Source organism: Janthinobacterium tructae (assembly GCF_006517255.1).
In the GTDB taxonomy this organism is placed as follows: domain Bacteria; phylum Pseudomonadota; class Gammaproteobacteria; order Burkholderiales; family Burkholderiaceae_D; genus Janthinobacterium; species Janthinobacterium tructae.
On record NZ_CP041185.1, the window covers coordinates 115,343 to 170,773 of the forward strand.

At 63.9% G+C, this 55,431-nt stretch carries 56 protein-coding genes (2 of these 56 only partly in view); 33 read left to right on the forward strand and 23 right to left on the reverse strand.

The genetic code is table 11. The annotated features are described in order from the left end of the window. Positions 1-1,486, reverse strand: partial view of an MFS transporter gene (locus tag FJQ89_RS00500; protein ID WP_141168604.1) — the 5' portion only. Its footprint begins 56 nt before the window's first position; the window shows 1,486 of its 1,542 coding nt (coding positions 1-1,486); its start codon is at positions 1,484-1,486; the stop codon falls past the left edge of the window. A gap of 126 nt (positions 1,487-1,612) precedes the next feature. Between FJQ89_RS00500 and FJQ89_RS00505 the strand changes: the two genes are divergently transcribed. From FJQ89_RS00505 to FJQ89_RS00515, 3 genes are all read left to right on the forward strand, one after another. Further along, positions 1,613-2,527, forward strand: coding sequence for a LysR family transcriptional regulator (locus tag FJQ89_RS00505; RefSeq protein WP_141168605.1), 915 nt, complete (start codon positions 1,613-1,615; stop codon positions 2,525-2,527). 309 nt (positions 2,528-2,836) lie between these two features. Further along, positions 2,837-3,952, forward strand: a complete 1,116-nt coding sequence (locus FJQ89_RS00510; protein WP_423245182.1) for a patatin-like phospholipase family protein — start codon at positions 2,837-2,839, stop codon at positions 3,950-3,952. Positions 3,953-4,046: 94 nt separating this feature from the next. After that, positions 4,047-5,693: a methyl-accepting chemotaxis protein gene (locus FJQ89_RS00515; protein ID WP_141168606.1), complete on the forward strand. Its 1,647-nt coding sequence runs from the start codon at positions 4,047-4,049 to the stop codon at positions 5,691-5,693. A 404-nt stretch (positions 5,694-6,097) separates the two neighbouring features. Here the strand turns inward: FJQ89_RS00515 and FJQ89_RS00520 are convergent, their stop codons facing one another. Then, positions 6,098-7,324, reverse strand: a complete 1,227-nt coding sequence (locus tag FJQ89_RS00520) for an FAD-dependent monooxygenase (RefSeq protein WP_141168607.1) — start codon at positions 7,322-7,324, stop codon at positions 6,098-6,100. A 137-nt stretch (positions 7,325-7,461) separates the two neighbouring features. Here FJQ89_RS00520 and FJQ89_RS00525 point away from each other — a divergent pair, with 137 nt between their 5' ends. Then, positions 7,462-8,403, forward strand: coding sequence for a LysR family transcriptional regulator (locus FJQ89_RS00525; protein ID WP_141168608.1), 942 nt, complete (start codon positions 7,462-7,464; stop codon positions 8,401-8,403). 1,072 nt (positions 8,404-9,475) lie between these two features. On the opposite strand, the gene FJQ89_RS00530 is transcribed toward FJQ89_RS00525, so the two are convergent. Together FJQ89_RS00530 and FJQ89_RS00535 are read right to left on the reverse strand one after the other, a co-directional pair. Continuing rightward, a complete protein-coding gene (locus FJQ89_RS00530; RefSeq protein WP_141172551.1) occupies positions 9,476-10,432 on the reverse strand; it encodes a sensor domain-containing diguanylate cyclase in 957 nt (318 codons plus the stop codon). Positions 10,433-10,937: 505 nt separating this feature from the next. Next, positions 10,938-11,354 carry a hypothetical protein gene (locus tag FJQ89_RS00535; protein WP_141168609.1) on the reverse strand — a complete coding sequence of 139 codons (417 nt, stop codon included), beginning with the start codon at positions 11,352-11,354 and terminating at the stop codon, positions 10,938-10,940. Between the two features lie 571 nt (positions 11,355-11,925). Between FJQ89_RS00535 and FJQ89_RS00540 the strand changes: the two genes are divergently transcribed. The 7 genes from FJQ89_RS00540 to FJQ89_RS00570 all read left to right on the forward strand — a co-directional run bounded on the left by FJQ89_RS00540 (position 11,926) and on the right by FJQ89_RS00570 (position 17,104). Continuing rightward, complete coding sequence (locus FJQ89_RS00540; RefSeq protein ID WP_243136325.1) at positions 11,926-12,393, forward strand: SRPBCC family protein; 468 nt, start codon at positions 11,926-11,928, stop codon at positions 12,391-12,393. A 198-nt stretch (positions 12,394-12,591) separates the two neighbouring features. Beyond that, positions 12,592-13,440, forward strand: coding sequence for a creatininase family protein (locus FJQ89_RS00545; RefSeq protein WP_243136327.1), 849 nt, complete (start codon positions 12,592-12,594; stop codon positions 13,438-13,440). A 57-nt stretch (positions 13,441-13,497) separates the two neighbouring features. Beyond that, complete coding sequence (locus FJQ89_RS00550) at positions 13,498-14,766, forward strand: YncE family protein (RefSeq protein ID WP_071078051.1); 1,269 nt, start codon at positions 13,498-13,500, stop codon at positions 14,764-14,766. Between the two features lie 13 nt (positions 14,767-14,779). After that, positions 14,780-15,385: a pyridoxamine 5'-phosphate oxidase family protein gene (locus FJQ89_RS00555; protein ID WP_141168611.1), complete on the forward strand. Its 606-nt coding sequence runs from the start codon at positions 14,780-14,782 to the stop codon at positions 15,383-15,385. A gap of 71 nt (positions 15,386-15,456) precedes the next feature. Then, the gene (locus FJQ89_RS00560; protein ID WP_205704544.1) at positions 15,457-15,828 is read left to right on the forward strand and encodes a VOC family protein; all 372 of its coding nucleotides are present in this window, start codon (positions 15,457-15,459) and stop codon (positions 15,826-15,828) included. Positions 15,829-15,855: 27 nt separating this feature from the next. Next, a complete protein-coding gene (locus tag FJQ89_RS00565) occupies positions 15,856-16,191 on the forward strand; it encodes a hypothetical protein (protein WP_071078049.1) in 336 nt (111 codons plus the stop codon). A 274-nt stretch (positions 16,192-16,465) separates the two neighbouring features. After that, positions 16,466-17,104 carry a phasin family protein gene (locus FJQ89_RS00570; RefSeq protein ID WP_141168612.1) on the forward strand — a complete coding sequence of 213 codons (639 nt, stop codon included), beginning with the start codon at positions 16,466-16,468 and terminating at the stop codon, positions 17,102-17,104. A 116-nt stretch (positions 17,105-17,220) separates the two neighbouring features. Here FJQ89_RS00570 and FJQ89_RS00575 read toward each other — a convergent pair whose 3' ends face one another. Both FJQ89_RS00575 and FJQ89_RS00580 read right to left on the reverse strand, forming a co-directional pair. Next, positions 17,221-18,240, reverse strand: a complete 1,020-nt coding sequence (locus FJQ89_RS00575; RefSeq protein WP_141168613.1) for an alpha/beta hydrolase — start codon at positions 18,238-18,240, stop codon at positions 17,221-17,223. Positions 18,241-18,345: 105 nt separating this feature from the next. Next, complete coding sequence (locus tag FJQ89_RS00580) at positions 18,346-19,236, reverse strand: LysR family transcriptional regulator ArgP (RefSeq protein ID WP_141168614.1); 891 nt, start codon at positions 19,234-19,236, stop codon at positions 18,346-18,348. A gap of 204 nt (positions 19,237-19,440) precedes the next feature. On the opposite strand from FJQ89_RS00580, the gene FJQ89_RS00585 reads away from it, so the two are divergent. Next, entirely contained in the window at positions 19,441-20,046 is a 606-nt protein-coding gene (locus FJQ89_RS00585) for a LysE/ArgO family amino acid transporter (protein ID WP_141168615.1), read from the forward strand. A gap of 18 nt (positions 20,047-20,064) precedes the next feature. On the opposite strand, the gene FJQ89_RS00590 is transcribed toward FJQ89_RS00585, so the two are convergent. Then, complete coding sequence (locus FJQ89_RS00590; protein ID WP_141168616.1) at positions 20,065-21,495, reverse strand: coniferyl aldehyde dehydrogenase; 1,431 nt, start codon at positions 21,493-21,495, stop codon at positions 20,065-20,067. Positions 21,496-21,625: 130 nt separating this feature from the next. Here FJQ89_RS00590 and trxC point away from each other — a divergent pair, with 130 nt between their 5' ends. The 5 genes from trxC to FJQ89_RS00615 all read left to right on the forward strand — a co-directional run bounded on the left by trxC (position 21,626) and on the right by FJQ89_RS00615 (position 24,434). Next, positions 21,626-22,078, forward strand: a complete 453-nt coding sequence (gene trxC / locus FJQ89_RS00595) for a thioredoxin TrxC (protein ID WP_141168617.1) — start codon at positions 21,626-21,628, stop codon at positions 22,076-22,078. Between the two features lie 70 nt (positions 22,079-22,148). Continuing rightward, complete coding sequence (locus FJQ89_RS00600; RefSeq protein WP_205704606.1) at positions 22,149-22,670, forward strand: MarR family winged helix-turn-helix transcriptional regulator; 522 nt, start codon at positions 22,149-22,151, stop codon at positions 22,668-22,670. Continuing rightward, positions 22,667-23,413, forward strand: coding sequence for a HEAT repeat domain-containing protein (locus FJQ89_RS00605; RefSeq protein ID WP_141168619.1), 747 nt, complete (start codon positions 22,667-22,669; stop codon positions 23,411-23,413). The genes FJQ89_RS00600 and FJQ89_RS00605 overlap by 4 nt, the downstream gene beginning before the upstream one ends. A gap of 24 nt (positions 23,414-23,437) precedes the next feature. Continuing rightward, positions 23,438-23,770 carry a DUF6616 family protein gene (locus tag FJQ89_RS00610; RefSeq protein WP_141168620.1) on the forward strand — a complete coding sequence of 111 codons (333 nt, stop codon included), beginning with the start codon at positions 23,438-23,440 and terminating at the stop codon, positions 23,768-23,770. 61 nt (positions 23,771-23,831) lie between these two features. Continuing rightward, positions 23,832-24,434, forward strand: a complete 603-nt coding sequence (locus tag FJQ89_RS00615; RefSeq protein ID WP_141168621.1) for a DUF1287 domain-containing protein — start codon at positions 23,832-23,834, stop codon at positions 24,432-24,434. Here the strand turns inward: FJQ89_RS00615 and pdxR (FJQ89_RS00620) are convergent. Continuing rightward, complete coding sequence (gene pdxR / locus FJQ89_RS00620) at positions 24,391-25,875, reverse strand: MocR-like pyridoxine biosynthesis transcription factor PdxR (RefSeq protein ID WP_141168622.1); 1,485 nt, start codon at positions 25,873-25,875, stop codon at positions 24,391-24,393. The genes FJQ89_RS00615 and pdxR (FJQ89_RS00620) overlap by 44 nt on opposite strands. Before the next feature lie 103 nt (positions 25,876-25,978). Here pdxR (FJQ89_RS00620) and FJQ89_RS00625 point away from each other — a divergent pair, with 103 nt between their 5' ends. Continuing rightward, positions 25,979-26,419, forward strand: a complete 441-nt coding sequence (locus tag FJQ89_RS00625; RefSeq protein WP_141168623.1) for a carboxymuconolactone decarboxylase family protein — start codon at positions 25,979-25,981, stop codon at positions 26,417-26,419. 80 nt (positions 26,420-26,499) lie between these two features. Continuing rightward, a complete protein-coding gene (locus FJQ89_RS00630; RefSeq protein WP_141168624.1) occupies positions 26,500-26,802 on the forward strand; it encodes a hypothetical protein in 303 nt (100 codons plus the stop codon). 94 nt (positions 26,803-26,896) lie between these two features. Here the strand turns inward: FJQ89_RS00630 and FJQ89_RS00635 are convergent, their stop codons facing one another. Beyond that, positions 26,897-28,072 carry a multidrug effflux MFS transporter gene (locus tag FJQ89_RS00635; RefSeq protein ID WP_141168625.1) on the reverse strand — a complete coding sequence of 392 codons (1,176 nt, stop codon included), beginning with the start codon at positions 28,070-28,072 and terminating at the stop codon, positions 26,897-26,899. Positions 28,073-28,261: 189 nt separating this feature from the next. On the opposite strand from FJQ89_RS00635, the gene epsC reads away from it, so the two are divergent. Beyond that, on the forward strand, positions 28,262-29,215 hold the full coding sequence (epsC, locus tag FJQ89_RS00640) for a serine O-acetyltransferase EpsC (RefSeq protein WP_141168626.1): 954 nt from the start codon (positions 28,262-28,264) through the stop codon (positions 29,213-29,215). A gap of 88 nt (positions 29,216-29,303) precedes the next feature. On the opposite strand, the gene FJQ89_RS00645 is transcribed toward epsC, so the two are convergent. From FJQ89_RS00645 to FJQ89_RS00665, 5 genes are all read right to left on the reverse strand, one after another. Next, positions 29,304-29,783 (reverse strand): META domain-containing protein, encoded by a 480-nt coding sequence (locus FJQ89_RS00645; RefSeq protein WP_099759735.1) that lies wholly within the window; start codon positions 29,781-29,783, stop codon positions 29,304-29,306. A gap of 85 nt (positions 29,784-29,868) precedes the next feature. Beyond that, positions 29,869-30,777 carry a subclass B3 metallo-beta-lactamase gene (gene bla, locus FJQ89_RS00650; protein WP_243136329.1) on the reverse strand — a complete coding sequence of 303 codons (909 nt, stop codon included), beginning with the start codon at positions 30,775-30,777 and terminating at the stop codon, positions 29,869-29,871. A gap of 99 nt (positions 30,778-30,876) precedes the next feature. Beyond that, on the reverse strand, positions 30,877-32,268 hold the full coding sequence (locus tag FJQ89_RS00655) for an LLM class flavin-dependent oxidoreductase (protein ID WP_141168627.1): 1,392 nt from the start codon (positions 32,266-32,268) through the stop codon (positions 30,877-30,879). Between the two features lie 3 nt (positions 32,269-32,271). After that, complete coding sequence (locus FJQ89_RS00660; RefSeq protein ID WP_141168628.1) at positions 32,272-33,102, reverse strand: MetQ/NlpA family ABC transporter substrate-binding protein; 831 nt, start codon at positions 33,100-33,102, stop codon at positions 32,272-32,274. A 21-nt stretch (positions 33,103-33,123) separates the two neighbouring features. Further along, positions 33,124-34,338: an acyl-CoA dehydrogenase family protein gene (locus FJQ89_RS00665; RefSeq protein WP_141168629.1), complete on the reverse strand. Its 1,215-nt coding sequence runs from the start codon at positions 34,336-34,338 to the stop codon at positions 33,124-33,126. Positions 34,339-34,592: 254 nt separating this feature from the next. On the opposite strand from FJQ89_RS00665, the gene ssuE reads away from it, so the two are divergent. The 5 genes from ssuE to FJQ89_RS00690 are packed head-to-tail and all read left to right on the forward strand — an operon-like array spanning position 34,593 to position 39,082. Next, positions 34,593-35,219, forward strand: a complete 627-nt coding sequence (gene ssuE, locus FJQ89_RS00670) for an NADPH-dependent FMN reductase (protein WP_141168630.1) — start codon at positions 34,593-34,595, stop codon at positions 35,217-35,219. Positions 35,220-35,243: 24 nt separating this feature from the next. Beyond that, complete coding sequence (locus tag FJQ89_RS00675; RefSeq protein ID WP_168208315.1) at positions 35,244-36,251, forward strand: sulfonate ABC transporter substrate-binding protein; 1,008 nt, start codon at positions 35,244-35,246, stop codon at positions 36,249-36,251. A gap of 12 nt (positions 36,252-36,263) precedes the next feature. Further along, complete coding sequence (ssuD, locus tag FJQ89_RS00680; RefSeq protein ID WP_141168631.1) at positions 36,264-37,424, forward strand: FMNH2-dependent alkanesulfonate monooxygenase; 1,161 nt, start codon at positions 36,264-36,266, stop codon at positions 37,422-37,424. A 1-nt stretch (position 37,425) separates the two neighbouring features. Further along, on the forward strand, positions 37,426-38,226 hold the full coding sequence (ssuC, locus tag FJQ89_RS00685; RefSeq protein ID WP_141168632.1) for an aliphatic sulfonate ABC transporter permease SsuC: 801 nt from the start codon (positions 37,426-37,428) through the stop codon (positions 38,224-38,226). A gap of 25 nt (positions 38,227-38,251) precedes the next feature. Further along, positions 38,252-39,082: an ATP-binding cassette domain-containing protein gene (locus FJQ89_RS00690; protein WP_141168633.1), complete on the forward strand. Its 831-nt coding sequence runs from the start codon at positions 38,252-38,254 to the stop codon at positions 39,080-39,082. Here FJQ89_RS00690 and FJQ89_RS00695 read toward each other — a convergent pair. Continuing rightward, the gene (locus FJQ89_RS00695; RefSeq protein WP_141168634.1) at positions 39,039-39,749 is read right to left on the reverse strand and encodes an HAD-IA family hydrolase; all 711 of its coding nucleotides are present in this window, start codon (positions 39,747-39,749) and stop codon (positions 39,039-39,041) included. The genes FJQ89_RS00690 and FJQ89_RS00695 overlap by 44 nt on opposite strands. Before the next feature lie 55 nt (positions 39,750-39,804). Further along, positions 39,805-40,272, reverse strand: coding sequence for an META domain-containing protein (locus FJQ89_RS00700; RefSeq protein WP_141168635.1), 468 nt, complete (start codon positions 40,270-40,272; stop codon positions 39,805-39,807). Between the two features lie 150 nt (positions 40,273-40,422). Here FJQ89_RS00700 and FJQ89_RS00705 point away from each other — a divergent pair, with 150 nt between their 5' ends. The 4 genes from FJQ89_RS00705 (at position 40,423) to FJQ89_RS00720 (ending at position 44,870) form a co-directional block, all read left to right on the forward strand. Further along, positions 40,423-41,361 carry a hypothetical protein gene (locus FJQ89_RS00705; RefSeq protein ID WP_141168636.1) on the forward strand — a complete coding sequence of 313 codons (939 nt, stop codon included), beginning with the start codon at positions 40,423-40,425 and terminating at the stop codon, positions 41,359-41,361. Beyond that, positions 41,358-42,833, forward strand: coding sequence for a MocR-like pyridoxine biosynthesis transcription factor PdxR (gene pdxR, locus FJQ89_RS00710; protein ID WP_141168637.1), 1,476 nt, complete (start codon positions 41,358-41,360; stop codon positions 42,831-42,833). Before FJQ89_RS00705 ends, pdxR (FJQ89_RS00710) begins: the two co-directional genes overlap by 4 nt. Before the next feature lie 97 nt (positions 42,834-42,930). After that, positions 42,931-44,142 carry a benzoate/H(+) symporter BenE family transporter gene (locus FJQ89_RS00715; RefSeq protein WP_205704545.1) on the forward strand — a complete coding sequence of 404 codons (1,212 nt, stop codon included), beginning with the start codon at positions 42,931-42,933 and terminating at the stop codon, positions 44,140-44,142. Between the two features lie 185 nt (positions 44,143-44,327). Beyond that, positions 44,328-44,870 (forward strand): gamma carbonic anhydrase family protein, encoded by a 543-nt coding sequence (locus FJQ89_RS00720; protein ID WP_141168638.1) that lies wholly within the window; start codon positions 44,328-44,330, stop codon positions 44,868-44,870. Here FJQ89_RS00720 and FJQ89_RS00725 read toward each other — a convergent pair. The 7 genes from FJQ89_RS00725 to FJQ89_RS00755 form a co-directional block, all read right to left on the reverse strand. Then, positions 44,843-45,784: an acyl-CoA desaturase gene (locus FJQ89_RS00725; protein WP_141168639.1), complete on the reverse strand. Its 942-nt coding sequence runs from the start codon at positions 45,782-45,784 to the stop codon at positions 44,843-44,845. The genes FJQ89_RS00720 and FJQ89_RS00725 overlap by 28 nt on opposite strands. Beyond that, entirely contained in the window at positions 45,784-46,101 is a 318-nt protein-coding gene (locus tag FJQ89_RS00730; protein ID WP_141168640.1) for a DUF3144 domain-containing protein, read from the reverse strand. Before FJQ89_RS00730 ends, FJQ89_RS00725 begins: the two co-directional genes overlap by 1 nt. Before the next feature lie 70 nt (positions 46,102-46,171). Then, positions 46,172-46,666 carry a gluconokinase gene (locus FJQ89_RS00735; protein WP_141172557.1) on the reverse strand — a complete coding sequence of 165 codons (495 nt, stop codon included), beginning with the start codon at positions 46,664-46,666 and terminating at the stop codon, positions 46,172-46,174. A gap of 8 nt (positions 46,667-46,674) precedes the next feature. Beyond that, entirely contained in the window at positions 46,675-47,178 is a 504-nt protein-coding gene (gene yfiB / locus FJQ89_RS00740; protein WP_141168641.1) for an outer membrane lipoprotein YfiB, read from the reverse strand. A 17-nt stretch (positions 47,179-47,195) separates the two neighbouring features. Continuing rightward, positions 47,196-48,467 carry a diguanylate cyclase DgcN/YfiN gene (gene dgcN, locus FJQ89_RS00745; protein WP_141168642.1) on the reverse strand — a complete coding sequence of 424 codons (1,272 nt, stop codon included), beginning with the start codon at positions 48,465-48,467 and terminating at the stop codon, positions 47,196-47,198. Further along, positions 48,464-49,045: a regulatory sequestration protein YfiR gene (gene yfiR / locus FJQ89_RS00750; RefSeq protein WP_243136331.1), complete on the reverse strand. Its 582-nt coding sequence runs from the start codon at positions 49,043-49,045 to the stop codon at positions 48,464-48,466. The genes dgcN and yfiR overlap by 4 nt, the downstream gene beginning before the upstream one ends. Before the next feature lie 193 nt (positions 49,046-49,238). Then, positions 49,239-50,891: a Na+/H+ antiporter gene (locus FJQ89_RS00755; RefSeq protein ID WP_141168643.1), complete on the reverse strand. Its 1,653-nt coding sequence runs from the start codon at positions 50,889-50,891 to the stop codon at positions 49,239-49,241. A 189-nt stretch (positions 50,892-51,080) separates the two neighbouring features. On the opposite strand from FJQ89_RS00755, the gene FJQ89_RS00760 reads away from it, so the two are divergent. The 4 genes from FJQ89_RS00760 to FJQ89_RS00775 all read left to right on the forward strand — a co-directional run. Continuing rightward, positions 51,081-52,379, forward strand: a complete 1,299-nt coding sequence (locus tag FJQ89_RS00760; RefSeq protein WP_141168644.1) for a cytochrome c — start codon at positions 51,081-51,083, stop codon at positions 52,377-52,379. A gap of 15 nt (positions 52,380-52,394) precedes the next feature. Continuing rightward, complete coding sequence (locus FJQ89_RS00765; RefSeq protein WP_141168645.1) at positions 52,395-52,862, forward strand: (2Fe-2S)-binding protein; 468 nt, start codon at positions 52,395-52,397, stop codon at positions 52,860-52,862. Next, positions 52,855-55,173 carry a xanthine dehydrogenase family protein molybdopterin-binding subunit gene (locus tag FJQ89_RS00770; protein WP_141168646.1) on the forward strand — a complete coding sequence of 773 codons (2,319 nt, stop codon included), beginning with the start codon at positions 52,855-52,857 and terminating at the stop codon, positions 55,171-55,173. The genes FJQ89_RS00765 and FJQ89_RS00770 overlap by 8 nt, the downstream gene beginning before the upstream one ends. A gap of 171 nt (positions 55,174-55,344) precedes the next feature. Continuing rightward, on the forward strand, positions 55,345-55,431 hold the 5' portion of the coding sequence (locus tag FJQ89_RS00775) for a dienelactone hydrolase family protein (RefSeq protein WP_141168647.1). It continues 579 nt past the right edge of the window; the window shows 87 of its 666 coding nt (coding positions 1-87); its start codon is at positions 55,345-55,347; the stop codon falls past the right edge of the window.

Genomic DNA, 55,431 nt, shown 5'->3' on the forward strand with positions numbered 1-55,431 from the left:
GATGACGCAGGAACGCCAGGATCAGCAGGGCCGAGGTGGTGGTGATGCTGGCCAGCACATACAGCAAGTGGCGGAACGCCGTGCCATACGCTTGTGCCAGTTCGGCCGCGCCCGCTTGCGGCAGCAAGGTACTCGCATGGCGCAGCTCGCCCAGCGCCAGGAAGGGGCCCGCGTGCGCCGCCTGTTGCGCGCCGATGCCGGCAAGGCCGGCGCGGCCCAGCGCCGCCACGGCAAAGGTGCCCAGCAGCGCGCTGACGATGGCCAGCGCCAGGCCTTCGCCCGCCACGCGCGTCGTATTGAAGATGCCGGCCGCCATGCCGGCCCGTTCGACGGGCACGACGCTGATGGCCAGGCCATCCATCAAGCCCCAGGGCAAGCTGATGCCGCAGCCGATCAGCAGCAGCGGCCCCAGCAAGCTGGCGGGCGACTGGCCCGGCGCGCAGGTCGACAGCCACAGCAGGCCGCCCGCCGCCAGCAATAATCCGCAGGCGCAGATGTGCGCGGCGGCAATGCGCTGCGCCGCCATGCCGGCCAGGATCGGCAGCACCAGCATGGGCGCCGACAGGGCGATCATCATGCGTCCCGCTTCCAGCGCGCTGTAGTTTTCGATACCGATGAAGCGGGCCGGCAGCAGCACCAGCAGCACGACGAAGGAAAACGCGGGCGCGGCGGCCAGCAGTTGCACGCCGGCAAAGGCGGGCAGGCGGAACAGGGTCAAGTCCAGCATGGGCCGCGCGGCGCGCCGCTCCACGCGGATGAAAGCGGCCAGCAGCAGGGCCGCACCACCGAGCAGCCTCAGGCTGGCGGGGCTGCCCCAGCCACTGTCAGGCGCTTGCAGCAAGCCATACGTAAACAAAGAGAGCGCGCCGGTAAACGTCAGCGCGCCGGGCCAATCGACGCCCTGCGCCTGCGGGTCGCGCGATTCGCGCATGGCGCGCGCGGCGACCAGCAGGGCTGTCAAGCCGGCCGCAGCCGTGGCGATGAAGATGGCGCGCCAGCTCGTGTGCGTGATCAATGTGCCGGCCAGGAAGGGGCCAAAGGCCAGGCCCACGCCGAAGGCCGTGCCAATCAGGCTGAAGGCGCGCGCGCGGGCCGGGCCGTCGAATTCCTGCGCCAGTGCCGCCAGTCCGCTCGACAGGGCCATGGCGCAACCGAGGCCCTGGACGGCGCGCAGCACATCGAGCCACACAATGCCGGGTGCGGCTGACAGTGCCAGCGCGGCGGCGGAAAATACGCCCATGCCCAGCAAGAACACGCGCTTGCGGCCATAGCGGTCGGCCAGCGCGCCGGCCACCATCAGGCAGCCGCCAAAGCTGAGCATGAAGGCGTTCGTGATCCACGCCAGCGCCAGCGGCGTGCCGTGCAAGTCGGCGGCGATGGCGGGGATGGCGATGGCCGGCCCCGTAAAACTGAGCGGCATGCACAGGGCGGCCAGGCAGACGGCGGCCAGCACGAAGGCGCGCCGGGCCGGGGAGGCAGGCTTCATACGGTGATTTGTATCCATGGGAAACGATTCCAAAAAGAGGGAATCTGATGATAGTATGGACGTAATCCATGAAAAAGTGGCTGAAAATCCACTCATAACGGACAAATATTCCCTAATCGAGAAGGTATGGATAATCTGAACGGCATTGCCGCCTTCGTGCGCGCGGCGGAAACTTCCAGCTACGTGGCGGCCGGGCGCTTGCTCGGCGTGTCGGCCTCGGCGGTGGGCAAGAGCGTGGCACGGCTGGAAGAAAAGCTGGGCGTGCGCCTGCTCAACCGCAGCACGCGGCGCATCAGCCTGAGCAACGAGGGTGCGCTGTTTTATGAGCGCTGCCAGCGCATCCTGGCCGACCTCGGCGATGCCGAGGCGGAACTGTCGCACCTGGCCGAGGCGCCGCGCGGCAAGCTCAAGGTCAGCCTGCCCGTGATCGGCTACCGCATCATCCTGCCCTTGCTGGCGGACTTTACGCGCCAGTATCCCGAGATCGAGCTTGACCTCGATTTCAACGACCGCCTGGTCGACGTGGTGGCCGAAGGCGTCGACGTGGCCGTGCGCAGCGGCACCTTGACGGATTCGCGGCTGATGGCGCGCGAACTGGGGCCGTTCGCGTTTGCCATCGTGGGTTCTCCCGCGTATTTTTCCCGCCATGGCGTGCCGGCCACGCCGCGCGCGCTGGAAGGGCATGCCTGCGTGCGCTATAAATTCCCCACCACGGGCAAGTTGCAGGAATGGGCGCTGCAGCGTGCCGAGGGCGACAGCGGCGGCGAACTGCGTTTGCCGACCGCCTTGACCTGCAACAATATCGAAGCCTTGATCGGCGCCGCCACGCAGGGCGTGGGCCTCGCGTATTTGCCCGATTTTATCGTGCGCGACGCCATCGGACGGGGCGAACTGCAAGCCGTGCTGGGCGACTACCTGCTGTACGCGAGCAAGTTCTGGGTGCTGTGGCCATCGAGCCGCCATCTGTCACCGAAAATCCGCGTCTTTGTTGACCATCTGTGTACCCACCTGCATTTTTCGGTCCCACCTCGCGTCACCTGAGCGGTCTGGCAGCCGCCATGGCGGCCAGTTGAGGAATATTCCTACCCCAAAGAGATTTTTCCTAACATTGCGAAATATTTATTTGCTGCGATGCGTCACGCCACGCCGCGTGCCGTCAACTTATACCCTTTCTGAATACCCATCATGCGTTAATTAAATTGCCATAAGGAATTTAATTATGTTAATTTCATATCTGTTTCGGCAGTATTGCAATAGTTTCCTGTTGCTGGAACATGGCATGCATCAGCGTAGTCAGCGTGTAGTAACCAACAATTAGGGCGTGAGCCCGGTTCCATTCAGGGAGTGTGCATGAAGACAGCAAGCACGATGCCGCCACATCCGGCGCCAGCCGCGACACCTGCCCGCAAGACGGGCCTGCTGCTTGGTGGCGGTGCACCAAATTCCACCTTGATCGCGGGCGCGCTGGCCGCGTTTCTCGATGAAGGCATCGAATTCGATGTCATTTCCGCCTCCGGCGCGGGTGTGCTGATGGGTTTGCTTTACACGACACCGCACGAAGCCACGCCGCGCCAGGCCTTGCAAAGCTGGGCCGACACGGGTGTGGCCGACAGCATTTACAAGATGATCCCGATCAACTACAAGGTGTTCCAGAAGCCGGGCATGCAGGCGAGCACTTTCCGCGACGCCTTCCAGCCGCCGGCCAACAATCCTTTTTTTCAGGCCTTCCAGCAAACGTTTGCGGGCGTGCCCACTGCCTGGTCGGACTGGGGGAAATTGATGGTGTCGTCGCTGTCGCCATCGGACCTGTCGGCCAAAAGCCTGGGCCTGTGCGCGCATCTGCCCTTTCTGGAAAAAGCCGTGGATTTTTCGGGCGTGGCGCGCATGCGCCCCGATTTCTACATCAATGCCTATAACCTCAGCGAGCACCGCATGCAAATCTGGGGCAAGCATGAGATCGCACCGATCCACGTGCGCGCGGCCCTGTCGTTCCCCTTCCTGTATGCGCCCACCACCATCGATGGCGACGACTACATCGAAGGCGCAGCCCTCGACACGCTCAATTTCGAGGCGTTCATCGAAGGCAAGGGCGAACACGCTGACGCCGACACGCTGGTCATCCTCGACATCCTCGGCGACGAACGCCTGCTGCGCAAGCCGCGCAACCTGTACGACGCCTGGGTGCGCTCCATCATCACGCCGCTGGTGAAAATTTCCAAGAGCGAGCTGCGCCTGTTCGAGCTTGAGCACAACACGGATGCGCGCACGGGCCAGCCCAAGCGGCGTCTGTTGAAACTCGATCTGATGGGCGGCATCCCGGAGCAGCACTGGCCCGACACCCTGGACTGGTCCAGTTCGAACATGCAGCTGCTGTTCGACGTGGGCCACAAGGCGGGCCTGGCGTTTTGCCGCCAGCATGGCGACTTGCTGCGCCGCACGCCTGACGTTTCCCCGCTGGCCGCCTAAGCTCGCGCCGTTTGCAACCGGTCCCGGCCACCTGATCGGCAGCTACTCATCCCGCCTGGCCCTGCCAGGCTGCTTTTTTTGACTGTGAAACACCATGAATATCACCAAGCAATTAATTCTGACTCTTAGCATCGCCTTGCTGGCCCTGCTATTGCTGGGCGCCGGTGGCGCCATCCAGCTGCAGCGCGCCCAGGAGCGTTTTGACACCGTGCAAAACCGCATCATCCCCAGCATCCAGGGCTTGAATGCGGCCAAGGGTTTCCTGGCCGATTCGCGTCTGGCCGGCTACCGCTTGTCCGTGTTCTCGAACCTGGCCGACAAGACGGCGCTGGACAAGGCCGTGGCCAGCGCCAACACGAATTTCGACAAGGTCATCGCCACCTACCGCGCCGAGCGCCTGTACGACGCGACGGACAGCAAGATGCTCGACGCCGACCAGGCCGCCATGGAAGCGTACCGCCGCGCGCTGGTGCCATTCTTTGCCGCTGCCTACGCGGGCGACATGGATGGCGTACGCGCCACCTTGCTGGCCGGCACGCCGCTGGCCATCACGGCCGCTGCCGCGAAAAAGAGCATGGATGACCATATCGCCTACAACAACAAGCTGGTCGATGACGTGAAGGCCGAAAGCCTGGCCGCCTACGACACGGCGTTCAACACCATGCTGGCCGTGCTGGGCGCGGCCGTGCTGCTGACGGGCGCGCTGGCCTGGCATATCTACCGCACCATCAGCGGCGGTCTGGGCAATATCGAACACACCCTGGAGCGCGTCAGCGCCTCGCTGGACCTGTCCGCCGCCATGCCCGTCGAGCGCATGGATGAAGTGGGCCGTACGGCCACCGCCTTCAATAAATTCCTCGAACGCATCGTCGACGTGATCGCCACCGTGCGCACCTCGGCCGATACGGTCAGCGTGGCGGCCGCGCAGATTTCCGCCGGCAATGCGGACCTGTCCGTGCGCACCGAGCAGCAGGCGTCGTCGCTGGAAGAAACCGCCTCCAGCCTGGAAGAGCTGACCTCGGCCGTGCGCCAGAACACGGACAATGCGCGCCAGGCAAATACCCTGGCCGTGTCCGCCTCTGACGTGGCCCGCAAGGGCGGCGCCGTGGTGGCGCAAGTGGTGGGCACGATGGGCTCCATCAATGAGTCGGCGAAGAAGATCGCCGACATTATCGGCGTGATCGACGGCATTGCCTTCCAAACCAACATTCTGGCGCTGAATGCAGCTGTGGAAGCGGCGCGCGCGGGCGAGCAGGGCCGTGGCTTCGCCGTGGTCGCCACCGAGGTGCGCAACCTGGCGCAGCGCTCGGCGGCTGCCGCCAAGGAAATCAAGGGCTTGATCGAGGACTCCGTGGATAAAGTCAACACGGGCAGTGTGCTGGTCGACCAGGCCGGCGCGACCATGGAAGAAATCGTCGCCAGCATCCGTCGCGTGACGGACATCATGGGCGACATCGCCAACGCCAGCCACGAGCAGAGCGCCGGCATCGAGCAGGTGAACCAGGCCATTTCGCAAATGGACCAGGTGACCCAGCAAAACGCGGCCCTGGTGGAAGAGGCGGCGGCCGCAGCGTCTTCGTTGCAAGAGCGCGCCGTGGAACTGGTCGACGTGGTGGCCGTGTTCCGCCTGCGTGGCGATGCCCAGGCCAAATCGTTGAAAGTGGCGGGCGGCTTGCCGGCCCCGGTTTCAAGCGCCGCCAGCCGCCGCCTGGCGCTGCCAGGCCGCAGCGCCCGCGCTTGAACCTTGTGACAGCCCCGGTACGCCGGGGTTTTGGTGGTATCACTGTCCTATGCGGGAGCGTTGATGTCCTGCAGCTGTGGCGAGTGTCAGTAAAGTTGTTCGGGCTGGCCGGGCGGAAGAGAAGGTGGGAGGCGCCGTCCGGCTCGGTAGCAGCCAGGGTGCCAGCCTGACTTTCGGGCGCGTGAGTCCGTTTGCGCCCCATAGCTGCCGTTCGAGTTTCGATGGCCACGGTCTGCTAGGTAACGCTTACCGGCTGATGCCCACATGCAAGCTGACCGGATGCGTGGGAAGAGGCGTTTGCATAAAACCTGAAAAATCGGATCCAGCGCCTGTCAAGCTCAGCCGGCCGCTCGGCTTTCGTCACTGGGGACATGACTTTCTATCCGCGTGGAATCCAGTACACATCATTCAATGCGGTACAGGCTGTCAAAGCCGCCTACCTCCACTGACGTGCTGTCTGCCCCACCAAGCATCGGTAGACCCTGGCTCCATCCGGCTGCCAAGACCTGCACGTCACGCACAGGATCGGACGCCTTGGCCCTCTCGTTGCGGATGCGACAGGTTTCGGGATCTGTGGCGAACAACCCACGTGCGAAGACCCGGCCCTGTTCCGCCAGCCTTACGGTTTTGGGAGCACGAATTCTCGCAAACGCCTGGAAGATGTCTTCCAAGCCTCCACTTGCACCATCCAAGCACCGGGCCAAATGCCACGCATCCTCAAGCGCCTGGCAGGCTCCTTGCCCCGACGTCGGCAACGGCGCGTGCGCCGCATCTCCCACGAGCAGCACATTTGCCCGGCTCCACGTGTGCAACGGCTCCAGGTCGTGCACGGCGATCAGTCGGATGGCATCCGCCGGTGTCGCCTGGATGAGACGTGTGACAGGCTCAGGCCATTCCGCGAACAGGTCCTCAATTTCCTTACGCATATCCGCTGCAGGCGCCGCCGTCGGCAATGGCCGTGCCTGCGCCGCCGCCCAGTAGACCAGATCCGGCCGGACCGGCACGCAACCGAAGCGCTTGCCCGCCCCCCAGAAGTCTTGAATCGAAACATCGTTCACCAGCGCATGCGGCCCCTGCGCCACGCCAATCCAGTTCACAAAGCCTTGATAGATTGGTGTGTTGTCACCCGCGACAAACTTGCGCGCCACTGATTCCATGCGACCGTCGGCCCCAATGAGCAGATCCGGGCGGATGCTCGCGCCATTTTCGAAATGGGCCACGGCTCTGCCATTAGTATCAAGCTCAATAGCCACCGCCCGGCGCCCGAACTCCACCGGAATCCCTGCCCGTGCCGCATGATCCAGCAACACCTCCTGCAAGTGCCTGCGCAGCACCGTGTAGGTTGGGTATCCCATCGTCCGGTCCAGCAAACCAATATCGAGGCCCCCCAGTGCATTTCCCGCAGCATCCTGGCGACGCATTGTCAGCGGTCTACCGCCAATGGCCTCAATGTCTTGCAGCAGTCCCAGTTCTTCCAGCACAAAGCTGGCATTGGGCCAGAGCGTCACGCCAGCCCCCATGGTTGCCGGCCCTGCCCGGCGCTCATATACCCGGGGACTGTACCCTTGATTACTCAAGGCAAGCGCCACGCTCAACCCTGCAATGCCGCCGCCAAGTATTCCGATTTCCATGCTAAAGCTCTCCTATTCAATCCGTCCCGACGTGCCGCCGACGGCGATTCATCGGACGAGATGGCATATTAAATTCCGCCACTGTGGAGTACTAGTATGTAAAAATGGATAGCTTTCATACCTTAATCGGGATAATAATGCGCAATGCCCTCGACCTGAATACAGTCCGTGTCTACGTGGCGGTCGTCGATGAACAAAGCTTTGCCGGCGCGGCACGCCTGCTGACCCTGCCATCTTCTAACGTTAGCCGCCACGTCGCCTCGCTGGAACGCATGCTGGGCGTCCGCCTGCTGGAACGCAGCACCCGCCACCTGCGCATGACGGAAGCTGGCAGGCTACTCTACGAACGCGCAAAACCCTTGCTCGACGCCTTGCTCTCCACCGAGGAAGAGCTTGGCGCAGTACAGCGTGAGCTGCGTGGCCCCCTAAGGATGTGCATGCCAGGCGAAGCGCCAAGGCTGCTAGCTCCTATCCTGGCCGAATTCTGTAGCCTCCATCCAGGCATCGAGCTTGAATGCGATACTCGGATGACCGGGCTGGAGGTACTTCGAGAGGACGTCGATCTTTCAATCGTCTTCCACCGGGGCCATCAGGAGGACAGTACTTTCATCACCCGCGAACTCGCCACCCTGCCCAGCATCGTGGTTGCCGCCCCCACCTTGCTAGCCAAGACCGGCATGCCACGCTATGTGCGCGAACTGAAGTCTCTACCCTGCATCACCACCCTCAGTGCGCTGAAAGGTCAGCCCTGGCAGTTTCAGAACGCTGCGGGAGAAATCGTCAAGGTGCCGGTCCGCAGCCGTTACCGCGTCAACAGCGGAGAACTGGCAGTGGCAGGCGCACGGCAAGGCATCGGCTTCGCGATTGTGGCGGCCTATCCCTGCCAGGAAGATCTTGCTACGGGCCGATTGCAGGAGGTACCACTGGACCTGTGTCCCGCGCCCCTGAAATTACTGGGGGCATACAGCCATCGCCATTCCGTGACCGCGCGTGTGCGGGCGCTGCTGGATTTGATACAAGTGCGGTTGGCTGGGTCGGTTAACCCTCCCGTGGACCCCATAACTTGTGGAACGGTCTAGGATCGAGGTAGTGCACTGGACTCAAAGTGGAGTTCTTCGGAGCAGAAGCAGTCGCTCGGTATGACTTTCTCAATGTCAGCTTTTGGCCGGTTGCCGTCGCTGGCAGGTTACGCACCAATGCGGACTGCCATTCCCTGGCTGTAAATTGATGCGGCCCAGGAACGCGATTAGAAGACCACAAGCGTCCCATCAGGCAACAGACCACATGGCCAATTGCCTTCGTGATAAATCGTCAAAGCGTCAAGCCAAAAATTAGGTTGGGCATTCAAGACTTCCAAGGTAGCCATCCGCACACAATAGATTGCCGAGTCTTTGGCGGCTTGTGTGAAGTCGTTCGCCCCAGAGAAAATCGTCCTGTCGGGCACCACCCTCAATGATTTCAAGGCCAACTTGTAGGACTCCAAGACTGCTTGCTGGTACGCAGTTCCATTGTCCTTCAAGATGGTCCTGAGGTGCTCTCCATGGATCGGGTCGGGTTGATCGCGGGAGCTGGGCAGCCAGTCCATATCTGAAGCAATTTTTGCTAAGCTAGTGTCTAACTCCGCTGGGAAGCGTGGCCTGTCCCAGGCACTCAAATTCGGGAGCGCTATTTGGCCTTCGCTAGGTTGATAGCTACCTAGTGCGCTGAACCAAGGGGCGTTAACGACTGCATGTCTTATTCTGTCCATTAATCAACCAGCCTCTTAAGTCCAAGCATTTTCTACAAGGCCTGCTCCCGCAGCGATAGAGTCATGCTCTGCGCTTACGTGACAGGCCGATTTTGGCCGGTTGCCGCCGTAGGCGGGGGCCGCCCCTTGGCGGACGTAGCAGTCGAAGCGCGTTAAAACGGGACTAAAAGCCATCAAGCCTCGCCCTGTGTCATAGCTTGCCCGAAGCAGGAGTGCGTTTACGCTCTGGTAAGCTGTATCCTTTCCCCGTTCCATAAAACTCATCATGGACAACCGGCTTAAAACGGCATTTCCCACGAGCACTCGCTCCTTCTTAATATAGAGGTCCGCTTCTGGCCGGTTGCCATCATCGGCAGCTTCCGCCCCAAAGAGGAGGTTCGGCTTGTGAGCACTGGCGCGGAGGCTTACGACTCGACGTCGCATATACGGTCGCGCCCCCCGGACTTGGCCTGATAAAGACGGCGGTCTATTCTATCGAGAAAAACATGGGGGTCAACCAGGGCGCCGGGCAAGATAGTGCCGACGCCCATGCTGACAGTGACTAAGCGACCAACGCCGGAGCGTGCATGCTCGATTTCCTTGCGCGCCAGCAGCTTGCGACAGCGCTCGGCCACGTTGCGGGCTGCTCCCTCGTCCGTGGCTGGCAGCAGCAGCACAAACTCCTCGCCTCCCAGGCGGGCGCATAGGTCGCGCGAACGTGAAGCGCCCTCATCCATTGCCTGGGCTACACGACGCAAACAGTCGTCACCTTGCATGTGGCCATAATGATCGTTGTACTGTTTAAAATAATCTATGTCGATCACGATCAGCGACAGCGGTTCGCCAGTGGCGCGCGCCTTGGCCCATTCGATCGCGTACAGCGTGTCGAACATGCGGCGGTTTGCAACGCCTGTCAGGCTGTCGCGGTAGGTGAGCACTTCCAGCTCGCGCTGCAACTGGAGGATTTTGTCCTCGGCCTGCTTACGCTCGGTAATGTCAAACATGAAGCCAACCAGCGATTCGACGCTGCCGTCCTGGCGACGCACCACGTGCACGACGTCTCGGATCCAAACCTGTTCTCCGTCGGGCGTTAACGCCCGATAGTCGGCTTCGTGATCGAGGCCCATCTGCGACTGTGCGACACAAAAATCGACTGTCTTCTTGCGATCCTCTTCATGGATGCGTTCGGCCCAGTCGTTTACGGACAGCCAACTTGACTGTTTCCAACCGAGCAACTCCTCAATTTGGGGGCCAATGTAAGTGAAGCGCATAGTGGCCCAGTCGATTCGCCACGGAATTGCGCGGGTCGACTCCAGCAATGTTCGATAGACACCTGAATCGTCGCAGGCGACGGTGGAAGAATCGAGAGTAGGGATAGTCATCATGAATGAATGTGAGAAGGAAGGTATTGTGTACTGGATGTCCTGTATGGCCGGTTGACGTCGTTGGCAGGCCCGCCTGACTGTTTGCAACAGTCTCCAGCCACAGCTTATGAGTAGCTCAGCAGTGTCTAGTGAATTCGTGGCAATGTAAACATCCAGCAGCATCGTCACTGTCGACAATACCAGCAACTGTAGCAAAGCGGGAAACAAAGCTCGTGGTATCGGCTGCATGAACTTCCATTGCAAGCTCTTCGCCGGTAAGGCCAACGCTGATTTATTGCTCCCTACGCAAGAAAATAGCACCGATAACACCAAGGAAAAAAAATCCTGACATGAGCCGGTACAACTTCAGGTGCAAAGGTGCAAGCAAAGAAAATTAAGGAGAAAGAGAAATGCGGGAAATTTTCTGTCCCAGCTGAAGCTGCATTTCATATTCCATCATTTCATTATTGATTTTAGTTACTCAGGTTTCGCTTCAACGGCTGCTCCTGGCCGAACGCCGCCTTTAATCATAGGCCATTCGCTGCCCCACCTCGTATGCATTTTCATGGCAATAAAACAGGATAAGCGGCGTGTCGTTCGAATAGACCATCGCGTCGTCACGTGAAGGGACAAAAATATCCGACCAATTTTCGACCAGGTACACACTGCTGCATACGAAACAGTCGTCTTCTCCAAACACAACCACGACCTGCTGAATTCCCGGCACACGCGCACGTAACCAGCTGGTCGCGCTGACCACATCAGCGCCGAATGCGAGCCGCTCGATGGAGTCAACGGTGTTCACGTCCAGGCCGAGATGCGTCTTCGAGTCATGAAGGCCCACTAAATGATATGCGCGGCGAGCACCCTCGGCATTCAGCCAAACGATATCGGCTGAGTGGTGATTTAGCTCCTGAACCCTCCAATGTGTTGCGTTCATAGTCTCTCAAAATCCAAGGCGTTCATGGCCCGCATTTTTAGGGCAGCATCGTGCCCAGGTGTGACATACATGCCTGCTCACTTGCATACCGATTACACCTGGCTTAAAACAAGGCTGTCGCCATGACCAGATTCTGTCTGCGACAAGCATAAGCAGAATCTAATTACATTTATATGATAAAAAAACAGTGTATCCTACAATCCCGGCAGCTATGTTTTTGTCGATGCAAAGGAAAAGCCGCGGTGTTTGTTCCTGCTAGCGGAGTATCTTTTGATTGGCGCAATTATCATGGATATTCTGCATGATAAATGCTATGCCGCTGACTAAGTAATCCTCGGGAAATTAGTGTGAATCTATGACGAACAGAACCGGATGCTATGCAAGGCGCTCGCTGCGACGCAGTGCGAGCACTGCTAGCAGTGAGCAAGCCTCGTCGGCCACCTTGCAGAGCGCCGGTTATGGCAGTCAGAAATCACAATAATTTATTGGGGGTTACTTAATACCCAGGCACTGCGCGATGCCGGATAGCAGACGCAGTTACTTTTATCGCAATGATAGGGAGATCCCAAAATTGGCGCATATCGAAGAAAGCATCCACATTGCAGTTCCGCCCATGGTCATCGATCAAATCTGGAGCGAAGTCGACCGATGGCACTTGTGGGATCCGGATACAAAGCAAGCCCGGCTCAATGGGCCATTCGCAGCGGGAACACAGGGCAGGATAGTGCCGAACAAGGGGATGGGTATTCCGATGGTGGTTACCGAGCGCACCGCAGGCCGCTCGTTCACTGTCGAGGGCTACATCCCGCTGTTCCGTATCCACTTCGAGCACACGGTTGCCGCAGTAGATGGCGGAGCGGAAGTCGTTCACCGCGTGTGGTTCACTGGAGCGCTTGCTTTTCTGTTCGGACCAGGCGTTGCCAAACAAGTCCGGCACGGGTTACCCAAGACGATGCGCTCGCTCAAGGCCTATGCCGAGAAACGCCACGCGGCTCTCCATGACGGCGAGGTGGATGGGGCCAAGGCGACAATAGCCTGACAGATAGTTTCCCCTCGTCAATTCCTTGCAAAGCACTGCAGCAAATTAACGTGCCCTTCCTGTCATGATGGAATACAATTCCTGCGTGGCAGCCAGCTTGCCTGGCAAGGCCGGGCACGGCGTCACGCTTTGACCTTGGAAAGATGTTTGCTTATGACTCTGCAGTTCCCCCGGCCGAATGTACCTCTTGCGCCGCGCGTGCCCTCCATACTGTCCAAGCCATTCGGCTCCGTGTTTTCCTTGACCCTGTTCTGCCTGATTCCTGCCGCGTCCGCTCTGGCGGCCACGCCTGCCAGCAGCAGTGTCATGCTGGAAGAGCTGACCAGCACGGAGTTGCGCAGCCGTATCGACCACGGCGCTACCACCGTGCTGGTGCCGATCGGCGGCGTCGAGCAGAGCGGGCCGTATATTGCGCTGGGCAAGCACAATGTGCGCGCCGCTCTGCTGGCGCGCCAGATTGCGCAAAAGCTGGGCAACACCATCGTCGCGCCCGTCGTGTCCTACGTGCCGGAAGGCGCGATTTCTCCGCCGGCCGGCCACATGCGCTTTGCCGGCACGATTTCGATACCGCCAGCCGCCTTCGAGGCCGTGCTGGAAGGCGCGGCCGCCAGCTTGCGCCAGCATGGTTTTCGCGACATCATTTTCCTTGGTGATCACGGTGGTTACCAGAAGAACGAGCAGAATGTGGCGAATAAGCTCAATCGGGCCTGGGGCAAAGCATCCGCTGCCAAAGATGCGCGCGCGTATGCCTTGCTCGACTACTATGACATCACGCAATCGCAATATATTGCCGAACTGCAAAAGCGCGGCCACAGCAGCGCCGAGATCGGCCTGCACGCGGGCTTGGCGGACGCGGCGCTGATGCTGGCGACGGACCCGTCGCTGGTGCGCAGCGAGGCCATGGCCCACGGGCCCAAGCCTGGTGTGGCGGACGGCGTGCGCGGCGACGCCACGCGTGCCACGGCTGAACTGGGCCAGATCGGCATCAAGCTGCAGGTGGACACGTCGGTGGCCGCCATCAAGCAATTGCTGCAACGTAACAAGTAAATTCTCCGCCGGCGGTGCTGAACTTCCGGCTTTTGCAACGAAACGACGCGAAATCACATGAAAAAATCTCAACGACGCACCATCGTCACCTTGTCCGCCCTGGCAGCCGCACTGGCCGGCCTGGGCGTGGCCAGCCAGGTCATCGGCGCCAGCACGCCGGTCCCCGCCGCCGCGCCGGCTGCCGCCTATTCGCCGCTGCCGGGCATGCCGCCGCTGGTGGACCCGAAAAACGTGTACGGCAGCATCGGCAGCAGCAATATGAGCCCCGTCGTCAAGGATCACTTGCGCCGCGTCTACGTGCCCAACCTGCGCTCGAACGATGTGTATGTGATCGACCAGGACAGCCTGAAAGTGGTCGACAAGTTCAAGGTCGGCAGCGGCCCGCAGCACGTGGTGCCGTCGTGGGACTTGCGCACCCTGTGGGTGGCGAACAATGCCGAACGCACGGACAAGGGCAGTCTGACGCCGGTCGACCCCTTGACGGGCAAGCCGGGCAAGGAAGTGCCCGTCGATGATCCCTACAATATGTATTTCACGCCGGATGGCAAGTCGGCCATTGTCGTGGCCGAAGCGCGCCACCGCCTCGATTTCCGCGATCCGAAGACCATGGCCGTACAGTATTCGATCGACACACCTCAGTGCGGCGGCATCAACCATGCGGACTTCTCGAATGACGGCCGCTACGCCATGTTCACCTGCGAGTTCGACGGCACCATCGCCAAGATCGACCTGGTGGGGCGCAAGGTCGACGGCTACCTGAAATTGCAGATGCCGGCCAAGCGCTTTGCCGAGTCCGGCCCCGTGGGCGGCCCCGCGAATGAAATCTGCAGCGTCAAGAAGGGCATGCCGCAAGACATACGCATCTCGCCGGACGGCAAGAAATTCTTTATCGCCGACATGGATGCCGACGGCGTGCACATCGTCGATGGCGCCACCCTGAAGGAAATCGGCTTCATCCAGACGGGCGTGGGCGCGCATGGCTTGTACCCGAGCCGTGACGGCAAGAAACTGTACGTGGCCAACCGCGGCACGCACCGCATCCACGGCAAGCGCAATGGCAAGGGCAGCGTCAGCGTGATCGATTTCGCCACCGAAAAAGTGGTGGCGAACTGGCCGATTCCCGGCGGCGGCAGCCCCGACATGGGCAATGTGAGCGCCGACGGCAAGTATCTGTGGCTGTCCGGCCGTTTCGACGATGTGGTGTATCGCATCGATACGAACAGTGGCGACGTGTCCAAGGTAAAAGTCGGCCAGGAACCGCACGGCCTGACCGTGTGGCCACAGCCGGGCCGCTATTCGCTCGGTCATACAGGCAACCTGCGCTAGGCAGGGGAAGCGCATGGAAATCAATTCGCTGGAGCAACTGCGCGCGCATTATCCGCCCGCGCAGGGGCGCTCGCTGAGCAAGCAGCTAGACCATCTCGACCCGCATTGCATCGCCTTTATCGGGCTGTCGCCGTTCGTCGTGCTGGCCACGGGCGGGACTGGCGGCCAGCTCGACGCCTCGCCGCGCGGCGGCGCGCCAGGTTTCGTGCACGTGCTCGATGCCCATACCTTGCTGCTGCCCGATGCCAAGGGCAATAACCGCCTCGACAGTTTCAGCAATATTGCCGAGACGGGCAGGGCGGGGCTGCTGTTCATGATCCCCGGCGTCGATGAAACCTTGCGCGTAAATGGCGAGGCCAGTCTCAGCGACGATCCAGCGCTGCTGGCGCACTTTGCCGCCGAGCGCAACCCGCCACGCCTGGTCATGCGCCTGCGCGTGGCCGAGGCTTATTTGCACTGCGCCAAGGCCCTCATGCGTGCGCGCCTGTGGGACAGCACGGCGCAAGTCGAACGCTGCGTCTTGCCGACGATGGGCCAGATGATCGCGGAGCAGACGGGTGGCGGCGGGCCGCAGGAAACGCAGGCGCAGATGGTCGCCCGCTACGCGCCGGATCTGTAGTTTTGCTTGCCTAAAAGGCAATATTGGCGCATACTGCGCTTCCCGTCCCCTTACCTGCGAGGAGCACCATCATGATTCTTGATCACATCGGTTTGAATGTCAGCGATGCCCAGGCCAGCAAGGCCTTCTTTTCGGCCGCCCTGGCGCCCCTGGGCGTGTCGGTGGTGATGGAAGAGCAGGGCTGGGTTGGCCTGGGCAAGGATGGCAAGCCCGATTTCTGGTTCGGCGTGGGCGGCACGCCGCATGCCGGCATGCATCTCGCCTTCGCGGCGGACAACCGCGCCCAGGTGGACGCGTTTTACCAGGCTGCACTGGCAGCGGGCGGCAAGGATAACGGCGCCCCCGGCATCCGCGCCATGTATCATCCGAATTATTACGGCGCCTTCGTGCTGGGGCCGGACGGTCACAATGTCGAAGCCGTCTGCCACCATCCCGAACCCTGACAACGTTCATTACCAGAAGAGAGCAGCATGAAGCAAAGCGCCACCCTGTTTGCCGACGATGCGGGCCGCTATGCCTACGTGAAAGCGGGATTTTCCTGGCCGGCCCTGTTGCTGGGCTCGTTCTGGGCCGTGGCCAAGCGCCGCTGGTGGCTATTGCTGCTCATGCTGGCGATGGATGTCTGCCTGTGGTTTGGCAGTCATCTGGCCACCGAACTGCACATCGGTCCGATGATGCTGCTGATGGCCGCCGCGGAGCTCAGTTACCTGCTGGCACGTGGCTGGTATGGCAACCGCTGGCTGGAAGCTTCGCTGCGCAGCCATGGCTACAAGCCCGTCGTGCCGGGCACCGGCGCCGCGCGTTGAGCGTGCCTGGCACAGATTTTCCTTCCTGTCACTGACGTTTGCCAAGGGCAAGCTGTCCAGCCAAAACTTTCTGCGCAGCTTAGCGCACCTTTGATCCAGATCATGCCTCACCTGCGGTGCTCACGTAGCCTTGGGACTCGCGTTGCAAAGCATCTTCCCACCAATCGGATATGTTTTTTCGCGTTTCGTGGCGTAGCCCGGTCGTCTGCTGCACCGTTCGACAACCGGTGGTGTCGCCTTGTATTTACCCAACCGCTATTTAATGAGGAACTCCATGTATCCATATTCCCGTAGTGTTACCCCAGCCGTCAAAAACCACCTGGAAGCGCAACTGGCTTTTTTCAATGGTCTGTCGAAGTCCATGTTCCAGTCGGTGCAGCACTTCAGTGACCTGAATATGCAGCTGGCGCAAGGCTTGCTGGAAGAAACCACTGTCACCAGCCAGAACCTGCTGACGGTCGAGCGCGCTGAAGATGTGTTCCAGGTCGCTGCCGCAGCGGGCCAGCCAGCCGCCGAGCAATTGCGCAAGTATCAGCAACAGCTGTCGCGTCTGGCCGCCGATACGCAGGTCGAACTGGCCAACGTGGCCGAGCAGCATGTGAATGAAACGAGCCGTACGGCCAAGGCGCTGGCCGAAGAAGTGGCCCGCACGGCTTCGGAAGAAACGCAGAAAAACGTGCGCAAGCAGCAGGAAGCCATGCAGCGCGTCGCCGAACCATTCCAGGCTTACCATCAAAATGGTAGCAACCGCGACCAGCAGCGCGGTGCGCACAGCCGTGACGGCCAAAGCCTGCAAAGCGCCAGTCAGCAGGGTAGCCAGCAGTCGGCCGGCAGCGAAAGCTCCGCCAGCGGCAGCGCATCGCAAGCGGGCTCCGCACAAAGCAAAACCAGCAGCGCCAGCCGTAAAGAGTAAGCGGACTGCTGCCGGTAGCTGAATGGCAGCTGAATCCGCATCGCGAGGGCCGAGCCTTGGGATGTTCTTAGCTGGCGCAGCATCGTGCGTAGTGGTCCGGGCAGAGCGCCCGTCCTTCAGGGGGCGGGCGTTTTGTCGTGGGCGCGCGCGACGGCAGCCTGCGTGGTGGTGCTTTGCGCCGTTGCAGGACGTGGCGGCGTGGCGGGAATTTCCCGCCCATCCGTGCCCGCGCCCATGTGACGTGTCAGCATGGTATCGACCTTGCTGTTGGCGTCGATAAAGGCGCTCACGGCGCCCAGCGTGGGGGCCAGCATGCGCAGGGGGCTGGCCAGCGAGGCGACCAGGGTGGTATGGCTGACCTTGTCGAAGTACGTTTCCGTCACGGGCCGCTGCAGTGCCCGCAAGGCGGTGGCCAGGCCGCCCGTATTGCGTTGTGGATTGACCAGCTTGTCCCGTCCGGGCAAGGGGGCGATCAGCAGGGCGGGCGGGGCCTCGGCCGTCACGTGATGGATGGGCTGCGAAGCGGCGGGCGTGTCCGGGTAAAAGAAGACGGGCCGGGTGGTGGTATTTTCGATCGGCAAGAAATCGTAGGGACCGGCCAAGCCTATCCAGCCGCGCAAGTCGTGCGGGTGCATGCGGTGGCGCGCCAGCAGGCTGGCGTCGAGCGCCAGCATCGCCGCATTGTAGGCGCCCGCGCTATGGCCCATCACGAACAAACGGGCGGGGTCGCCGCCATGGCGGCTCGATTCCATCGCGGCCCAGGCCACGGCGCGGGCGGCATCCTGCAAAATCTCCGGGTAGTGCACCTCCGGATATAGCCGGTAGTCGGCGATCACGGCCAGGTAGCCACGCGCGGCAAGCGCGTGGCCAACGAAGGCATAGTCGGCGCGCTCGCCCGCTGTCCAGTTGCCGCCGTAAAAGAACACCACCACGGGCACGGGCCCCGTGCGGGTCTTGGGGGCATACACATCGAGTTTTTGCCGCAGCAGGGGGCCGTAGGCCAGGCCCCGCGTCACCTGTGAGGCACTGCCGGACGACAAGGCATTGATGACGCTCAAGGGTGAGCAAGCTGCCAGGCCGGCAGCGAGCGGGATGGTCGCCAGCAAACCGAGCAAAGTGGTGCGCAGGGTCGTCATGCCAGCTCCTGATGGTGATGGTTCATGCTTGTAGTGTAGGCCAGGCAGGGCAGGGCGCACATGGGGAAGTTGCAGTCTGGCATAGATAAATGTTGCATGCGTCTATCAATCCTGTAACAGCCATTTGCGCGCCGTGGCGATGACGGCGTCCGACAGGGTGCGTGTGAGCGGCGTCTGGATATCCCAGGCATGCCAGGTCAGGGGCACGTCGAGCGCCTGCCCGGCCGCCACGTCGACCAACCGGCCAGTGGCCAGCGCCGTTTCCGCCTGCAGCAAAGGCACCATGCCATAAGCATAGCCCGCTTCGATGAAGCGCACGAAGTCGCGCGCCGAACCGAGCACATGGTGCGGATAGCGGCCCGTGTAGCCGAGGCGGTGCTGCAGATAGCGCTCGTGCAGCGCATCCTTGCTGCCAAACGTGATGGCGGGCGCCTGGCTGACGGCCTCCACCGTAAAACCATGGGGAAACCATCGCTGCGCGAACGCGGGCGATGCCACGCACAGGTAGCGCATGCCGCCCAGCGGCGTGGCCGTGGTGCCGGCCACCAGGTCGTTGGCGCTGCTGACGCAGGCAAACACGCGCCCTTCGCGCAGCTGGCTCAGGGTGTGGTCCTGGTCGTCGAGGCGGATATCGAGCAGGCAGGACGGTGGCGAGAGTAGCGGCCCCAGCGCTTCCGGGATCCAGGTGGCGGCGCTGTCGGCGTTGACGGCGATGGCCAGCTCCGGCAATTGCGTGGTGGGACCGGGCTGGGCGTCGAGCGCCGCTTCGAGCAGCTTGACTTGCCGGTAATGGGCGATCAGGCGCTGGCCCGCTTCCGTAGGCAGGGGCGGGTGGCTGCGGATGATCAACAAAGTGCCTTCCAGGTTTTCCAGCGTGCGGATGCGCTGCGACACGGCCGGCTGGCTGATCGCCAGTGCCTGCGCAGCCTTTTCAAAGCTGCCCAGGCCGATCACGGCGTCGAGGGCGGCCAATCCACGGTAATCGACGACACGCATAAGATTCTCTTATATATGGTTAGAATCATTCATTATACTTATATTTACTTTTTCTTTACACTGTTGAAATAGGGTAACAACTCCACTCTCCCGCGCGGTCCTCCTGGTTCCGCACCACCCTCCACCTACCTCTGATGACTTTGCCGTTGCCGGCAGAGCGTGGGCGGCCGTGCGCGTGATGGAAAGCAATAGAAAGGAATCGATATGGACAGCGCAATTTTCTTGAAAGGCATGGGGCTCGGAGCGAGCCTGATCGTGGCCATCGGCACGCAGAACGCATTCTTGCTCAAGCAGGGGCTGAAGCGCCATTACGTGCTCACCTGCATACTTGTCTGTTTGCTGTGCGACGCCATCCTGATCACGGCCGGCGTGGCCGGCATGGGCACTTTCATTGCCGATAATCCTAATTTCTTGCTGTGGGCCAAGGCCGGTGGCGCGACCTTCCTCATCGCGTATGGCTTGCGCGCGGCCAAGTCGGCCTGGCGTCCAACGGCCATGACGGTATCGGCGGCCAAGTCGCCCGAAGGCTACTGGGCCGTGATCGGCGCGGCGCTGGCGTTCAGCCTGCTGAACCCGCACGCCTTCCTCGATACGGTGATTTTGCTCGGTTCGATCGGCGGCCAGCATGAAGGCGTGGGACGCTTCTACTTCGCCGGTGGCGCCATCATGGCTTCGGCCCTGTGGTTCTTCCTGCTGGGCTTTGGCGCCCGCTACCTGGCGCCCGTGTTTGCCAAGCCCATGGCCTGGCGCGTGCTCGACGGCATCATTGCCGTCGTCATGTGGGCCATCGCCGCCTCGCTGTTCCTGTAAAGCATCAGTTGTAAAGCATCAACGGGTCAGAAAGGCCAGCACGCGGCTGGCCAGCTTGCCATACGGCGGCCACAGCAGTGTCAAAGCGCTGTAGCGCGCCTGGTAAAACACGGGCCGCAGCTTGCTGAAGGTGTGAAAACCTTCGACGCCATGGTAGTGGCCCATGCCGGACTCGCCCACGCCGCCGAACGGCAGATCGTGTTGGCCCACGTGGAACAGCGCGTCGTTGACGGACACGCCGCCCGACATCACCGTATCGATCAGAAGCTGCACAGTCTGCTTATTGTTGCTGAACGGATAGATGGCCAGCGGGCGCGGCCCCGCATTGATGCTGCCGATCACGCTTTCCAGTTTCGTGTAGCCACGCAGGGGCAGGATGGGGCCGAAGATTTCCCGCGTCAGCAGCAGGCTGTCTGCGGGGGCGTCGAGCACGATGTGCGGCGCGATCTTGCGCGTGGCCCGGTCGTATGCAGGCCCCGGCAGCAGGGGAATGACTTGTGCGCCCCGTTCCCGCACTTCGTCGAGCGCCTGCAGCAGGCGCTCAAAGGCGGCTTCGTCGATGATGGAAGTGTAATCGGGCGTGTCGAGCCGCGGGTAGCGCGTGGGCATGATCTGGCGCGCATGCTCGACGAAGGCGGCGATGCTGGCCTCGGGTAGCCAGGCGTGGTCGACGCTGGTGCAGATCTGCCCCGCGTTGAGGTATTTGACAAACAAAATGCGTTCGGCTGCCGTGCGCACATCGAAATCGGCGCAGACGATGGCCGGCGCCTTGCCGCCCAGCTCCAGGGTGACGGGACACAGATTGCGCGCGGCCGCCGCCATCACGGCGCGGCCCGTCTGGCCGGAACCCGTAAACAGCAGGTGGTCGAACGGCAGTTGTGAAAAAGCGATGCCCACGCCGCCCGCCTCGTCGAAAAACTGCAATTTTTCCGGCGGAAAATAGGCGGGCATCTTCTCGATCAAGAGCTGCGCCAGGTGGCGCGAATTCTCGCTCATCTTGACCATGGCGCGGTTGCCGGCGGCGAAGATGTAGGTCAAAGGCACCAGGCTCAGGTTCACGGGGAAATTCCACGGCGCGATGACGCCCACCACGCCCAGCGGCTGGGGCAGCACGCGGTTGCGGGCACCGGGGAAAGTGCGCCAGTCCACGCTGCGGCGCTGCGGTTTCATCCATTTTTTCAAGTGCTTCAAGACATGGGCTATGCCGTCGATGGCGGGAAAGATCTCCGCCAGCAAGGTTTCGTGCCGGGAGCGGTTGCCATAATCGGTGCTGATCGCCTCGCATAGTGCATCTTTATGGTCGCGGATAAAGCGCTGCAGGGTTTGCAGGTCGCGTTTGCGCTCGGCAAGCGTGGGCATGGGGTGAGCCAGGCAGGCGGCACGCTGCACGGCCAGGGCGGCAGCCAGCTCGGCGTTCTTCAGCTCCATGTTGTTTGCGACATCAGGCATGTTTCTCCTTGGCTGGCTGGGCAATACGCGCGCCGTTCCAGCGCACTATAGCGGACTATGCAGACAAGCGCCGCCGCACGATACGCCGTAAAATGTCCGGCAACTGTACGCTACCCTTTCCAGGAATGCCATGACCCCGACCACGCCAGACTCCCTGCACATCGTGTGCCCCCATTGCGACGCCGTCAACCGGCTGCCGGCCGCGCGCCTGATTGAACAGCCCACTTGCGGCAAGTGCCAGAAGGATTTGTTTACGGGCCAGCCTGTGGACCTGGCCAGCGCCCGTTTCCTCAAGCATATCGAACGCAGCGACATTCCCGTGCTGGTGGACTTCTGGGCACCCTGGTGCGGTCCGTGCCGCAGCATGGCGCCATTCTATGTGCAAGCGGCCAGGACGCTGGAGCCGGCGTTCCGCGTCGTCAAGGTCAATACGGAAGCGTCGCCGGACCTGGGCAGCCGTTTCAATATCCGCAGCATTCCCACCCTGGCCCTGTTTCGCAAGGGCGTGGAAGTGGCGCGCCAGCCGGGCGCCATCGATGCGCAGGCCATCATCGCGTGGGCCAGGGATAAAGCCCGTCTTTAAGGCCAGGGGAAAACCTTCACGGTTTTTCATTTGACATGTAGTATGGCGCCATATTATATTGCGCCATATGATAAAACTCGAACAGAAATACACGGCCCTGCTGGGTGACGTGCAGCGCCGCGCCAGCGGTCTCGACATGACACAGTCCACGGCGCGCCTGCGCCTGTGCTTTGAAGTGCTGGGCCTGGCGTCCGCCATCGATGGCGATTGCGCCACGCGCCTGGGCCGGCATGGCTTGTCGGAAGGGAAATTTGTGCTGCTGTCCCTGCTGCGCGACGTGCCTGACGGACTCTCGCCGCACGCGCTGGCCGAGCGGGCAGGCGTGACGCGCGGCACCATCACGGGCTTGCTCGACGGCCTGGAACGCGACGGTTTCCTGGCGCGCCACGCGGACCAGGTTGACCGGCGCAAGCTGCTGGTGCGCCTGAGCGCCAAGGGAGAAGCTGCCGCCGCCACCCTGGTCGATGAACATGCGCAATGGATCGCCAGCCTGTTTGCCGATTTCACGCCGGACGAGATGCAATTATTGAGTGGACTTCTGGAAAAAGCCTGGCGCAAGACGGATAAAGGTGAAATGCAGGGTGCACCATGAGCCGTGGCGTCGCCGACATCACTCCCGCGCGCCTGGCCCTGTTGAATGGGGGCAGCGTGGCCAGCGCCACCCTGACGGAGGGGCTGGCCGTCGATTTCGCCCAGCTGCTGGCCGCAGCCGTACCCGACATCGGTGCCGTCCGCCTGGAGCGGATGCGCGCGCAGGCTGCCGCGGGCATCACCAAACGCATGGTGCTGGAGGCGCAATTGCTGCTGGAGGCCGACGCCGACCTGGCTGTGCTGCAAGCGCACCCATCCGACACGGTACGGGGCTGGGCCTGCTTTGTCATCGCCGCCCAGGCTGGCTGGACCTTGGCGCAACAACTGGCCGCCATGCGGCCGCTGGCCGACGATGGCCACTTTGGCGTGCGCGAATGGGCCTGGCTGGCGCTGCGTCCCCATCTGGCCGAGCATCTGCCTGACGCCATCGCGCTGCTGGCGCCGTGGACGGCGGACCCGTCGGAAAGAGTGCGCCGCTTTGCCTGCGAAGCGCTGCGTCCGCGCGGCGTATGGTGCGCGCATATCGCCCAATTAAAGGAACAGCCGCAGCTGGCCTTGCCCCTGTTGCAGCCCCTGCGCGCCGACCCGGCCGTCTACGTGCAGGATTCCGTGGCCAACTGGCTCAACGATGCGGCCAAGCGCCAGCCAGACTGGGTACGCAGCCTGTGCGCGCAATGGCTGCTGGAAAGCCCCGTTGCCGCCACGGCACGCATCTGCAAGCGCGCCCAGCGCTCGCTGGCCTGATCATTCATCACCGAAGGAGAAACCATGCATTACCTGTTAGAACTATATAGCCCGAAACCCGCCTGGCTGGCCCTCGATGGCACCGCGCGCCAGGCGTATTTCGCCACGGTGGGCGCCGGCATGGCCGCCTTGTCCGGCAGCGGCGCCGAAGCGCTGGCCATGGGCGCCGTCGATGGCGGCAAGCTGCACGCGGCTGCCCAGCAATTCTATGCCGTCTGGCGCTTCCCGGACGAGGCGGCACTGGATGCCTTGCTGGCCGGCATCGCCGCCACGGGCTGGCACGATTATTTTGACACCGTCAATGCGGCCGGTCCGGCCGTGGATTTTTCCGCCCACCTGGCGCAGCTGGCCGCCTAGCGTCCGACGTTTCCCCAGCCGCTGCGGTACAGTTGGCATTTTCATCCGACCACCGACGTTGATGCCCATCAAACCGTTTTTCACCGTGTTGCTTGCGCTGGCGCCCATGCTGGCGTCGGCAAGCCCTGCCACCCCGCAAGCCCTCGTTGCCGCCGCCCGCAAGCAGGTGGGCGTGACGGTGCAGTACGATCCGCGCTACGAACGCCTGGCCTATCCGGGTGGCGACGTGCCGCTCGAGCGGGGCGTGTGCACGGATGTGGTCGTTCGGGCTTACCGCCAGCTGGGGCAGGACTTGCAGGTGCTGGTGCACGAAGACATGCGCAAGGCATGGCAGGTGTACCAGCAGCAGGGACGCTGGCAGATGAAGGGGCCGGACCGCAATATCGACCACCGCCGCGTGCCGAACCTGGGCACGTACTTTGCCCGCCACGGCACCAGCCTGCCTCCAGCCAAGGAAGCGAACGCTTACCGCGCGGGCGACATCGTCACCTGGCGCCTGCCGCGCAACCTCACGCATATCGGCATCGTCAGCGACAAGCAGTCGTGGAGCGGCGTGCCGCTGATCATCCACAACATCGGCGAGGGCGCGCGTGAGGAAAATATTTTATTCAGCTATCCGATCACGGGGCACTATCGCTGGCAACCCGGTTGGCAACCCCGCTGAGGGGCAGGGGAGCGATCTCTTGCAGGATCGCCAGCACGATGGCCAGCGCCGTGTCGATATCGAGCTTGTCGATGGCGCCATAGCCAAGGAACAGGCCTTCGTGGCGGGCTGGGCCATGGTAAAAGCTGGCCAGCGCATACAGGCTGACGTCGGCCAGGCGCGCACGGCGCAGCAATTCGGCGATATCGAGCGGCGCCTGCGCCAGCGCCGCCACGTGGAAGCCGGCGCTGGCCGGCACCAGGCGGAACCACGGCGCCAACGGGCCGTTGAACCAGTGCTGCAGCCGTTCGCGCCGCCCCGCATAGATGTCGTGGCAGCGGCGGATGTGGCGCAGCAAATGGCCGTCGTCGATGAACTTGGCCAGCGCATGCTGGCCCAGGCTGGCCGTATGGCAATCGCTCAGGTATTTCACCGTCTGCATGGCGGCTACGAGGGCTTGCGGCAGCACCACATAGCCGAGGCGCAATTCCGGCAGCATGATCTTGGAAAAGCTGGCCACGTGCGCCACGACGCCATAGCGGTCCATGCTTTGCAGCGCATCCTCGGGCCGGCCTTCATAGCGGAAGGCGCTGTCATAATCGTCCTCGATGATGATGGCTCCCAACTGCCGGGCACGCTCCAGCAAGGCGTGGCGGCGCGCCATGCTCATCGGCATGCCGAGCGGGAATTGATGCGCGGGCGTGACGTAGATCAAGCGCGTGCCGTCGGGGATCTGCGCGACGATGAGACCGTCCTCGTCCACGTCGATGCCCACTACGCGCGCGCCCTGGCTGGCGAATACGGCGCGCGCTACCGGGTAGCCGGGTTCTTCCACGGCAACCGTGTCGCCCGCTTCCAGCAGGGTCAGCGCGAGCAGATGCAAGGCTTGCTGCGCGCCGCTGGTGACAAGCACTTGTTCCTCGGTGCAATGGATGCCGCGGCTGAAGGCGGCATGGCCGGCGATCGCGGCGCGCAAGGCGGGCAAGCCTTCCACAGGGCCATAACGGCCGCGCGCCTGGCCACCCTGGCGCAGCGCATGCAGCATGCAGGCGCGCCATTCATCCTGCGGGAAGTGTGCGGGCGTGGCGCGTCCGCCGATGAAGGCGTAGCGCGCGGGCGTTTCCTGGCTGGCGCGGCGCAAAGGCGTGGGCGTCGCTTCCCAGCGGGCGATGCGCTGCGCGCTGGCCAGCGGCGTGCTGGCATGGCGGCGCTGCGGCGAGGCGTGCGGCGTCTGCACGAAGCTGCCCACGCCCACTTTGCCGACCAGCAGTTTTTCATAGCCGAGCTTGTCATACACGTCGGACACCGTCTTGCGCGACAGGCCCAGCTGGCTGGCCAGCAGGCGCGTGGGCGGCAATTGCTGCCCGTCCGTCAGGCGGCCCGAGCGGATGGCTGCGCTGAGCTGGCGGTACAGCTGGCCGCCCAGGTCGCGCGTGCCGTCGATCAGGATATGTAATTCCATGGGGTTTCTGCTGGTGGTCTGCTGCTTTTCGGGGGGATTGGCCTGCCGCGCGTTCTTCTTGCGCTTCTACAATGGAGCATCTCTCATCATCAAGGAATGCATCATGACACAGCAACGACTCGATTTTACACAAGCTTCGCCCGACGCCGTCAAGGCCATGTACGCGCTGGAAGCGGCGATTGCCAAGCTGGGGGTGGAACACTCGCTGCTCGAGCTGATCCGCTTGCGGGCCTCGCAAATCAATGGCTGCGCTTTTTGCGTGGACATGCACACAAGCGACGCGCGCAAGGCGGGCGAAACGGAGCGCCGCCTGTATGCCGTGTCCGTCTGGCGCGAAACGCCATTTTTTACGGCGCGCGAGCGGGCCGTGCTGGCCTGGACGGAAGCGCTGACCCTGCTGCCGCAAAGCCAGGCGCCCGATGACGTGTATGCGGCGCTGGCGCAGCAATTGACGCCGGCGGAAATGGTCAACGTCACCCTGGCCATCGGCTCCATCAATACCTGGAACCGCCTGGCCGTGGGTTTCCGCAAGATGCCCGAATAAATCCTGTGTTCGTTCGCGAACAGACGTCTGGCTGGTCCCTGCGTACGCTGGCAGGACGATTGATCAGCTAGGGAGCAGCCATGCAAGTACATATCGGGGAAGGCGCCGACAAGACGCCGCAGCAAGAGGAAGAAGCGCGCCGCGAATTCATCGCCGAATTGTGGCGGCGCTTTGAAACCTTGCAGGAATGGGCCGTCAGCCACTGGCCCGACCAGCAACATCCCTTGAGTTCCGCCGACTTCGTCGAGGCGCGCAAGGAAATATTGAGCTTGCGTTCACCGGCGGGGTCCTTGAACCAGCCGGCGATGCGCGATGCGGCCGAGCCGGCCCCTGAGCAGGGCGGGGCGCAGTATGTCGATGTGACGCCAGCGCCGTGGCCGTAAGCTTGGCCGTAGGTCGGATTAGGACCGAAGGGCCGTAATCCGACAACATGGTTGGCAGGTGCAGTCGGATTACGCGCTTGCGCGCTAATCCGACCTACGCTTCAGCTTTACCCTGCGCAAACACCCAGCAAACCAAACTCACCAGCAGTCCCGCCATCACGCCATACGCCAGGTTCAGCGCGCTGTCGAACAGCAGCGGCGCCACCAGGCCCGAGACCAGCGCGAACAGCAGCATCTGGATGAACGATTGCATCGACGAGGCCAGGCCGCTGTTGTTGGGGAAGTGGTTCAAGGCCATCAGGGTCATCGGCGGCATGGCGATCGACAGGGCGAACGAGTAGAAGAACAGCGGCAGCACGGCCCATGGCACTTCGGCGGCAAAGAAGTAGTTGTAGCCGATGTTGGCCAGCGCGGCGACGAGCATCAATATGAAGCCGGCCCAGATCATCTGGCGCTGGCTATAGCGGTGGGCGATTTTCGCCGACAGGGCCGAACCGAACACCATGCCGCTAATTAAGGGAATGAACAGCCAGGCGAATGCCGTTTCCGGCAAATGCAGGATGTTGATGATGAAGTAGGCGGCCGAGCCGATGTACAGGGCGAAGCCGCCGAAGGCGGCGCCGATGGCCGTCGACAGCAGCAGGAACTGGCGGTGGCACAGCACTTTCCAGTAATTGACGGCGATGTCGCCCAGGTGGAAGGCGTGGCGCTGTTCCTTCGGCAGGCTTTCCGGCAGTGCGCGCCAGACGACGATGAACATCAGCACGCCGAAGGCCGTGAGGAACCAGAAGATCGCCCGCCAGCCCAGGCCCACCTGCAGCCAGCCGCCCAGCACGGGCGCGATGGCCGGCGCCAGCGCGAACACCATCATGATGTGCGAAAGGATTTTTTGCGCGGCGGCGCCCGAATAGCGGTCTTGCACGATGGCGCGGCCGATCACGGAACCGGCGCCCGCCGCCAGCCCCTGCAGCACGCGCCAGGCCAGCAGCCAGCCCAGCGACGGCGCCAGCGCGGCGCCCACGGAGGCGATCACATACAGCACCAGCGAGACGAGAATCACGGGACGGCGGCCGAACGAATCGGACAGGGTGCCGTAAAACAGCATCATGAAGGCAAACGTGAACAGGAAAAAGCTCAGGGTCTGCTGCACCAGCAGTGGGCTGGCATTGAAATCTTGCACGATGGCGGGGAAAGACGGCAGATAGGTGTCAATTGCAAGCGGTCCGACCATCGCCAGGCCCGCCAAAATCCAGGTTAATAATTTAGTCATGTTGAAGAGTGTTTTTGTTAGTCCGTCATTTTACGCTAGCGGCGGGAATCGGGTCCGGTGCCGCCGCGGTTTGCCATCCATATGCGTTTTCCGCATATCAAAGCTCACAATCCTTCGTTGGCTTTGCCTGTCTGCGCCGTTAAGCTGGGGCGACCCGGCCTGTTTGCCTTTTTTTGGAAGTGATACGCCATGCACAGCATTTATCCCGCAGCGCCCGCCGACGACACGGCCCAGTGGAACCTGGGGCCCGTGATCCAGGCCTTGCGCACCTCGCGCGAAGACAAGCACAAGATCCGCCATAACGGCAGGGTGCGCGAACTGCCGTCGCGCGAAGCGCTCACCACCATCGTCAACGGCCTGTCGGCAGCGCTGTTCCCCACGCATTACGGGCGGCCCAACCTGACCGATGAAAGCATCGACTATTTTGTCGGCGACACGCTCAACACCACCCTGAACCGCCTCAGTGAACAGGTGCGGCGCGGCCTGCTGTTCTCGGCTCCGGCTCACGCCGTGCCGGCCGGCGATGAGGGTGATGGCGCCAGCGACGATGCGGCCCTGGCGCAGCAGGCGCGCGAGATCACGCGCGCGTTTGCCGCCAGCCTGCCCGATATCCGCGCCTTGCTGGTGTCGGACGTGCAGGCCGCCTACGCTGGCGACCCGGCCGCCACCTCGGTGGCTGAAATCATGCTGTGCTATCCGGGCACCATCGCCATTTTGTATCACCGCCTCGCGCACCGGCTGCACGCGCTGGGCGCGCCGTTTCTGGCGCGTCTGATCGCCGACATCGCGCACACGCTGACGGGCATCGATATCCACCCGGGCGCGCACATCGGCGCCTCCTTCTTCATCGACCACGGCACGGGCGTGGTGATCGGCGAGACGGCCATCATCGGCCAGCGCGTGCGCCTGTATCAGGCCGTCACTCTGGGCGCCAAGCGTTTTCCGGCCGATGCAAGCGGCGCGCTGATCAAGGGCACGCCGCGCCATCCCATCGTCGAGGACGACGTGGTTATCTACGCGGGCGCGACCGTGCTGGGGCGCATCACCATCGGCGCGGGATCGACCATCGGGGGGAATGTGTGGCTGACGCAGAGCGTGCCGCCAAATAGCAATGTATCGCAGGCGCAGATGCGCAACGATTGAAGAGTGGCCGAGAAAACGTCCATGGCGGCGTTGCAGCGCCATGCCCTGAACGTTTTTCGGGCACTCTTCACATGCGGGAGTGCGAGTTTTACTTCACCGTCAGCGCTTCATAGCGCGCCACTGGCACGCCATCCTTCAGCAGCAGCAATTCCTGGTCGGCGTAGCGGTAGCCATTGACTTCGCCCAGGGTGGTCAGGAGCAGGCGTTCGAGGTCCATGTCCTGCGGCTGGCACATCATCATGGTGCCGGCCATCTGTCCAAAGTTCAAGGTGCTGATGCCATCGCTGGTGTAGCCGCCCATCATCTGGTTGCAGCCGCTGTGGCCACTGGCGCGGCCTTCGGCAAGCTGCAGCGTCACTTCGCGCTGTTCAGGCGCCTTGCGCACCACTTGCTTGCCCTTCAATTCCTTCAGCTTCCACTGCGTGCCCGTCAGCTTGGGCGCCGGCTTGGCGGGCGAGGTGGCGCCTGGCGCGGCGGCGGCAGCGTCGCTGCGCACGGGCGTTTGCGCACAGCCGGCGGTGATGGCGACGATGGCGGCGAGGGGGATCAGTCTGGCGAGTGTGAACATGGCATTTCCTTCTTCAAATGAATGGCGCCAGCGTAGCAGATTGGCGCCACGCCAGCGTGCACAGTTGACAAGGTCACTGGCAAATTCACGGTTGTTTTTCCTGTTCCAGGCGCGCGTCGAGCAAGGCGCGCGCCGCCGCCACATAGGTGTGGCAGGCCTGCGGGTCGACAAAGGCATCGCTGCCGGCCGTGGCGCTCGCTTCGAGCCGCTCCCACAATTGCGACGCTTCCGGATGCGCTGAAATGAGCACGTCGCAGGGCAGTTTTTCCAGCGTCTCGAAGCTGTGGCGCAAGTCCGCCACCGCGTGCGGATACTCGCTGCTGGCGCTGAACTTGAAGCCGGGGCGCGAGACGGCGTTGAGGCTGTCCGCGTAGACCATGTTCAGGCAGCGGGGGCCGTCGCACGATTGCCACGTCCAGCTCAGGCCTCCGGGCGTGTGGCCCGGCGTGGCGTGCGCCGTCAGCTTGACGGGGCCGACATTGAAATGGCCGCCATCGCGCGCCAGGCGCATGTCCTTCACGGGCGGGTACTTGGGCAGCGCATGGTATTGCGGATCGTCCGGCCCCACTTCGCCCGACGCCAGGTCCAGCGCCGCCGACGGGCTGGCGGCCACCAGCGCATTGCTGCGCCGCTGCAGTTCGGCCAGGCCGCCCGCATGGTCGATGTGGCCGTGCGAATTGAGGATCAGCTTCACGTCCTCGATGCGAAAGCCCAGGGTGGAGATATTGGCGATGATCTTGGGCGCCGATTCCGGCAAGCCGCCGTCGATCAGCACGTGGCCCTGCGGCGACGTCACCAGCACGGAACTGAGGCCTTTCACGCCCACATAATAGGTATTGCCGAAGATGCGGAACGGCGCCTGGTCGGCATTCCAGGTGGCGCAGACGTCGCAGCCCGGCGTCGCCGGCGTGGCTGGCGCCGGTGCTTGCGCCTGGGCGGCGGGGCTGGCCAGCAGCATTGCCAGGACCAGCGCGCGTGGTGGTGTGAGGGGCATGCAATCCTTATCCGTGGTGCCAAGGTGGCGTATGCTGACACGGAACGGGGCTGGACGCAAACGCATCCTCGCATGCATGGCTGCTGGCGAAGCGGGTGTTCAGGCCGCAGCCAGGGTGGCGCTGCCGGGATCGATGCTGACCTGGCGTCCCGCATGGCTGGCGGGCAGGCGCGGGCCCTGGCCGAAGACCTTGTGGCGCAAGCTGCCTTCCTCGTAGTGGGTGCGATAGCGGCCGCGCCGCTGCAGTTCCGGCACGATGTGGGTCACCACGTCGGCCATGCTGTCGTGGGCTACGGCGAAGGCGAGATTGAAGCCGTCGATGCCTGTTTCGTCCAGCCAGCTTTCTAGCTGGTCGGCCACCTGGCGCGCATCGCCCACCAGCACCGGGCCGCGTCCGCCCAGGCCAATGTATTCGGCTGCCTCGCGCACCGTCCATGTGCGGTCCGGATCGGCCTGGCTGAACGACGCCAGCGCCGAGCGCCCGGCCGGGGAATCGATGTAGTCGATGGTGGCGTCGAGCGGGTAGCGGCTGAAATCGACGCCCGTCCAGCCGGACAGCAGCACCAGCGCCGCCTCGATATTCACGTGGCGCAGGTAGTCGGCGTGCTTGGCGCGCGCTTCTTCTTGCGTGGCGCCCGTGATGACCAGCGCCTGCGCGTAGATCAGCAGCGCGTCGCCATCGCGCCCGCTTTGCCGCACGGCGGCGCGCAAGTCGTCGGCGTAGCGCTTGACCACCGTCTTGCTGGGACCACTGACAAAGGTGGCTTCCGCGTGGCGCGCCGCAAAGCGCGTGCCGCGCGGCGAGGTGCCCGCCTGGTACAGCAAGGGCGTACGCTGCGGCGACGGCTCGCACAAATGGATGCCGGGCACCTGGTAGTGGCGCCCGGCATGGTTGATCGGATGTACCTTGGCCGGATCGGCGTAGATGCCACGCGCCTTGTCGTTGACGACGGCATCGTCGTCCCAGCTCTTCTCCCACAGCTTGTAGACGACGTCCAGGTACTCGTCGGCCAGGTCGTAGCGTTCGTCGTGACCCAGTTGCTGTTGCATGCCCAGGTTGCGCGCCGCGCTATCGAGGTAGCCGGTGACGATATTCCAGCCGATGCGCCCTCCCGTCAGGTGGTCGAGGGTGGAAATGCGCCGCGCGAACGTGTACGGATGCTCGTAGGTGAGGGCGCAGGTGACGCCGAAACCCAGGTGCGTGGTGGCTTGCGCCATGATGGGCACGAGCGCCAGCGGATCGTTCAGCGGCACCTGCACGCCGTGTTCCAGGGCCGCATCGAGGCTGCCCCGGTACACGTCATACACGCCCAGCACGTCGGCCAGAAATACCGCGTCGAACAGGCCCGCTTCCAGCAGCCGCGCCAGTTCCGTCCAGTGCGCAGGATCGGTATAGCGGTGGCTGCGGTCGCGCGCATGCGTCCACAGCCCCGGCGACTGGTGGCCGACGGTATTCATCTGGAAGGCGTTGAAGCGTATCGTCTTTGCCATGGCTTATTTCGCGGCTGTCTGCAACGCTTGCTGGTAATCGGGTTTCGAATAGCCGGCAAAGTGTTTATTCGTGATGTCGAGGAATTCGCGCGAGCGGTAGGCGGCCGCCAGGTCTTTCGCGAACTGCTTGTCCTTGTCGGCCGTGCGTATGGCCACCAGGTTGATGTAGTTGGGCGAGATTTTCTCGGCCACCAGCGCCTCCGTCAGTTTCAACCCCGACGCCAGCGCGTAATTGCCGTTGATGAAGGAGTAGTCGGTGTCGCCCAGCGAACGTGGCAGCTGCGCCGCTTCCAGCGGCAGCAGCTTGATTTTCTTCGTGTTGACGGCGATATCCTTTTCCGATGCACGCACGGGGTCGAAGCTGGCGCGCAGCTTGATCCATCCCAGCTGGTCGAGCAGCACCAGCGCGCGCGCCTGGTTGGTCGGATCGTTCGGCAAGCCCACCGTCGTGCCTTCCTTCACGTCATCGAGCGTCTTGTGCTTTTTGCTGTAGATGGCGATCGGCGCCGTGGGTATCGTGATCAGGTCCGTCAGCGCCAGCTTGTGTTCCAGCGCGAATTTCTTCAGGTAGACGATGTGCTGGAAGACGTTGGCGTCCAGCGAACCCTCGGCCAGCGCGAAGTTCGGCTGGATGTAGTCGTTGAACTCGACCAGCCTGACCTTGTAGCCCTGCTTTTCCAGGATAGGCTTGATGCCCAGCTTGATCTGGTCCGCGTACGGTCCGGCGCTGGTGCCGATGGTGATCTCCTTCGGGTCCTTGGCGTGGGCGAAGCTGGCCGTCAAGGCCAGGGTCAGGGCGCTGAGGAGGAGGATGCTGCGGCGGGTGATGGTCATGCTGGCTCCTTGGTGGGTAAATTATGAGTACGCGGTCGGCTCGGGCACGCTGCCGGTCAAGGCAAAGCGTCCCAGGTCGCGCAGCTTGTAGTCGATGGGGTCGTGCAGGGTATGCACGCGCACGTTGCGCCAGTAGCGGTCGAAGCCATACTGGGCCGAGGTGGAGCGGGCGCCCGTCAGTTCGAACATCTGGCTGCTGATTTCCAGTCCCGCCTGGTGCGCCAGGCACTTGGCTTCGGCCACGGCCACCGCCAGCAAGCCCCGTTCGCGCGCCGTTACCAGCGCACCCTTGCGAAACACCTTTTCCAGTTCCTGCGCCGCCGCGTCGGCCAGCACTTGCGCGGGGCGCAGCAAGAGCCACAGCTGGCCATAGCGGTGCTGGATCAAGGGGTCATCCGTTGCCTTGGCCACGCCCGAGGCAAACCAGGCTTTCGCCTGCTCGTCCGTGTAGCGGCGCGCCGCTTCGAACGCGCCTTCGGCGATACCCAGATATAAATTCGCCATGATCAGCTGCGCGATCTGCGAGCGCACGGTCGCTTGCGGTGTGGCGGCCTGCGCGGGCGCTTGCAGCACCAGCTCGTGAGGCAGGGCGACCGCCTGGAAATGCACATTGCCGCTGTCCGTCTGGCGCTGGCCGAAGGCATCCCAGTCCGCCTGCACGCTCACGCCATCCTGGCGCGTGGGCAGGGCGGCGATCAGCGCCGTCTGCGTGGGCGCGTGCCAGGCCGAGACGGTCAGCCAGTCGGAACCGACGGAGCCGGAAGAAAAGCTCTTGATGCCGTCGAGGATGAAACCGTCGTCGCTGTCGCTGGCCGTGAGCCGTTTGTCGAGGGGATTCAAGGCATTGCCCCAGAACAGGCGCTCGTCGACGGTCAGGGTGAGCAGGCGGCGCTGCTGCTGGGCGCTGCCATATAGCTGCAGGCCGGCCAGCTGCAAATGGTGGAAGCCGAAGACATGCGCCAGCGCGCTGTCGGCGCGCGCCAGGATGCGGATCACCTGGTACACGAGGGGCCACGACGCGCCCTGGCCGCCAAATTCCACAGGGATCGACAAGGTCAGCAAGCCTGAATCGCGCAGCCATTCGCGTTCCTGCGCCGCATGGCCGCCGGCCTGGTCGCGGGCATTCGCCGTTTCGGCCAGGCGCGCGGCCAGCTTTGTTGCGATGCGGATGGCGTCTTGCAAGGGTTCCGGCACGGGCGACTGGGGAAGGGGGGCATGGAGTAAAGCGCTAGACATGAGTGACATTCCAGAAAGACGATGAGGCCGATATTGCACCGCCAGGCGCGTGCCGTACACGAAGAAAACCGCGCATGGATATGCGAAAAAAGCCGCGCGGGGAGCGCCGCCTTCGCTTGCCGGGCGTCAGGCCCGGATAGTCAAAAAACGCATATCGAAGCGCGAAAGCATTCGTTTTGCCGGGCGGCTGATGGCGATAGGCTGCAAGCATCCGAGCAGATCCACTTTCGACAACCTACAGGGACGGGCATCACATGAGCATCTTGTTATTGGGCGGTAGCCCGCAACTCCCATCGAGTTCCAGCCGTTTGCTGCTGCATATCGGCGAGCAGCTGGCGCTGCAGGGCCACAGCTATGCCAGGCTGCATGTGCGCGACCTGCCGGCGCGTGCCCTGCTGCTGGCCGACTATGACGACGCGGCGATTGCCCGCGCCGTGCGTGCCGTGGCCGATGCCGACGCCATCGTGATCGCCACGCCCATCTACAAGGCCGCGTATACCGGGTTGCTGAAAGCCTTCCTCGACCTGCTGCCGCAAGATGGCCTGGCCGGCAAGCTGGTGCTGCCGCTGGCCACGGGCGGCGGCCACGCCCACACCCTGGCGCTCGACTATGCGCTGCGTCCGGTGCTGCATGCGCTGGGCGCCAAGCAGGTGCTCACCAGCATCTACGCCAATGCGCAGCAGCTGGACTGGCACGAAGAGAGGGGCCTGAGCCTGGACGCGCCGATTGCCGCACGCGTGCAGGCCGGCATCGAGGAGCTCTCCACCGGCCTGTTCGTGCTGCAGGGACAGCGCCCGCCAGCACCAGTGGCTGCGGATGCTTGCGTGCCCGCTCGCTCGCTGCGAGACCAGCCTTACGCTCCCCACTATCAAGCCGCCTGATTACTCACCGACCAAGGAACCCTCATGACACACCGCCACGCACAACGACTCTCGCGCCGTACCACTTTGGGCTTGCTGTTTGCCGCCGCCGGGGTGATGGCGGCCGGCATGCCGGCCGCGGCGCTCGCGCAGGCCAAGGGAGAGGTCCAGGTGCAGGTCCGCATCGGTTATCAGAAATACGGCACCCTGACCCTGCTGAAGGGGCGCGGCACCTTGGAAAAACGCCTGGCCGAGCAGGGTGTGGGCGTGAAATGGACGGAGTTCCCGGCCGGCCCCGTGCTGCTCGAAGGCTTGAACGTGGGCAGCATCGATTTCGGCACCGTGGGCGAGGCGCCGCCGATCTTTGCGCAGGCAGCCGGCGCCAACCTGGTGTATGTCGGCAATGAGCCGGCGTCGCCGGCCAGCGAAGCCATCGTCGTGCCCAAGGGTTCCGGCCTGCGCACCCTGGCCGATTTGAAGGGCAAGAAAATCGCCCTGAACAAGGGCTCGAACGTGCATTACCTGCTGTTGAAAGCACTGGAAAAGGCCGGTGTCGCGTATGCCGACATCCAGCCCGTGTTCCTGCCGCCGGCCGATGCGCGTGCCGCCTTCGAGCGGGGCAGCGTGGATGCCTGGGCCATCTGGGACCCCTTCCTGGCGGCTGCCGAAAAGCAGCTGGGCGCGCGCGTGCTGGCAGATGGCAAGGGGCTGGTGGCGAACTACCAGTTTTATCTGGCCTCGCGTACGTATGCGGAAAAAAATCCCGAGATCCTGCGCATCGTGCTCGACGAAGTGGCCAAGGTCGATGACTGGGGCCGCAACAACCCGGACGAAGTGGCGACGATTTTGTCCGCGCAGACGGGTCTGAGCAAGGAGGTCGTGGCGTTGGCTGCCTCGCGCTATGCGTATGGCGTCAAACCCGTGTCGGTCGACGTCATCGCTTCGCAGCAAAGGGTGGCGGACGCGTTTTCCAGCCTGAAGCTGATTCCCAAACCGATCGTCGTCAAGGACGCGCTGCTGCCGGCGCGCCAGCTCGCTACCAGCGCCAAATAAGGAACAAATATCATGTCATTCAATGTCTTCTGGTTCATCCCCACCCACGGCGACAGCCGCTACCTGGGCACGTCGCAGGGCGCGCGTCCCGTCGATGCCGATTATCTGCGCCAGGTGGCCGTTGCCGCCGACACGCTCGGCTACGACGGCGTGCTGCTGCCCACGGGCCGCTCCTGTGAAGACGCATGGGTGGTGGCGTCGTCGCTGATCAGCGTGACGCAAAAGCTGAAATTCCTGGTCGCCGTGCGGCCGGGACTGTCCACGCCCGGCCTGGCCGTGCGCATGGCGTCCACGTTTGACCGCCTGTCGAACGGGCGCCTCCTGATCAACGTCGTCACGGGCGGCGACCAGGGCGAGCTGGAAGCGGACGGCCTGTTTGCCGACCACGCCAAGCGCTACGAGATCTCCGATGAATTCATCAAGGTCTGGCGCGCCACGCTGGCAGGCGAGGGCGGCGCGGCCGGCTACGATTTCGAGGGCAAGCATATCCAGGTGAAGGGCGCGAAAACCCTGTACCCGCCCGTGCAGAAACCATATCCGCCGCTGTATTTCGGCGGCTCGTCGGAGCCCGCGCATGAACTGGCGGCCGAGCAGATGGACGTGTACCTGACGTGGGGTGAGCCACCTGCCGCCGTGGCGGAAAAGATCGCCGACATCCGCGCGCGCGCGGCAAAACACGGTCGCACGGTGCGCTTCGGCATCCGATTGCACGTGATCGTGCGCGAAACGAACGAGGCGGCCTGGCGCGCGGCCGATGAATTGATCAGCCATCTGGACGACGACATCATCGCCAAGGCGCAGGCGGCCTTCGGCAAGATGGATTCCGTGGGCCAGCAGCGCATGGCGGCCCTGCACGGCGGGCGGCGCGACAAGCTCGAAGTGTCGCCGAACCTGTGGGCCGGCGTGGGCCTGGTGCGCGGCGGCGCGGGCACGGCCCTGGTGGGCGATGGCCCGACGGTAGTGGCGCGCATGCAGGAATACGCGGACCTGGGCATCGACACCTTCATTTTCTCGGGCTACCCGCACCTGGAAGAAGCGTACCGCTTCGCCGAACTGGTGTTCCCGCTGCTGGGCAAGGGCAAGGCCGTGGGTGAGCAATCCTTGAGCGGCCCTTTCGGCGAAGTCATGGCCAGCAATATCGTGCCGGCCGCGCCGCAGAAAAAGGCGGCCTGAGATGGCGGCCAGCACCACAAAACGGACAAGCGCCGCGCCGTGGCCTTCGCTGCGTCATGCATTGGCGCCGTGGGCCTTGCCCGTGGCGCTGCTGCTGGCCTGGCAGCTGGCCGCGCAGTGGGGCTGGCTGTCGAGCCGCATCCTGCCCGAGCCGTGGGCCGTGGCGAAAGCCTTCTGGCACCTGGCCGCATCGGGCGAACTGTGGCTGCACCTGAAAACGAGCTTGTGGCGCGCCACGGTCGGTTTCACCGTCGGCGCGGGACTGGGCTTGCTGCTGGGCCTATTCACGGGCAGCTTCCGCCATGCGGAAACCCTGCTCGACACGACGCTGCAAATGGTGCGCAATATCCCGGCATTGGCCCTGATCCCGCTGGTGATCCTGTGGTTCGGCATCGACGAGACGGCCAAGCTGTTTCTGCTGGCCGTTGGCGTGTTCTTCCCCGTCTACCTGAACACCTTCCACGGCATCCGCTCGGCCGACCAGGGCTTGATCGAAATGGCGAAAAGCTATGGCCTCACGGGCTGGCCCTTGTACCGCGATGTCATCCTGCCGGCCGCCATGCCCTCCATTCTGGTGGGCGTGCGCTTTTCGCTGGGCCTCGTGTGGGTGCTGCTGATCGTCGCCGAAACCATCTCGGCGCAGGCCGGTATCGGCTACATGACCATGAATGCGCGCGAATTCCTGCAAACGGACGTGGTGCTGGTGGGGATTTTGCTGTACGCCTTGCTGGGCAAGCTGGCCGATTTATTCTCGCGGGGGCTGGAACGCCACTGCCTGCGCTGGAATCCCGCCTACCGATAGTGACGAAATGAGGAAAGAAAATACCATGCTGCTCGCCCCCATCCAGATCGAAACGGATTTTTTGTCGCACTTCGTGCAACACGATCCCGCCAGCGCGCCGCCGCAAGCCAAGGTCGCGCCGCAAGCTCCTTTGGCGCGCCGCGGCGTGCCTATGGAACTGACGCAATTGAGCAAGGCGTATGGCGACCGCCCCGTGCTGAACAACGTCGACCTGCAACTGGAAGCGGGCGAATTCGTCGCCATCGTGGGGCGCAGCGGCTGTGGCAAGAGCACCTTGCTGCGCTCCATCGCGGGCCTGGAAAGCATCGATGAAGGCAGAATCGCCATCGGCAGCGGCGTGGGCGCGCCCGATATCCGCATCATGTTCCAGGAATCGCGGCTGCTGCCGTGGAAGACGGTGCTCGACAACGTGGCCTTGGGGCTACCCCGCTGCGTCGGCGCGGCGGCCGCCTCGCTGTGGACGGTGGGCCTGGCCGAACGCGCCGACGACTGGCCGGCGGCCCTGTCGGGTGGGCAGAAGCAGCGTGTGGCGCTGGCGCGCGCCCTCGTGCACGAACCGCAATTGCTGCTGCTTGACGAGCCCCTGGGCGCCCTCGACGCCCTCACGCGCATCGAAATGCAGCAGTTGATCGAGTCGCTGTGGCTGGCGCGCGGGTTCACGGCCGTGCTGGTGACGCACGATGTGGCCGAAGCGGTGGCTCTGGCCGACCGGGTGCTGCTGATCGAGGAGGGGCGGATTACCCTGGACGTGCGCGTGGACTTGCCGCGCCCCCGTCAGCGCGGCCATGCGGCTTTCGCCGCGCTGGAGCAGGCTATCTTGTCGCGCGTGCTGCAGCCGTCTTGGCCAGCACGATGAAACCATCCGCATCGACGGTTGCCACGATGCTCTCGTAGCTGTCGATGGCCGGGTGGCGCGTGGCCAGCGGATGCGCATGCGTGGCGGTGACGACGATGACCTTCGCGCCCGCCGCCTCGCCCGCTTCGATGCCGACCGACGCGTCTTCGAACACCAGGCACTCAAAGGGCGCCACGCCCAGTTTTTCCGCCGCCAGCAGGTAGCAATCGGGTTTTGGTTTACCCTCCTTGACGTCTTCCGCCGTCACCATGATGGCGGGGAGGGGCATGCCGGCCGCCTTCAGGCGCGCCGTGGCCAGCGCGCGCGGCGCCGACGTGACGATGGCCCATTGCGCGGGCGGCAGCGACTGTAAAAAGCGCAGCGCGCCCGCAATTTCAATAATCCCTTCCACATCGATGATTTCGGCATCCGTGATGCCCTGCGATTCGCGCTGCGCGTCGACGCCGGGCAAGCGCAGTTGGGCGATGGTGTCGACCGAGCGCGCGCCGTGGATGGTGGGCAAAAAGGTCGCTACATCGAGGCCCTGGCGCTGCGCCCAGGTGCCCCAGATGCGTTCGGCGGCGGCGATGGAATTGATGACGGTGCCGTCCATATCGAATAGAAAAGCCCGATAGCGGCCGGCGGCCGATGGCATTGATGGAGACGACGGCGATGGCAGTGCGGACATGGCTTCCTTCCGGATGATGGGCTGGAAGCCATTGTAACGGCAGTCGATTTTTATTTCACAGGTAGACCGATTCAAAGCGGGCCACGGGCGCGCCATCCTTGAGCAGGATCAGCTTCTCGCCCTCAAGCTGGTAGCCCGTCACGCTGTTCAACTTGGTTAGCACCGCGCTTTCCAGCTGCATCAACGGCGGCGGGCAGGCCATGCGCGTGCCAGCCAGTTGCGTGAAACGCAGCGCCGTGCCGGCCAGCGTATAGCCGCCCATCACGCGGTTGCAGCCCGTGAAACCGGTGACCTTGCCATCGTCGCTGAGGGTGATGCGCACTTCGCGCTCCTGCTGCGGCGCCATCGTCACGGGGGAGCCATCGAGCTGCGTCAGCTTCCAGTAGGTATTCGTCAGGCTGGCCTGCGGCGCCAGGCCGTTGTCCGGCTTGGCGCTGTCGCTGGTGGCGGCGCAGCCGCCGGCCATGGCGATGGCGGCGGCAAGAGGCAGGTATTTGAGATGATGCGTCAGGCGATGCAGCATGGGATGCTCCTGTGAGGGGGGGATGCCCGCACATTAGCAGATTTTTCGTGCCGGCCAGCGTACCGTAGCGGCGATTGCTTTCCATTTTGCCAGCATCGGCATTAAACTCATGCTTTCTGCTGTTTCAACCTTGATCGGGGAGCCGGGCCGATGCTGCAAGCGCAAGCGCTGGATAATCGACTGGTCGCCACCACTGGCGACGACGTGCTGGTCGACCGCATCGTGCCCGGCGCTCCGCTGGTGATCGCTTTCGGCTTCGTTTCGTGGACCTCGCGTCCCGCCTTCGATTTTTACGGGCGCCTGAGAAAGCTGGAGCAGGTCAGCGGGCAGCCGCTGAACAAGATCCTCGTGCGCGATTCGGCCAACGCCTGGTATCACCGCCAGATCGCGGGCCTGGGCAACCATGTGGATGAAACGGCGCAGGCCCTGCGCGAACTGGTGCGCCGCATCGCGCCCTGTACCATCACTACCCTCGGCCAGTCCATGGGCGCGTATGCGGCCGTCATGTTTGGCTTGCTGCTCGATGCGCAGCAGATCGTCGCCTTCGGCCCCTTGTCTTTCCTCGACGTGCAGCAGGCGCGTTTGTACCATGAGCTGCGCTGGCTGCCCGTGATGGAGTCGCTGGCGCAAGACCCGCCGCTCTCGGGTTACTATGACCTGGCGGCCCTGTGCCGCGCCAGGGCGACCGAGCATACGCAGCTGCACCTGCTGTTCGGCACGCGGCCGGACGCGGCCAACCCTGGCGCCAGCGAATCGGTGAACCTCGACGCCATGCACGCGCAGCGCCTGGCCGCCTTCGGTCGCTGCACCCTGCATCCGTTTCCCCAGTCGGGCCACGCGGTGGTGCAGCACCTGATCGACACGAAGCGCATCAACGGCGTGCTGGCCAGCTGCATACTCGGTCTCACACTGGAAGAGGAACCGATGCCGGAGATCGGCGCCGCCTGGCAGGACTGGGTGGCGGAAAACCTGCGTTTGGGCTGCGCCAGCGAACAGCTGGTGGCGGTGCTGCAGCAGCACGGCTTTTCGCTGGCCAGCAGCATGGCTGCCGTGGCTGCCGTTGCTGCCGCCCGCGCCAAGATCATATGACGGCGCAGTTCGAACTCGACACCCTGAAAATCCGCCTCGCCGCGCCCGAGCTGGCGGCGCTCGACTTGCGCGTGCGCGTGCAGCGCGCGCTGCGCCAGCTGATACTCGATGGCGTGCTGGCGCCTGGCCTGCGCCTGCCTGCCACGCGCGCGCTGGCGCAATCGCTGGGCGTGTCGCGCGATACGCTGGAAATGGCGTACGCGCAGCTGCGCCTGGACGGATATATCCAGCGGCAGACGGGATCGGGCAGTTTTGTCTCGACGACGATAGGCGCTAGCTTGCTGGGCAAGCCTGCGGCTGCGCTGCCGCCCTTGTCCGCGCAGCCGGTGGCCCTCAGTGCGCGCGGTGCGCAGATTCTCGCCAGCGGCGGCGTGACCGACCAGCAGAGCGTCAACGCTTTCGCCACGGGCTTGCCGGAAACGCGCGCCTTTCCACTCGACGTGTGGGAACGCTTGCGGCGCCAGGCGGCCGGCGAACACCGTGCCGGCATACTGCTGCACGGCGACCCGCAAGGCGCGGAGCCTTTGCGGCAAGCCATCTCCGATTATGTGAACCTGGAGCGGGGCGCGCGGGCCACGGCGGATCAGGTGCTGGTCTTGAGCAGCACGCGCCAGGCGCTGTATCTGTGCGCGCAGGTGCTGGCCGATGCGCATGGCCCGATATTGATGGAAGATCCCGGCTATTTTGGTGCGCGCAAGGCCTTCGAAATGGCGCAATTGCAGGTCGTGCCCGTGCCCGTCGACGCGCAGGGCTTGTCGATCGACCACCTGCGGGCGGATCGCAGCGGCGCCAACACGGTGTACGTCACGCCGTCGCATCAGTACCCGACGGGCGTCACGCTGGCGCTTGAGCGCCGCCTGGCCCTGACGGCCTGGGCCGCCGAGCGCCAGGGCTGGATCATCGAAGACGATTACGACAGCCAGTTTCATTACGCGGGCTTGCCGACGGCGTGCGTGCAGGGGCTAGACACGCAGCAGCGCACGATCTATCTGGGCACCTTCGCCAAGTCGCTGTATCCGGGCCTGCGCATCGGCTACATGGTGCTGCCGCCCGCGCTGGTGAAACCGATGACCTATGCGCGCAGCATCCTCGATGGTCACACGCCGCAACTGGACCAGCTGACACTGGCCCGTTTCATCGCGGACGGCCATTTCGCGGCCCATGTGCGCGCCATGCGCAAGGTCTACGCCGTGCGCCGCGATGCGATGGCGCAGGCCGTCCGGCGGCATTTGCCGCACGTGGTCACGGCGCAGCTGCCGCCGGGTGGCTTGCAACTGCCTTGCCTGCTGCACGAGGGCAGGGATGAGCTGGACACGATACGGCTGGCGGCGCGGGCGGGCCTCGTGTTGCCGGGCCTGAGCCGGCTGTACGCGACGCCGCCCGAGTGTGGCGGCTGGCTGCTGGGCTTTGCTGCGCTCACGCTGCACGAGATCGACGGCGGCATCGTCCGCCTGGCGCGCGCCCTGGGCTGATGCCGTCAAAGTGGTCTGTTGTATGTACTTGAATTGGACTGCTTTAGCAGTCCATGTGGCCATTAAGATGCTCCCTTTCAATGGCAGGGGCATACACATGACAACAACCACCACCACCACAACCGCCGCCATGGCCGACCGGCTGCACTGGCGCGATCTTGCTGCCCCCACGATGGCCGCCTGCATCTCCGTGCTCGTCAACTATGGCGGCACTTTCGTGCTGGTGTTCCAGGCGGCCCAGCTGGCCCAGTTGAGCGCGGCGCAGACGGCGTCCTGGGTCTGGTCGCTGAGCATCGGCGTGGGCGTGACGGGCATCTGGCTCAGCTATCGCTACCGCGCGCCCATCATCACGGCCTGGTCCACGCCCGGCGTGGCCTTCCTGGCCACCGTCATGCCGCACACGCCGTATGCCGAGGTGATCGGCGCCTATATGGTGTCGGCCATCGCCTTCATTCTGCTGGGCATGTCCGGCGCCTTCGAGCGCCTGGTGCGATGGATTCCTGGCGGCATCGCGGCGGGTTTGCTGGCCGGCATCCTGCTGCAGTTCGGCGTGAACGCGTTTGGCGGCGCCAGCGCCGACCCGCTGCTGGTCGTGGTGCTGCTGCTGTCTTACGCCGTGCTGCGCCGTTTCACCGCGCGCTTTGCCGTGGTCGGCATCATGCTGATCGGCCTGGCACTGCTGCTGGCGCAAGGGCGCATCGATGCGCAAGGCATCGAACTGGCCCTGGCCGCGCCCGTGTTAGAGATGCCGCGCTTTTCCGTGGCGTCGCTGCTGGGCGTGGCGCTGCCCTTGTTCCTGATCACGCTGACGGGCCAATACATGCCCGGCATGCTGGTGCTGCGCAATGACGGTTACCCCGTCAGCGCCAATCCGATTTTGACGGTGACGGGCCTCGGTTCACTGCTCATGGCCCCATTTGGCGCGCACGCCTTCAACGTGGCCGCCATCACGGCCGCCATCTGCACGGGCAAGGATGCCCATGCGGAGCCGTCGAAGCGCTATGTCGCCGGGCTGGCCTGCGGCGTGCTGTATATCCTGGTGGGCATCTTCGGCGTCACCCTGGCCAGCCTGTTCATGGTCTTGCCGCGCAGTTTTATTACGGCGCTGGCGGGCCTGGCCCTGCTGGGCGCCATCGGCAACAGCCTGGCGCAGGCGATGGCGGACGTGCGCATGCGCGAAACGGCGCTGATCACTTTCCTGGCGACGGCGGCGAACGTGACCCTGCTGGGCGTGGGCGGCGCCCTGTGGGGACTGGCAGCGGGGCTGGCGGCGCACGTGCTGATGCATGGCTGGCGCAAGGCGGCTTGACGGCGGCATAGCCATTTTGCCAGCCGCCGCATACAATTGCTGCGCCCGTGTCCGTTGGCACCGTACTTTCCCCGATGTGAGCGATGGCCGAGTTGAGCTCCCTGGCGCATGGCCTGGCGATTTTTCGCTGGCCGCCGGCTGGGTGTGAATGTTTACTTTTACTATTAATGAAGAGTGAGAAAGCGATGCCTGTCAGTTCCTACCTGAATACCCGTCCCGTCGTGGGCGAGCGCGTCTACCTGCATGACACGGCGCAAGTGATTGGCGATGTGCAGATCGGTGATGACTGTTCCATCTGGTGCAACAGCGTGCTGCGCGGCGACGTCAACCGCATCGTCATCGGCGAGGGCAGCAATATCCAGGACTTTTCTATGGGCCATGTGTCGCACAAGAGTGCGGCCAAGCCTGACGGTTCTCCATTGACCATCGGCAAGTACGTGACCATCGGCCACTCCGTGATCTTGCATGGCTGCACCATCGGCGACGAATGCCTGATCGGCATGGGCAGCATCGTCATGGATGACGTGGTGGTGGAAAAGCACGTGATGCTGGGCGCGGGCAGCCTGGTGTCGCCGGGCAAGGTGCTGGAAAGCGGCCATCTGTATGTGGGCCGGCCCGCGGCCAAGGTGCGCGCACTGACGGAGGCGGAGATCGCCTACCTGCGCTATTCGGCCGAACATTATGTGCGTGTGAAGAACAATTACCTGGCCGGTGGCGACGACGCTTGATTGTCGGCATGATCGAGGCGGCGCAGTTCCGGCCGCGGCGCCAGGTCTTGCGGCCGGCGCAGGCCGGACACCAGGCCCATGCGTTGCCACAGCAGCAAGACCCACCAGCCCGGATCCCATTCGCCCGGCAGCAGGCCCAGCCTGGCCGAGCCCGGATAGGCGTGGTGGTTATTGTGCCAGCATTCGCCCATGGTCAGCAGCGACGTCAGGCGGATATTCCTGCCTTGCACGGCGGCGCCATCGACATGAAAATGCATTTGCCCATGGTTGTGGGCGAAGTAGCCGATCAGCCAATGGCCTAGCACGCCGGCGCTGACTCTGGCGCAGACACCCCAGCAGACGAAACCCCAGCCGCCCCAGGCAAAGAACAGCAGGGTCCACGGCAGTTGCTGCAGCATCCAGGTGGTTTCCAGAAAACGGTAAAAGCGGTCGTGCGCGATGCGCGGTTCGATGGCGATGTGCGGCCGATGGTCGAGGTCCAGGCGGCAGAATAATTGCCACCAGGCATCGCGCCAGAAGCCGGCGCCGTGGCGCAGGTAGGGATGGCAGTCGGGCAGGCGCTGGGCATAGTCGCGCAGTTCGTGCTGGCGCAGCAGGCCCAGCGGGCCGCTGAGACCCACCAGCACGCCCAGGTAGACGAGTACATATTCCAGCCATTGCGGGCATTGATAGCTGTCGTGGATCAGCTTGCGGTGGCTGCCTAGCGAGTGGCCGAACAGCAGGACGATGGCCGTGCCGCTGACAAACAGCAGCAGGCCGGTCCAGCTGAAGAAGAGCAGGGCGCCGGTCACGGCGCCAGCCAGCATGGCTGTCAGCCACAGCGATGGCAAAGGCGCATGGCGCACTGCGCCGTGCAGCACGCTGTCCGCGCGCGTGGAGCGGGCGCGGTGGCTGTCCAGGCTGGCAGCCGTCATCAACCCTTGGGGGCCGACGACGGTTGCGTGTACTTGTCGAAGTTGGTGATGTAGTCGTTGAAGTTGTCGGTCAGCATGCGCTTGTACTGCTCCGTGAAGAAGGCCACGGCGCCTTCCTTTTCTTCCTGCATCTTCGCCACGTCGTTGCTCTTGCTGGCGACGAGGAAGGCGTTGAAGCGGGCTGCCGCGTACAGCAGCGAGGTGGCCACTTCATTGCCACCGCTATGCTGGCATTGTTCATTGGCCAGGGCGATGACCTGGTCGGCGCGTTCCCAGAATTCCGGGCCCGGTGCTGGTTTTGTCGTTGGTGTGTTCATGAAAATCCCTATGAAAGTGCGCGCCAGTCTACACAGGGGGCCGCGGGCTGTCCAGCCGCGCGGCTGCCGGTCAGGACGCCTGCAGGATCTGTTCCAGCAAAACGGGCAGCGGCTGGCGGATGTCGAGCACGATGCCGTCTTCGTCTGGCTGCAAGGGCTGCAGGGTGGCCAGCTGGCTGTCGAGCAGGCTGGGCGGCATGAAATGGCCGGGACGCTGCAAGCGGCGCTCCAGCACGGCGCGCGGACCGTCCAGGTGGACAAAGCGCAGGGCCGGGTCGCCCTCGCGCAGTACGTCGCGGTAGGCGCGCTTCAGGGCCGAGCAGGAGACGACCAGGCCGCTGCCTTGCGCGCGGGCCGTGGCGATGCGTTCGCGCAGGGCGGCCAGCCAGCCGGCCCGGTCGGCATCGTCGAGCGCAATGCCGGCGGCCATCTTGGCCACGTTTTCCGGGGCATGCACGTCGTCGCCTTCCACGTAGGGCACGTGCGAGGCGTCGGCCAGCAGGCTGCCGACGGCGCTCTTGCCGCAGCCGGAGACACCCATCACGACCCAGCGCACGGCGGGCACGCCCACGCTCAAGGCGCCGAAACGATGACGGTGACGCGGCGGTTTTCCGCCTTGCCCGCCTTGCTGGCATTCGAGGCCACGGGTTTGCTCATGCCCAGCCCCTTGACGCTGATGTTGTCGCGTGGAATGCCCGAGGCGCTCATCGCGTCGGCCACCACGTTGGCGCGCGCCAGCGACAGCTTGTTGTTGTACGCTTCCGTGCCTTCGTTATCCGTATGGCCTTCCACGCGCATGTGGGTAATGCCCACTTTCAGCAGGGCGGCGCTGATTTTCTGGATGGCGTTGCGGCTCGGGGCCGTCAGCTTGGCAGCGTCGAATTCGAACAGCAGCTTGTCGGTAAAGCTCAGCTCCCAGCCTTCATCCGTCTGCGTGAAGCCTTGCTCCTTCAGGGTGGCGACTTGCTCGGCGTTGAACAGCGGTTTGATCACTGGCGTGCTCTGGCAGGCGGCCAACAGGCCCAGCATGAACAGACCGAGGAAGCCGCGGCGTAATTGCGTGTAGATGAGTTGCATGGTGTTGCTCCTTGGGGTCAGGGGTGAATCTGGGGTTGTGGCAGGCGCGCCACCTGGCGCGTGCCACGCTGCGCCTGCTTGGCGCGGTACATGGCTTCGTCCGCCGCGCCCACCAGCGAGACGGCGTCGATGGCGTGATCGGGGAAGACGGCCACGCCGATAGTCAGCGAGCTGACGATGCTGTTGCCGGTAGGCAGTTCAATGGCTTGCGCCATGGCGGCGATGATGTTGTCGGCGATGTGCATGGCGTCGCTGCTGTTGCGCAGCGGCTTGAGCAGGATGGCGAATTCGTCGCCGCCCAGGCGCGCCACCAGGTCGCCCTCGCGCAATTGCTGCTTGATGCGCGCGGCGATCGTCACCAGCACGTGGTCGCCCGAGGCATGGCCAAATGTGTCGTTGATGTATTTGAAACGGTCGCTGTCGAGGAACAACACGGCCACTTTGCCATTGCCGATGCGCGCTTCGAGGATGGCGCGTTCCAGTTCTGCTTCCATGAAGGCGCGGTTCGACAGGCCCGTCAGGCTGTCGTGGTTGGCACGGTGCGACAGCGAGGCGTGTTCCTTTTGCAGATGGCTTTGCCACGCCTCCAGTTCGTCGAGCAGGGCGTTGAAGTCGTCATTGAGCTGGTTCAGTTCGGCGATGTTGGCTGGCGGCACGCGCAATTCGAACGAGCGGTCGCGCCGCACGCGGTGGGCCGTTTCCGCCAGGTGGCGCAGGGGCGAGGTGATTTCCGTTTCCATGCGGCGCGACAGGCGCACGGCGACGACCAGGCTCAGTACGAGGCAAGCGAGCAGGCAGGAGAGGCCGCTCAGCAGGAAGGGCAGCAGGCTGCGGCTGTGCGGCACCAGGGTGAGGCTGCCGATGGCCTGGTTATTGCGCATGACGGGGAGGGTCAGCGAATCGGGCAGCATCCACCCCGTCAGCGCGCGTTCGATGTAGTAGCGTGTGCCGTGTTCGCCCCGTTCCCAGCGGGCCAGCACCTTGCCGGCCTTGTCGCTCACCTGTGCCTGGTCGATATCTTCATTGACGCCGATCAAGGCCAGCGCTTCTTTGGCTACCAAGGCGTCGCCAAAGACGACGGCCCCTTCCACCGTGTAGCTCATCGAGCGGGCCACCAGGCGCAGGTTGCGGTCCGAATAGACGCGCAGGGCCAGCAGCGCCACGGCCGTCAGGGTCAGGCCGGCCGCCAGCACGGCGATCAGCGACACGCTCAGGTGGGCGCGCCGCAGCACGCTGTCGAGCGTGCGGCGGGGCTTGCGCGCCGACTGGGGAGGCATGCTGGCGCTCATGGCTGCGGTGCCTTGCGACGTGCAATTTGCAAGGCGTTCGGATGCACGCGCAGGCCGCTGCGGGCGATGGCGTCGAGGTTGACGTCAAAACCGATCTGCGCGTCGTTCAGGCGCAGGCAGAACATGGTGCCCACGCTGCAGCCCGTGCCGGGTTCGGCGACCGATAAAATCGGCTTGCCGATGATCTGCGCCAGCAGTTGGTCGCGTTCCCCCTCGGGCAGGCTGCCCAGGTAAATGACGTCGCATTCGCCAGCTGCTGCGGCCGCCGCCGGGACTTTCACGCGGATGCGCTGGCCCAGGCTGGAGGCGGGCTTGTCGACGATGGCCGCCCCATAGCGGGGCACGCCGAGCATGCAGACGCGCACTTCCAGGCGCGCCACGGGCCAGCGCACATAGCTGATGATGCCAAACAAGACCTGGGCTACCTCGGCCGGTCGCCTGGCGTCGGCCGCCGCGCCCGCCTGCGCCCACGCCGCGCACGGCGTCAGCGCGCCGCAGGCGAACAGCGAGGCCAGCAGCACGAAGGCGAGCAGGGCGGGCAGCGCTAGGCGCTGCCGGTGGCGAGAGGAGGAGGGCACGGCGTCGGGTGTCTTTATTCAGGTCGGGTGGCTACTCAAATTGTTACTTGACAACACAGACTCTACGGAACTGCATGCTGAAAGTAAATCAATTGTGCGATATAACCTTGCATTATAAACACCAATTTGAAAACTTGCATTCTTTACCATGAGAATTGCATGTCAACATGGCTGAAGCAGGGCAGGACTGTCTCTATTCTTCCAATGTCGCTTCTAGCAAGTCGATTTCGCGCAGCAGGCGCAAATGGATGGTGTCGTCGAGTTCGCCCGAGATGCGGCGGCGGTACAGTTCATCGCGTTCCGCGTTCAGCGCTTCCAGGCGCAGCGCCCGCTCGGCCTTGGCCAGTTCCTGCAGCCGCGTCGCCTCGTCGTTGCTGCTTTCGCCGTATGCGAGGCGACGCCGGTAGGCTTCGATCAGGCGGTTGGCAGCCTCGGTGACGACTTGCTGCTTGTCATTCTTGTCGATGCCTTCGCAGACTTTTTCCAGCCGCGCGATGGCCGCTTCGGCGGCAGCGGCGCGGGCATTGCGCTCTTCCGTCGAGCGGCGCGCGGGCGGCGCGAACACCAGGCCCTTGGTCAGCAGGGGCAGGGTGACGCTGGCCAGCAGCAACGACAGCAAAATCACCCCCATGGCCAGGAAGATGACCAGGTCGCGCGCGGGGAAACGATTTCCGTCAGGCAAGAACAACGGCAGGGTCAGGATGCCGGCCAGGGTCAGCGCGCCGCGCACGCCCGCAAACGAGGCCACCAGCAGCAGGCGCAGGCTGGGGCGGGCCAGCAGCGCCGCGTCCTTCGGTTCGCCGGCCATTTTCTTGTGGTGCTTGAACAGGGTCAGTTTCATGGAAATGAAGACCCAGATGAAGCGCATGAAGGTCAGCCCCACCGTGATGGCGATGACGAACAGCGGCAGTTTCCAGGCGCTGCCGGCGCCCACTTCCATGGAGGCGGCGGGCAAGCCGGCCACGGTGGTGGGCAGCTGCGCGCCCAGCATGACGAAGATCACGCCATTCAAGACCAGTTGCACGGTATCCCACACGGCCTTGCGCTGGGTGCGCGTGGCGGCCAGTGGGCGGCCGATCAGGTCGGCGTAATGCATCGATACGCCCGCCGTGGCGGCGGCCAGGATGCCCGAGCCGTGGATTTGCTCGGCGCCCAGGTAGGCGGCAAACGGGATCAGGATGCTGATCAGGATTTGCAGGCCCGGCTCTTCACCGACCTTACTCACCAGCCATTTGTTTGCCAGGCCCACGCCCCACGAGATGGCCAGGCCGATGACGATGCCGCCGCCGGCTTCCTGCAGGAAGCTCAGCGAGGCGGCGCCGATGGAAAAGCCGCCCGTCATCATGGCGCCCACGGCAAACGTAAAGCAGACCAGGCCCGAGGCGTCGTTCAGCAGGGATTCGCCTTCGAGGATGTGCATCAGGCGCGGCGGGATCGGGTTGCCGGCCGCAATCGCCGAGACGGCCACGGGGTCCGTCGGCGACAGGATGGCGCCCAGCGCGAAGGCGACGGCCAGCGGCACGCTGGGGATCAGCCAGTCGATGAAGAAACCCATGCCCAGCACGGTAAACAGTACCAGACCGATGGCCAGCATCAGGATCGAGCGCGCATCGGAAAAGAAGGCGCCCTTGGGAATGCGCCAGCCATCGAGAAACAGCAGCGGCGGAATGAAGAGCAGGAAGAAAATGTCGGGATCGAGCGGCACTTGCACGCCAAACAGGGCCAATCCCGTGCCGCCAGCGATCTGGATCAGGGGCAGCGGCAGCTTGACCCAGCGCGAACGGGCGATGAAGCCGCACAGGACGACGCTCAAGACGAGGATGAGGATGATGGTAACGGTATGCATGAAGGCGCGGCGGCGTGCTGAAACGCTGATTATAAGGCGCAGCCCGCCCGCGGCGTTGCCTGCGTGTCATTGCGTACATACAACAAGTCACAATCGCGGTAAGATTGTCCCTATCATTGTCAATATTTGCCCTGTTGCTGCCGTCCGTGCGCGGCAGGCGCGTGCTTAGCCTTTTATCGGACTCCTGTTTTGCTCAAAAAGATTTTCTCCGGCCTGCTGCTGTCGCTGGCATTGCTCATCGTGGCGGCGCTGGCTGCCTACTTGTATTACTGGCGCCCCGCGCTGGCACCCATCGATCCGCCCGCCGCCACGGCCTTTTCCCCGCAGGTGGTGGAGAGGGGCCGCATCCTGGCCGGCATGGGCAATTGCGCCGCCTGCCATACGGCCCAGGGCGGCGCCGACTACGCGGGCGGCCATGGCCTGGCCACGCCGTTCGGCACGATCTACGCGACAAATATCACGCCGGACCGGCAGACGGGCATCGGCCGCTGGTCGCTGGCCGCCTTCCAGCGGGCCATGCGCGAAGGCGTGGGCCGCGATGGCGCCCATTTGTATCCCGTCTTTCCGTACACCCACTTCAACCTCGTCTCGGACGCCGACATGACGGCCTTGTACGCGTATTTCATGACGCGCCCGCCCGTGTATGCGGTCGCGCCCGCCAACAGCGTGCCTTTCCCTTTGAACCTGCGCCCCTTGCAGGCGGGCTGGAAGTTGCTGTTTTTCAAGCCGGCCAGTTATCAGCCGGATGCCACCCAAGGACTGGACTGGAACCGGGGCCGCTACCTGGCCGAAGGCCTGGCCCATTGCGCCGCCTGCCACACGCCGCGCAATGCGCTGGGTGCCGAGCTTGCCGGCTCGTCCTATCTGGGCGCTTCCATCGATCACTGGTATGCGCCGGCCTTGACCAGTGCCAATACGGCGCCCTTGCCGTGGACGCAGGATGAGCTGTACGCCTTCCTGCGCACGGGAGCGACGGCCCTGCACGGCGTGGCGGCCGGCCCGATGTCGGCCGTCGTGCACGAAGGCATGGGCGCGTCGTCCGACAGCGATATTCGCGCGCTGGCCACGTATTTTGCCGGCGTGGCCGGTGCAGAGCAACGTCAGATCGATACCGATACCGTCGTGAAAGCCGGTATCGCCCGCTCGCAGCGGGTCAGCCTGGTCGACAACGACCGTGGCGCCAGTCTGTACGTGGCCGCCTGCGCGTCGTGCCACTCGAACAGCGATGGCCGGCCCGTGGCCCTGCGTCCGGAACTGAGCCTGAACAGCGCTGTCAGTGCGCCCGATCCCGCCAACCTGATCCAGGTGATATTGCACGGCATCAGCAAGGACGCGGCCATGCCCGGCGTGCTGATGCCCGGCTTTGGCGCCTCGCTGACGGACAACGACGTGGCCCAGCTGGCCGCCTATCTGCGCCGCAGCCGCAGCCCTCAGCCCGCCTGGATGAACCTGGAAGCGGCCGTGGCACGCGCGCGCGCCGGCAAGTAATTCTTGAAAGAATCTATGTATAACATGACCGTGAATGGCCAGCCCTTCGGCACCGAAGCCGACGCCGAGACGCCCCTGCTGTGGGTGCTGCGCGACGAAGCTCATTTGAAAGGCACCAAGTTTGGCTGCGGCATCGGCATGTGCGGCGCCTGCACCGTGCACGTCGATGGCCGTGCCATGCGCGCGTGCATCACGCCGATTGCCGCCGTGGCCGGTTGCGCCATCACCACCATCGAAGGCCTCTCGCCCGATGGCACGCACCCGCTGCAGCGGGCCTGGCTCGCCACGCAGGCGCCCCAGTGCGGCTATTGCCAGTCGGGCCAGATCATGCAGGCGGCCACCTTGTTGAAAGACTATCCGCAGCCGACGGATGCGAATATCGATGCCGTCATGAGCGGCAACCTGTGCCGCTGCATGGCGTACGTGCGCATCCGCAAGGCGATCAAGCTGGCAGCCGGCATGCAGGAGGCGCCCGGTGTTTAAGTTGCCGAAAGAAAATTCTGCTGCCCATCCCAGCTCGCTGGGACGGCGCGGTTTCCTGATCGCCGCCGCCGGCACGGGGTTTACGCTGGCTTTCTTGCGCGCCGACAGCTCATTGGCCGCCGGCAAGGTGTCGCCCGCGCCACCAAAACAAAGCGCGGCGCCCGTGTTCGACCCCAGCATCTGGTTCAAGATCGAGCGTGACGGCATGATCACCGTGAATATCGCCAAGGCGGAAATGGGCCAGCATATCGGCACGGCCCTGGCGCGCATCGTGGCCGAGGAGCTGGAAGCGGACTGGAGCAAGGTGCGCCTGCATTACGTGGACACGGACCCCAAATGGGGCTTGATGGTCACGGGCGGCAGCTGGTCCGTCTGGCAGAATTTCGACCCGCTCAGCCGTGCCGGCGCGGCCGGCCGCCTCGCGCTGGTCGAGGAGGGCGCGCGGTTGCTGCGCGTGCCCGTCTCCGCCTGCCACGCCCGGCTCGGTGTCGTGCATGGACGTGGGCGCTCGATCAGCTATGGCGACATCGTGCGCCGTGGCAAGCTGGCGCGCCAGTACACGCCCGGACAATTGCAAGCCATCGTGCTGAAAACGCCGCGGCAGCGCAGCCTGATCGGCCAGAACGTGCAGGCGCTGGACATTCCGGCGAAAATCAATGGCACGGCCGTGTACGGCATCGATGCGCAGGTCGACGGCATGCTGTATGCGCGCCCGAAGATCCCGCCCACGCGCTACGGCTCAAAAGTCGTCTCCATCGACGACTCGGCGGCCAAGAAGGTGCAGGGCTACCTGCGTTCGTTCGCCTTGCAAGACCCCAGCGGCACGGTGCCCGGCTGGGTCATGGTGGTGGCCGAGACGTATGCGGCCGCCATGCGCGCGGCGGACCTGGTGCAGGTAAAGTGGCGGGCCGGTGCGGCGGCCCACGTGTCGGAACAGGATATCGTCAACTATGCCACCAAGCAGCTGGCCGACACGAGCCTGGGTGCCCGCGTGGTCGATGATGATGGCGTGGAACAAGCGTTCAAGGATGCCAGCCTGCAACTGGAACGCCACTACACGACCAGCACCGTGCTGCATTTCCAGCTGGAACCGGTGAATGCGCTGGCGCAGGAAATCGACGGCGTCTGGCATATCCATGCGGGCAACCAGTGGCAATCGCTGATCCTGCCCGTGCTGGCGCAGGCGCTCAAGGTGCCGGAGAGCAAGGTGATGCTGCATACCTATCTGCTCGGCGGCGCCTTCGGGCGGCGCTTGAATGGCGATTATTGCGTGCCGGCCGCGCTGGCGGCGCAAGCCGTGGGACGTCCCGTCAAGATGATTTGTACGCGGGCCGACGATGCGCGTTTCGATTCGCCCCGTTCGCCATCCGTGCAGCATGTGCGCATGGCGTTCGACGACGCGGGTAAGGTCTCGGCGATGGTGCACGAAGCGAGCGCAGGCTGGCCCACGCAAGCGATGATACCCGCCTTCCTGGCCAAGGATAAGCAGGGCCATCCGTACGACCCGTTTGCCATCGCCGGCGCCGACCACTGGTATACGGTGGGTGCGCAGCGCGTGCGGGCCGTGTCGAACGACCTGGCCAACAGCAGTTTCCGTCCCGGCTGGCTGCGCTCCGTGGGGCCGGGCTGGACCAACTGGGCCGTGGAAAGTTTTATGGACGAGGCGGCGCAGGCGGCCAAGGTCGATCCGCTGGCCTTTCGTTTGTCGCTGCTGCAGGCGACGGGGCGCAATGCGGGCAGCGCGCCGAATGCCGTCGGCGGCGCCGCGCGCCTGGCCCATGTGCTGCAGCGCGTGGCGGACAAGGCGGGCTGGGGCACGGCCATGCCACCCGACACGGGCCTGGGCATCGCCGCCACGTTCGGCCAGGAGCGCGACATGCCGACCTGGACGGCTTGCGTTGCCCGGGTGAAAGTGGACCGCAGCACTTGCATGGTGAAAGTCGAAAAGCTGTTCATGGTCATCGACGCGGGCAGCATCGTCGATCCCGATGGCGCCCTGGCGCAGGCGGAAGGGGGCGCCCTGTGGGGTGTCAGCATGGCCTTGCATGAAGGTACGGCTTTCCTCAACGGCGAAGTGAAGGATACCAATCTGAATACCTACACACCGCTGCGCATGGCCGACGTGCCCGAGCTCGACATCGAGTTCGTGGCCAGCACGGCAACGGCGACGGGCATGGGCGAGCCGCCCACGACGGCCGTGGCGCCAGCGATCGGCAATGCCATCTTCGCCGCTGTGGCGTCGCGCGTGCGGCATTTGCCGATCCGGCCGGAAGCCGTGCTGAAGGGGCTGGACCGGCACGGCGCCGTCTGATGCGGACGCGCGGAAAAATGACGTGCGCCGCGCGTGAATGGGCGCAGGCTGGTACACTGAGAATTGCCGCTCAGGGCGCGCAGGCGGCGCCCGGTCCGGCCAAATCAGCGCACTAGCAGCGTGATTTCAGCTCGATCTCAGTTCGATTCCAGCTCGATAGCGGAGGCAGCCATGCAAGAACAATTTGTCAGCATCACGGCCGATGAACTTCAAATGGACGGCGTGCTTGAAATGCCCGAGCGGCCCGTGGGCATCGTC

Bases quoted from the DNA above. Each gene is read 5' to 3' on its own strand.
- FJQ89_RS00505 (WP_141168605.1), top strand. From the start codon at position 1,613: ATGGATAATCTGAACGGCATTGCCGCCTTCGTGCGCGCGGCGGAAACT.
- FJQ89_RS00510 (WP_423245182.1), top strand. From the start codon at position 2,837: ATGAAGACAGCAAGCACGATGCCGCCACATCCGGCGCCAGCCGCGACA.
- FJQ89_RS00515 (WP_141168606.1), top strand. From the start codon at position 4,047: ATGAATATCACCAAGCAATTAATTCTGACTCTTAGCATCGCCTTGCTG.
- FJQ89_RS00520 (WP_141168607.1), bottom strand. From the start codon at position 7,324: ATGGAAATCGGAATACTTGGCGGCGGCATTGCAGGGTTGAGCGTGGCG.
- FJQ89_RS00525 (WP_141168608.1), top strand. From the start codon at position 7,462: ATGCGCAATGCCCTCGACCTGAATACAGTCCGTGTCTACGTGGCGGTC.
- FJQ89_RS00530 (WP_141172551.1), bottom strand. From the start codon at position 10,432: ATGACTATCCCTACTCTCGATTCTTCCACCGTCGCCTGCGACGATTCA.
- FJQ89_RS00535 (WP_141168609.1), bottom strand. From the start codon at position 11,354: ATGAACGCAACACATTGGAGGGTTCAGGAGCTAAATCACCACTCAGCC.
- FJQ89_RS00550 (WP_071078051.1), top strand. From the start codon at position 13,498: ATGAAAAAATCTCAACGACGCACCATCGTCACCTTGTCCGCCCTGGCA.
- FJQ89_RS00555 (WP_141168611.1), top strand. From the start codon at position 14,780: ATGGAAATCAATTCGCTGGAGCAACTGCGCGCGCATTATCCGCCCGCG.
- FJQ89_RS00560 (WP_205704544.1), top strand. From the start codon at position 15,457: ATGATTCTTGATCACATCGGTTTGAATGTCAGCGATGCCCAGGCCAGC.
- FJQ89_RS00565 (WP_071078049.1), top strand. From the start codon at position 15,856: ATGAAGCAAAGCGCCACCCTGTTTGCCGACGATGCGGGCCGCTATGCC.
- FJQ89_RS00570 (WP_141168612.1), top strand. From the start codon at position 16,466: ATGTATCCATATTCCCGTAGTGTTACCCCAGCCGTCAAAAACCACCTG.
- FJQ89_RS00575 (WP_141168613.1), bottom strand. From the start codon at position 18,240: ATGACGACCCTGCGCACCACTTTGCTCGGTTTGCTGGCGACCATCCCG.
- FJQ89_RS00580 (WP_141168614.1), bottom strand. From the start codon at position 19,236: ATGCGTGTCGTCGATTACCGTGGATTGGCCGCCCTCGACGCCGTGATC.
- FJQ89_RS00585 (WP_141168615.1), top strand. From the start codon at position 19,441: ATGGACAGCGCAATTTTCTTGAAAGGCATGGGGCTCGGAGCGAGCCTG.
- FJQ89_RS00590 (WP_141168616.1), bottom strand. From the start codon at position 21,495: ATGCCTGATGTCGCAAACAACATGGAGCTGAAGAACGCCGAGCTGGCT.
- trxC (WP_141168617.1), top strand. From the start codon at position 21,626: ATGACCCCGACCACGCCAGACTCCCTGCACATCGTGTGCCCCCATTGC.
- FJQ89_RS00605 (WP_141168619.1), top strand. From the start codon at position 22,667: ATGAGCCGTGGCGTCGCCGACATCACTCCCGCGCGCCTGGCCCTGTTG.
- FJQ89_RS00610 (WP_141168620.1), top strand. From the start codon at position 23,438: ATGCATTACCTGTTAGAACTATATAGCCCGAAACCCGCCTGGCTGGCC.
- FJQ89_RS00615 (WP_141168621.1), top strand. From the start codon at position 23,832: ATGCCCATCAAACCGTTTTTCACCGTGTTGCTTGCGCTGGCGCCCATG.
- pdxR (WP_141168622.1), bottom strand. From the start codon at position 25,875: ATGGAATTACATATCCTGATCGACGGCACGCGCGACCTGGGCGGCCAG.
- FJQ89_RS00625 (WP_141168623.1), top strand. From the start codon at position 25,979: ATGACACAGCAACGACTCGATTTTACACAAGCTTCGCCCGACGCCGTC.
- FJQ89_RS00630 (WP_141168624.1), top strand. From the start codon at position 26,500: ATGCAAGTACATATCGGGGAAGGCGCCGACAAGACGCCGCAGCAAGAG.
- FJQ89_RS00635 (WP_141168625.1), bottom strand. From the start codon at position 28,072: ATGACTAAATTATTAACCTGGATTTTGGCGGGCCTGGCGATGGTCGGA.
- epsC (WP_141168626.1), top strand. From the start codon at position 28,262: ATGCACAGCATTTATCCCGCAGCGCCCGCCGACGACACGGCCCAGTGG.
- FJQ89_RS00645 (WP_099759735.1), bottom strand. From the start codon at position 29,783: ATGTTCACACTCGCCAGACTGATCCCCCTCGCCGCCATCGTCGCCATC.
- bla (WP_243136329.1), bottom strand. From the start codon at position 30,777: ATGCCCCTCACACCACCACGCGCGCTGGTCCTGGCAATGCTGCTGGCC.
- FJQ89_RS00655 (WP_141168627.1), bottom strand. From the start codon at position 32,268: ATGGCAAAGACGATACGCTTCAACGCCTTCCAGATGAATACCGTCGGC.
- FJQ89_RS00660 (WP_141168628.1), bottom strand. From the start codon at position 33,102: ATGACCATCACCCGCCGCAGCATCCTCCTCCTCAGCGCCCTGACCCTG.
- FJQ89_RS00665 (WP_141168629.1), bottom strand. From the start codon at position 34,338: ATGTCTAGCGCTTTACTCCATGCCCCCCTTCCCCAGTCGCCCGTGCCG.
- ssuE (WP_141168630.1), top strand. From the start codon at position 34,593: ATGAGCATCTTGTTATTGGGCGGTAGCCCGCAACTCCCATCGAGTTCC.
- FJQ89_RS00675 (WP_168208315.1), top strand. From the start codon at position 35,244: ATGACACACCGCCACGCACAACGACTCTCGCGCCGTACCACTTTGGGC.
- ssuD (WP_141168631.1), top strand. From the start codon at position 36,264: ATGTCATTCAATGTCTTCTGGTTCATCCCCACCCACGGCGACAGCCGC.
- ssuC (WP_141168632.1), top strand. From the start codon at position 37,426: ATGGCGGCCAGCACCACAAAACGGACAAGCGCCGCGCCGTGGCCTTCG.
- FJQ89_RS00690 (WP_141168633.1), top strand. From the start codon at position 38,252: ATGCTGCTCGCCCCCATCCAGATCGAAACGGATTTTTTGTCGCACTTC.
- FJQ89_RS00695 (WP_141168634.1), bottom strand. From the start codon at position 39,749: ATGTCCGCACTGCCATCGCCGTCGTCTCCATCAATGCCATCGGCCGCC.
- FJQ89_RS00700 (WP_141168635.1), bottom strand. From the start codon at position 40,272: ATGCTGCATCGCCTGACGCATCATCTCAAATACCTGCCTCTTGCCGCC.
- FJQ89_RS00705 (WP_141168636.1), top strand. From the start codon at position 40,423: ATGCTGCAAGCGCAAGCGCTGGATAATCGACTGGTCGCCACCACTGGC.
- pdxR (WP_141168637.1), top strand. From the start codon at position 41,358: ATGACGGCGCAGTTCGAACTCGACACCCTGAAAATCCGCCTCGCCGCG.
- FJQ89_RS00715 (WP_205704545.1), top strand. From the start codon at position 42,931: ATGACAACAACCACCACCACCACAACCGCCGCCATGGCCGACCGGCTG.
- FJQ89_RS00720 (WP_141168638.1), top strand. From the start codon at position 44,328: ATGCCTGTCAGTTCCTACCTGAATACCCGTCCCGTCGTGGGCGAGCGC.
- FJQ89_RS00725 (WP_141168639.1), bottom strand. From the start codon at position 45,784: ATGACGGCTGCCAGCCTGGACAGCCACCGCGCCCGCTCCACGCGCGCG.
- FJQ89_RS00730 (WP_141168640.1), bottom strand. From the start codon at position 46,101: ATGAACACACCAACGACAAAACCAGCACCGGGCCCGGAATTCTGGGAA.
- yfiB (WP_141168641.1), bottom strand. From the start codon at position 47,178: ATGCAACTCATCTACACGCAATTACGCCGCGGCTTCCTCGGTCTGTTC.
- dgcN (WP_141168642.1), bottom strand. From the start codon at position 48,467: ATGAGCGCCAGCATGCCTCCCCAGTCGGCGCGCAAGCCCCGCCGCACG.
- FJQ89_RS00755 (WP_141168643.1), bottom strand. From the start codon at position 50,891: ATGCATACCGTTACCATCATCCTCATCCTCGTCTTGAGCGTCGTCCTG.
- FJQ89_RS00765 (WP_141168645.1), top strand. From the start codon at position 52,395: ATGTATAACATGACCGTGAATGGCCAGCCCTTCGGCACCGAAGCCGAC.